Below are 57106 nucleotides of genomic sequence, written 5' to 3' on the forward strand. Positions count from 1 at the left end.
GCTGTACCCACGCGAGTTCTTCTGTGCCACAAACAACTCCATTCAGCCACCCAATTCTACTTTGGGCTGCTGTCCGAGAATCTTGGGGCACCTCAGAGATTCTTCTGCTTTTCCGCATTGAACCAAGTGTCGGTGTAGCTCAGGCCTTGAAGGGAGCCCGGGCCCGGCGGGTCGAAGTCGATCCCCGCCGTTCGGCTCCGGTTCCATCCGTCCGAATCAGTGGTCATGTCGCCCTTGGGATCCAGGCCGGCGGCAGCCAGCGTGGTGGACACGAAGTGTGCGCAGTTGTTCTCGAATATATCTATCGAGGTGTCGTCCGCGTGTTCACGGGCGAATTCCACCGCCGCGACTGCGTTGTAGCCGTTCGAACCTTCGAGTTCATTCTTGACACTGTCGGGGATGCCTTCGAGCTCGTGGAGTTCAACCGGCACCGCCAACATGAGTTGCTCTCGTCGTTCGACGGATAGCGAATTCCACCATGCTTCGACTACATCGGGTGGCTGGCCTTGCGGGAGGGTTTCGCGGATTGCGTCCAAGGCATCGGTCACCGCAGCGGATTGTTGGGCGGTTGCATCCTCCAGGGTGGCGGTGTCGACGTTGATGCTCAGCTTTCGGAGTGCGTCTGCGACTTCCTGATCGGCGCGGTTCGCCGCATCGATCGCATCCTTGATCAATGTGTTGTATCGGTTGCAGTCGTCCAATGCGGTATCCGGATCATGATGACCCTCGGGAACGACCAATATGTCGCCTTCGAGTCGCAGACCCGCGACGGCGCCGGCGGAAATCGCTGAGCTTGCCTGACCCTGAGCAATTCGGGCGGCGTCTTCCAATGTGTCCAGTGCTGTTACAGCTCCGCGCAGCAGTACCGCGACTTCTTCCAGTTTTCCGGTGACGTCTGAAATCCGATTTCGAGCGATTTCGCCCAAATAATCCGTCCATGATTCTTCGAGGCGGCGAGAGCCGTTCGCGTGGATCGCAGTGACGGCCTCCTCACAGTCCTTGGCTGCGGCGAGCAGGTCGTCAGCTGCTGCTTGCCACTTGGGTGGATCGGCCATTCGGAGTTGATGTAGATTCACAGGCCCCCTTCTGCTCCCGGCCGCCTCCCAGCATAGGACTGGCGATCGACGCACATCAAGCCCGGGTGACCGCTATATTTTCGCTGGTGGTGGGGGGATCATGGCTTGTTCCGCGTTCGGACAGGGCGCTACCAAGACGAGGGCGGCCAGTGAAAGGCCGGCTATGGGCTCGTCGTGAGGGTGAGCGCTACCGGATGTGCCCCCGAGGTCTACGTGGGGATCGGCTGGAAGCCCTTCTCGCCGACGGCGATCATGCACGCCGGTCCAGGACTCCGGCCTCGTACACCGCTTCATCGAGATGGACCGACATCAGCTGTATCCAGGTCTGCCACGGTGTGCTCGCGCCCGCGGGTTTTCCGGTGTTTGCCGCGAGGCGTAGGTAGTAGGCGCGGAGTTCCTGGCCGGTAACAGCGAAGGTCAGTGGGTGTTTCACGGGTTCGTCGTCGACAGCCGTGATCTGCAGCCGACCCGCTGTATCTCGCTCGATCCTGTAGCCGGCGCCGGCCCCGACGCGGATCACCGACTCGGTCAGTTCGGCGGCGCTGGGTTCAGGCGTTTCCACGACATCCTCCTCCCGGGAAGGCGGTGATCACTATTCCGCCTGCTGTCACGATCACGGTGGTATGGACGGTCTGCGCTATTGCGCCGGTGGTCCGGTCGACCGGAACGCGGAGGGTTCACGGCTTGTCTCGGCGTTCGGGCAGCGTCACCGCCAGGATCAGCACGGCGAGTGGCAGGCCGATCGCGATGGCAAATCCGAGTGTGATCACTGTTCGGTCCGGTGCTGTGTGGTGATTGCCGACCCCAGGGGATAGGTCTGTGTTCCGGTGATCAGGTCGGCGGCTTGGGTGACCACCCACCACGGGACGCGGGGCTCGAGGGCGGCGAGGTGGGGGATCACGACCGCGTCCGCGGCGTGCTCCAGGGCGTACTGGACGGCGATCAGCGCGGCCAGGGCAGCGACGGTATCCGTGTGGACAGTGTGGACGATGGTCAGCCGGTGTTTCCGCGTCAGTGCTTCATAGGTGGCCGGGTCGTGGGTGCTGTGCAGGAGGGCAACCGCCCGTGTCGGTGCGTCCGGTTCCGTCACAGTGCTTGCCCCTCCACGATTCGATATGGACGTACCGGGAGCGAGCCGCACGCCCTCGGTCCGGCGGTCACTGGTGGTCCTCGATGTACTGTGCGGCGAGCTGGAACCGGGGGCAGTTGTGTTTGGTGTGGTCGGCCATCAGGTGGATGGCGTGTGCTCGTCCGCGGATGGGGTGGGTGCTTTGGCAGGCTGCTGGGTGGTCGAGGTGGCGCAGGCCCGTGGCGACGCGTTCGAGGAGGTCGCGGTTGCGGGTGTGCCAGAGTCGGAGGGGCGCCATCGACTGGTTGTGCGCGCGTCTGGTGGGGAGTTTCGGTAGTTCCTGGTGCAGGTGGTCGTCGACCGAGGCGGTACCGGAAGGGATCGGGTCCACGCAGGCCGGCTCGCGGACGGTGGTTTCGGTTGAAGGAACGGGCATAACGGTCGGCTCCGGGTTCTGTCGGGGCGAAAGTCGAGCGTGCGCCTCTGCGGATTGCGGTAATGATTGGTTTCAGCATTGCCGTGTTCTTGCGGCAGAAGGACACACCGAACCCGTACGGAGGCCGTACCCTGGCGGTATTTGCAGCGGAGGGGAGAACGCCGAAACGATGACGATTATCAAGTGGACTGGGCTCGAGGTCGCCGCGCTGCGTACAGCGTTGCGGGACACGCAGGTTCAGTTCGCCGACCGGATCGGTTGTTCGATCGAGTCGGTCGGCAAATGGGAGCGCAGGGGCGCAGACATCACGCTGGGTGCGAAGTACTCCGAGTGCATGGACACCGCCCGAAGGAGACTCGACGACGAGCAGCAGGCGCGCTTCGAGGCCGCACGACAGGATCCGGATGCGCGTATTCGACCCGATGGAGGCGTACAACCAGACCCGGGCAGCTCCACAGTTGTGCATGATGAGCAGGAAGCCGAGTTCGATGAGCTGAACCGTCGACAGTTCGGGACCGCGTTCCTGGGCTTGACCGCACTCGCGGCCAAGCCCTCTGACGCAACGCCGCCAGTCGCACCTGAACTCGTGGACTACTTCCGAAGCCAATTGGCAGGGCACTACACAGCGGACCGTTTTCTCGGTTCCTTGCAGTTGATACCGACAGCCATCCCGCAGTACGAGTTGCTGTGCAGACTGGCCGGTGCGGCGACCGGAAGGCTGCGCGGCGATTTCTGGAGCGTTGGGACAGGCTACGCGGCATTTATCGGGTGGCTCTATCAGGACGCGGGAGACCTGCGCAGGTCGGCCTACTGGCTCGACCAGATGCTCGAGCGTGCGCATCGCTCACAGGATGTGCAGCTCGTGGGCTTCGCCCTTCACAACAAGGCCATGCTCGAGGCGGATAAGAGAGACGGACACGGAGTCCTGGACCTGACCGGCGCAGCGTTGCAGCAGCGCACGCGCCTATGCCCCAAAGTAGAAATCCTTCTGCTCCAGCAGGCTGCCCACGGCACATCTTTGATCGCTAGCGATGATGCGGCCGACGAGTGTGGCCGACTGCTCGACCAGGCCGCCGACCTGCTCGACGCTATCGATGACGAGTACCCGTGGGGTGCCTGCCGGTCGCGCAGGTATATCGACGTCCAGCGCGCCACCGTCTGGACCCGGCTGGGCCGAACGAACGACGCGATGAAGTTGTGGGAGGAAATCATTCCCGACATCCCGGCTTCGGAAAGCCGTGACCGGGGCGTCTTCAGCGCTCGGTACGCGCAGGCATTGGCCGCAGCTGGGGAGCCGGAACAAGCCGTGGCTACGGTTTCCGCCATTCCGCCGCTGGTGGTCAAGACGAGTTCCGCGCGGATGCGCGCGGAACTTTTCACGTTGCGGAAGCGCATGGAACCTTGGAGTCACGAGTTGGCAGGCCGTGAGCTCGAAGGACTGCTGTCCAATTTCGCAGAGAACTAGTCCGGGGAGATAGAAGTGGTGGCACCACGGGATGAGGTACTGACGGCCGAACAGGTGAGCGAAAGACTTGCGGCTCTGGATGGCTGGCGCGGTGACACCTCTGCCGTCACGAAAGACTTCGCGGTCGACTACGACACTGCGATCGAGATCGTCGCCGAGATCGGTAAGGCGGCGGTCGAGCTGGAGCATCGTCCAGACATCGACATCAGGTGGGGTTGGCTACGAGTCTCCATGACGACGCATACAGCCGGAGACGTGGTAACCGAACTCGACTTCCTACTCATCGCTCGGATAGAAGCAATTGCCGGATCGTACGGGGGGAGGTAGATCGACCCAGCATCGGTTCGCGGGCCTTACAGTTCCGGGACCTAAACGCGCGGCCGCCGACCCGGTCCGCTGGTGGGCCCAAATCGCTGGTCGCCGGCGTGGGTCTGTATGGCCGATAAGCCTGTCGAAATCGCAGGCATCGATGGATGGCCCGCAGCCTGGATGCCCAGGTCGAAGCGTTCAACCCGAATGCTCGACCAAGGCCCTTATCGCGGTCCGACGTACCATCGCCCGCATGTAAAACCAAGACACAGACTACGGCTACTGCAGGCGCCCTCGCGCCTTACGGATGAATCACTCACACGAAGGGAAGCAAGGTGGGGGATCATGAGCCCATCGACCGGCTAACGGCGGCACCGCCCCAACAAACCCTCCGTTACTACCAGGTTGACCTGATCGCCCGGGTCGAAGAGGCGCTAGCCGACGGTGTTCGCAACCCCACCGTCTACATGGCGCCAGGCACCGGAAAGACAACAACAGCCTTTCATCTGATCAGCCGACTAGGGGAATCTGGGGTAGCCCCACGGGTCTTGTACCTCGCGAAGGCCAGGGCAGTGGCGCTCCAAGCCCTCAACATGGCACGGCAACTTACTGAGCAACCGAGCAACCCCCTAAGTGGATACCTGACGTTTTCAGGAGCTGAGGGGTTTGCTTCAGTCATTGCAATAAGAGAGTCGGACAGAAGCGCTAGATTCCTTTGTGCAATGTCAATTCATGAACTAGATCGGGCAATCGCGACATACCGGTCGGGTGGTCTTGACAATATCGATCTCGCTATGTCCGTTGTCGGTGGATTATTCGATCTGGTCGTCATAGATGAATGGAGTGCTGAAGATCTATCGGTGGTTGGTAACGCGGCCGAATTCCTAAATAGTTTATCTAATGCAAGCACTATCAGGTTCGCTTCGTCGCCCCTCTCATCGATAGATAACTTGGTGTTTTCGTACGAGCCCGGTCAAGCCCTTGCGGACGGCTTCGTAATCGACTACCGATCCCTGCCCACGCTGCAGTCCAGTCGCTGGGGCAGGGAGTCATCTGGGGCTAGCGGAAGGGTGTTTATAGTTTGCGCTGAAGAGGATCGACCCGAAGGTCACCGAATTAACGTCGAGATGCTAAATTCGGGCTTCGATTCTCAAGTTAAATTCGCTGATCAATCGACTTCTACGGATCCGCTCGTCGATGTGCTCTTTGAAATGGGAAAGGGTGACGTCGTAATATATTGTCTGTCGCCGTATTCTGTCGACGAGCCCAGGCTGCAAAGCGGTTTGGACAGACTCTTCGCTCGGCGTGGTACTACACTGCTGTTTGCTATCGTTAAGCCCTGTGTCATACCGCGAGCCTTATCCGGCCATGCGGTGGTCGACGCAATGGGTAGCCTTGCCGGGTTGGTCAACAGTCTGAAGTGGGCAAATATAGTCGAATTATCCGACCTTCGGCCAGTCGAATTTACAAATCTGGTCTCCGAACTGCTGTCGCGAATCGGGTTTTCCATCGGGAAGAAATCTGAATCAGCCATCGCATCGACGTACTTCCAGGGTGTCTATCGAGATTATCTCGGGCTCGCCGATCCTACCGAATATATTATCCAAGTAAAGTGTGGGCCGAGTGGGCGAATCTCGGTTCGAGACCTCTGGGCTGCCGCGGATCGCGCTCGATATAGTGCAGCGCACATACTGCTCATCACCAACTTTCAATTGACTAGCCTGGCGATTGGTCACCTTACTGATGCCGATAATAGGAATGAAAAGCTGCGGGTACTCGATGGACTACGCATCAAGAATTTACTCTTGAATGAGCCAGACCTCGTTGCTAAGTATTTCCCCCTCGGTGAGGTATACCTATGACCGCAGTAAGTGGGGGCGGCATCGATGTGTCCGGAATCCGACGGCGCCTTGATGCATGCCCGCCTGGGCCCTCGGGATGGCGGGAGTATGAAGACGTTGGAGTGGAGGTGTTGAAATATCTGTTAGTCCCACCGCTGTCGCGTCCGCTGATTCAGGCAAAGACCCTGTCTGGAATTGACCGGCGGGATGCGATATTTCCGAATCGCATTACGGACTCAGGTACTCCGTGGGGGCTCCTGTACAGCGAACTGAATGCAAGGCTCATTCTGGTGGAGTTCAAGAACTACGATCGAGTGGAAATTGGTAAAGAAGAAGTTGATCAGACGCGAAATTACATGAAATCCACCATGGGTCAGTTGGCGATCGTTTGTTGCAATAAACCTCCGTCCGCTGCTGCGATGAGGCGTCGGAACATCGTATTCTCCGACGAGCGCAAGGTGATATTGTTCCTCACGACAGCCCACATGCTGGAGATGATCGACATGAAAGAACGCGGGGAAGATCCATCGGAGTTTATTATCGACAGCTATGAATCGTTTTTGATTCAACATGAGTGAACTTTGCTGGGTTGGGGCTCGTAAACGCATGCCCGACTCGGCGAACGTGATTAGATGAAGTTGGCGACGTATAGACAGCCTTATATCACGAGGCGGCTATACGGAGTGTTCAGCACTACTTTTTTCTCTGGGTGTGACACCTAAGAGTTGGCGGAATCCACTTTCCGTGGAACATTCTCGGACAACCTTACGAACGTATGCCTTTGTGTAGCCATAGTCGTTGTGACGCTCATCGTACACGCAGTACTTTTCGTCCGTCTGTTCCGGATGCGCTGAGTTTGTGACTGGCCGCACCGCCAGCGATTTCCAAGATTTTGTGAAATGCGTCATATTAAAAACAAACGAGATCTGCTGCGCTACTCGTGCAACGACCTGGTTTGGTTTCAGCAGTCCCGCTCCAACCACCGGGCGTTGTCGCTCCCTTGTAATGACCCTGCCCGTACGCCCCATGCTCTCCAATGTCGCGCGTTCTTCATTCGTCAAATCGTCGAACCTGGTGAACTGGATGGCAAGAGCGCTAGGGTCGCGTGGAGCAAGCTCCGTGGTTACCCGGAGTCGTAATTCGAATCGCGAGTCGGATTCGACGTCTTCGTCGAGCCCTGCGTGATAACTTGCAATATAATCTCGGAGCGATGCAGGTAGGTTCTTCCGAAGATTGTGCAAGGCGTCAACGCCGGCATCGGTAAAGGAACCGATGAATACTGGGAACTTCAGCACGGTAGCTAACGAGTTATCGTGTCCGAACTGGTCTGTCAGCTCGTTCTCGTAGTTAAGCAGATGTGCCTGAGCGTGACCGCTAAGTACGGTGGCCAATGCCTTCTGCTGGCGAGCGTACCGATGTTCGATCTTGTTTCTCAGGCCGATGAAGAACTCAAGATTCGCCCGCACCGGATCGGTCGATGCCTCCCATTGACGGGCAACGCACTTTCTGAGATCCCAACGCTTAGCCTCTCCGTCCACCTTGACCAGACGCCGTGGATTATCTGTTCGATGGTACCGGTAATCGACCCCATCCCGAGTGAACTCGGCATGCAGTAGATAAAGCCAAGCGAGGTGCATGTGCACGACAAACCCCTCGAAGGATCGAGTCTCTGTCGAGTCGTTGTAAAGACGTACGGCTAAGCGTGCCTCGTCCCTACTTGCTTGAACGATTGGCAAATATGGCTTCGGTCGAGCCATGCTATTCCCCTAACATCCGCCGAGCCACGGCGCGAACGCCGTCGCTGGCTGGGTTTGACAGACAGGTCTCCAAGGCTGTGCATAGCAGACATTGGCCAGGGTGGAGAAGTGAGCGTGGGCGAGATGCCGGTCGGATTCACCGTTCACGCTTCGGATCGGTTCGTCGTAGGTGATGCCACTTGCGGATAGGCCTTGAGACGAGGAACTGGCGCCGTTTCCGGTTTTCGGAGGCGAGTTTGGTGGGAGTTGGCAGCCGTTAACGTCGTAGGGGGCGTTGATCTGGTGATCGAGCCGGCGATTCTCCTCATCGACGAGTAAGGCCGGAGGCGGAACTACCGGCCGCAAGGGGTGGGGTCACCCCGTGAGCGCGAACTCGGGGGCATATCGGTGGTGCCGCCCATCCTGTTTCAAGCGAAACCGGTTGGACAGCACCGTGCTTCCATGCGTCAGCACTACCCGGTGTTTCGGCCGGGACCAAAGGATTCGAGACGTGTGCCTGTGGCTTTCGCCATGATAGGCAGGTCGTGGGCAGCAACCCGGGTGGCGAGTGCAAGGGCGATATCCGCGGCCGTGGACGCGTCGGGTCCGGCGTGGTAGTGCCGCTCGACACGTGTACCGAGTGCGGTGGCTACTTCCTGTAACCCGTGCCAGCGCAGGTCGGGCAGGAGTTGCTCCGCCCACCGCCGGGTGCAGCCGTACTGCCAGCTCGGCACCAGTATCCGGCTGTGGTCGCACGCCCGTGCCACGGCCGCCATAACGAAGGAGGCTCTATGGGCGACCACCGGAAGCCCGTCGATTGCCGCCACCCGCGGCCCTCAACTGCTCGGCGAAGGAGGGCTGGTCCTCCACCATTTCAGCGGTGATGCCGTGGCTTCCGACGTTCACGGGGCCGAAGCTGTGCACCGGTGCGGGTGGACGGCATAGCCAGTTGTGGGTGCAGATGCGGGTGTCGTTGCGGACGATCGCGACCCCGATCGCGAAGATGCTGCCGTATTTCTGGTTCGCCGTCTCGACGTCGAGGGCGGCGAACGGATGGGAGCTATGCGGCTCGAGATGTCACCGCACCGCGACGCGGATGCCGCCGGAGAACATCGAGTCGTGGAATTCCAGTGCTGCGGGCTGGGCGCCGATGGGGACGTCGAAGGCGAGGATCACCGAGAATTTGTTGCCGGGGTTGATTTCGGTGTGGATGTCGTCGTTGAGGTAGATCTCGGCTTCGGTGTCGTTGGTGAATTCGCGGCCCTGGGCGTCGATGAGTTTCTGGTTGCTGCCGAAGTAGGACTGCGGCTGGTCGCTGGTGTTGTTGACGTCGATGTGGACGAGGATGAATTCGCCCTGGGCGGTTTTGCTGAGGAAGTCGCCGCCCACCGATTTCACCGGCGGTTCCACCTCGGTGACGACGAAGGCGAATTTGCCGTCGCGTACTTCTGATCCGACGGGGGCGATGGTCTCGCCGTCGTCGGGCGCGGAGCCGGCGCTGACGCTGCTGGTCGGAGTGTCCGCGTCGTCGGCGCTGGTGGCGACGAGGCCGGCGCATCCGCCGCAGAGGAGGATGGAGAATCCGAGGACGCCGAGGACGATCCAGAGGCCGGTGCGGCTCTTGCGCGGGGGCTGGGGGTAGGGGAGGGGGTATTGCGGATTGGTCATCTGACCGGGCTCCTTGGTTTCGAAGTGATTCGGGCATGCGGGACTGCCGCCGGGCATCCAGCGAAGTTGTGTATGCGGTGGGAGAGGGGCCGACTGTGCGGCCGTTGCCGGCGCTCGATAGGAGGCGGCCGGTGGGAATCGTCGTGGGCGGTACGCGCACGGGGCGGTGGAGGTGACGCGTACCGACCGATGCGAAACCTGGTTCTGCCGTTTTCTGTCAGGCAGAACCTGCGGCTACCAGCAGTAGCGGTGGTCGCCGATGTACTCGCATTCCTCCTGGTAGTCCCACTGGTCCGGGACGTCGGAGTTGGGGATGGCGGCACCGGCCGCGCCGCCGAGTGCCATTCCGCCGAAGACGCCCGCGAGCAGGCCGATCGGCACGCTGATCGGGATCAGCAGACCGCCGGCGGCGATCCCGACGACCATGCCGACGAACAGGCCGGCGAGCGCACCCACCCCACCGCCGATCGCGATTCCGGCCTCGATGCTGCGCTGGCGCGGCGAGGTCTTGCGCCAGTACCCGATATCCTGCGCGGCGACGTCGGCGACCAGTTTCGTACCGCCGGCCTCGACCCGTGGAGCGAGCGTGAGCATATGCGCGCCGACCTGCACCGCACGCGGGACGCTCGCGATGCGGTTGCCGTTTCCGGCGACGATGTCGACCGAGTCCTCGGTGATCTCGAACGCCCCGCCGGTGAGCTCGGCGGACAGGGTCCGTCCGTCGCGACCGATGAGGTACCCGACGCCCTGGTCGACACCCTGGGCGCTGTGCGGGACCGCGTTCGAGATTTCCGCCGCGGTGGGTTGCGGAGCCGCGACGGCAGTGTTCTCGACAACGCCCAGTGCAGCGACGGCGAGAGCGGCGGCGACAGTGAATTTCTTGATCTTCATGGTGGTTCGGTTCTCCGTGATCCGGGCGTGCGGGGACAGGCCCCGCGCGAGGGTTCCCGCGGGGTTGCGTTGTGGTGTGTGAAACCTCGGGGGATCCGGGCCGCCCACGCGGCGGCCCGGACCGGGGGCTACGAGAGCCCGTCGAAGCTGCCGGTGGCCATCAGGCCCAGCAGATGCAGCGGGATCTCGCCGTAGGGCACCACCGAGAGCCGGTAGCGGCCGTTGTTCAGCCGGTCGCAGAGCACGACCGCGCCGGTGACGGGACCGTAGGCGGCCTTGTCGGCGTTGCAGGCCCATTCGGCGTCGTAACCGGAGTAGTGCCGGACATGGGTTTCGGCACCGGCGGTTCCGGCGCCGAGCCCGACGGTGAGAGCGGTGGCGGCGCCTGCGGCCAGGACGGAAGCGGTGATTCGAGTGCGTACGGACACGCGGACTCCTGGATTCAGGCCACCGGCTCGGTGCCGGCGGCGGGGTTGTTTGCGCTGTTGCGGGGCTGGCTGGTGAGGTGCCAGCCGGCGCATTTCGGGCATCGGTAGGCCCGCTGCTCCCGTCTTCTGGGGTTGTCGTGGTCGATGCCGGCCAGGATCAGCTCGGCGGTTTCGGGGTCGAAATAGCGGACTTTCCCCGTATCCGCGCACCGGCCGCGCCGGGGGAGCGGCGGCAGGCCGCGGAGGTCGTCGCCGTGCCGCAACCGCAGCGGCCGGTGTCCGCGGGCGGCGAGGCGGCGTCGGTAGCCCTTGTCGCGTCCGTGGTCGATGAGCTGGTCGCGGTGGTTGGACATGGCGGTACTCCTTGCAACACAAAAGGATTCGGAGTTGAAGGTCGGCGGTCCGGGTGGCTGCCGTGTGCCGAGAACGCTAGACGACTACAGTCTGCAAAGCAAGTGAAAACATTGTCAATCGATGAAACTAAGGTTGACGAAGATGCTTGCACAGCCTAAGTTGTTCGTTGACGAAAGGAGGCGTATGTCCGAAACCGCCCCACTGGTCACCGCCGCGGATATCTCCCGGCTGGCCGGTGTCAGTCGAGCGACCGTCAGCAACTGGCGCCGGCGGCATCCGGGCTTCCCGTCTCCCACGGGCGGCAATGAAGCCCGGCCGGTTTTCGACCTGGTCGAGGTGCAGCAGTGGCTGCGCGAACGCGGCTTCGATTCCACGGAATCGCCGCTCAATCATCTGCGTACCGTGCTGCGGGCTCAGGTGGAACCGGCCGAGATCCCGGCGCTCCTCGCGAAGCTGGCCCCGGCCGGCGCAGCGCTCGGCCCACCGGAGGCAAATGACGAGAATTCGGAGGTGATGCGTGCGGTACGTGCCGCCGTTGCCGACGCCGGCACGGGTCCGGCCATCGAGGTGCTCGCCGAACGCGGCTTGGAGGAAAGCCCGACCACCGGCGTCTATACGACACCCGCCGAGGTCGCGGACTTGATGGCGGCCTTGGCGCGACCGTCCGGGGTCGAGGGCGGGTCGGTGCTGGATCCGGCATGCGGCAGCGGTGCCCTGCTCGCCGCGGCGGCCCGGCTGGGTGCCTGCGAATGCTACGGGCAGGACATCCTGTCGGTGCAGGCGCAACGGGCCGAACTGAATGTCGCCGTCGACGTGCCTTCTGTCGAGGTGACCACCGAGGTGGGCGACAGCCTCCTCGCCGACGCTTTCCCCGGCCTCGAAGCCGACGCCGTGCTTTGCAATCCGCCCAACCAGCAACGGGACTGGGGTGCCGACGAATTGGCCCTCGACCCACGCTGGACCTATGGGGTGCCGCCACGCGGCGAATCCGAACTGGCCTGGGTCCAGCATGCGCTCGCGCATCTGCGGCCGGGCGGCATAGCGGTACTGCTGTTACCGCCCGCCGTCGCCTCCCGCGGGGCGGGCCGCCGGATCCGCGGCGAGCTGCTGCGGCAGGGCGCGCTGCGTGCGGTGATCGGTCTCCCGGCCGGCGCCGCACCACCACGCCAGCTGGGTCTGCACCTGTGGGTACTGCGCGGGCCAGCCCCCGGCGGCGACCGGACCGGCGATGTGCTGTTCGTGGACGCCGCCCGTCTCGATCCGGCATCGGACCCGGCAAAACCGGGCGCCGTACGCGACCTCACCGAGACCGTCCTCGAAGCCTGGCGCAATTTCGACGAAAGCAGTAGCGAAAAAGGGGTCATGCCCGATGTAGCCGCTGTGGTTCGCGTAATGGACGTCCTGGACGAGGACGTCGACCTGACTCCCGGGCGGTATGTCCGGGCCGCGGTGGATGCCGATCGCACCGCCGACGCCGCGGCCGCCGGGATGCGGGATCTGGCAGACGCCATCGATGACCTGCGCGGCGAGTTCGGCGAACTACCCGGGTTCGGCGGAATCGAGGAGCGCGCGTGGCGTACCGCGACGGTTGCCGACCTCGCCAAGGGCGGTGCACTGGAGGTCCATCTGGCCCGCCCGCGCCGCGACGAGGAGACAATCTCCGACGATCGGTATCTCGGCACGCCGGTCCTCAGCACTCGCGACCTGGTCACGGATTCCGAGCCGACCGGTATCGCGGAGCCCAGCAGTCCGGCCGTGCCGGTAGTCATCGAACCCGGTGACGTCGTGATTCCCCTGCTGCGTGGTACCCGAGAGGAGCGCCCCCGCGCCCGCGTCGCGGGCAGCGCGGAAGCCGGCGCCCTGATCGGCACGAACGTCTTCCTTCTGCGCCCCACCCCCGACCGGCTCGACCCGTGGTTTCTGGCCGGTTTCGTCGCGAGCCCCGAGAATATCGCCGCCACGGTCGGCGCCACTACGATCCGCGTAGTCCCCAGCCGGCTCCGCATCCCCTTGCTACCACTCGACCAGCAGCAGCGTTACGGTGCAATGTTCCAACGGCTGCATCGATTACGCCTTACGGCCCGCCGGGTCGACCGCTCCGCGGCCCGGCTCACCGGTCTACTCGGCACCGGCCTCACCGCCGGCGCCCTCGAACCACACGACTCGCCCGTCGACGCGCGAAGCACCTCCAGGAAAGGTAGGAAGTGAATACCAACAAGCACACCGAACTGGCCAACCACGCATGGTCGGTCGCCGACCTGCTGCGTGGCGATTACAAACAGTCCGACTACGGCAAGGTGATCCTGCCGTTCACGGTGCTGCGCCGGTTGGAGTGCGTGTTGGAACCGACGCGCGCCCAGGTCGCCGAGCAGGCGGCGCAGCTGGCCGACACCGATATCGACCCCGACCCGTTCCTGCGCGCCGCCGCCGGCACGGAGTTCTACAACGCCACCGATATCACCTTGAAGAAGGTACTGGCCGACCCCTCGCACGCGATGAAGAACCTGCTCACCTATATCGGCGGGTTCTCGCCCAACGCCCAAGAGGTGCTGGAGAAGTACGAATTCGCGCAGCAGATACGCAAACTCGACGGCGCGGACCTGCTCTACCAGGTGGTCGGCAAGTTCGCCGACCTGGACCTGCACCCGGACCGAGTGTCGAACCACAATATGGGCTACGTCTTCGAGGAACTGATCCGGCGCTTCGCCGAACAGTCCAACGAGACCGCCGGTGAACACTTCACTCCGCGCGAAGTGATCGAGCTGATGGCGAACCTCCTGCTCGCCCCCGACGAGGACAAGATCTTCCGCCCCGGCGTCACGCTGCGCGTCCTCGACCCCGCCTGCGGTACCGGCGGCATGCTCAGTGCCGCCGAGGAGCACATCACCAAGATGAACGCGCAGGCGCGGGTGGAGGTTTACGGCCAGGAGCTGAACCCGGAATCGTGGGCGATCTGCCGCTCCGACCTGATGATCAAAGGTCAGAACCCCGACAACATCGTCTTCGGCAACACCTTCAGCAACCCCGGTCACGACGAGGTCCGCGCCGACTACCTGCTCGCCAACCCGCCGTTCGGTGTGGAGTGGAAGAAGGTGAAGGAGGAAGTCGAATGGGAGCACAAGAACCTCGGTGAGGCCGGAAGGTTCGGTGCTGGTCTGCCCCGGATCAACGACGGTTCGCTGCTGTTTCTGCAGCACATGATCTCCAAGATGAAACCGGCCTCCTCCGGCGGGAGCCGGGTGGCGATCGTCTTCAACGGATCACCGTTGTTCACCGGCGCCGCGGAATCCGGTGAATCGAATATCCGCAGATGGATCATCGAGAACGACCTGTTGGAAGCCGTAGTCGCGCTCCCGGACCAGCTGTTCTACAACACCGGCATCTCCACCTACTTCTGGATCCTCACGAACCGGAAGTCACCCGAGCAGTGCGGCAAGGTGATCCTGTTCGACGCCCGCGACTACTGGCAGAAGATGCGGAAATCCCTGGGCGACAAACGCAAGTTGCTCTCCCCCGGCCAGATCGACGAGATCACCCGCAACTACCGCAACGCACTCGCCATCGCCGCCGATCCCGACCATCCGGCCCATGCCAAGGTGAAGGTCTTCGCCAACAGCGACTTCGGCTACCGCCGCATCACAGTGGAACGCCCGCTGCGGTTGCGGTTCGAACTCACCGAGGAAGCTCTGGACAAACTCGCCGCGGCGGCACCTATCAAGAAGGCGTACTCGGATACCGAGGTTTTCCGGAAACTGCTGCAGCCGCTGGTCGAATCGCGGTGGTCGGCGAAGACCGACGCGATCTCGGCGCTGAAAGATGCCGTAGTGGGCGTCGGTGAACCGTGGCCGACGGGCGCGCCGTTCGCCAAACTGCTGCGCGACGCGCTCGGGGTGCGGGACCCGGAGGGCGAACTGCAGTTGGTGAAAGGCGAACCGGAGCCGGACACTGAACTCCGCGACTACGAGAACGTTCCGCTGGAGCAAGACGTCGAAGACTACCTGAGGTGCGAGGTGCTGCCGCATGTGCCGGAGGCGTGGATCGACCATTCAAAGACCAAGGTGGGATACGAGATTCCGTTCACCCGGTATTTCTATGTGTACACACCGCCTCGGTCGTTGGCTGACATAGACACTGAACTGAAGGCGCTGGAGGCGGAGATTCAGGGGCTCTTGGGCGAGGTGACGCAGTGAGTTCAGTACTCGGGATCGAACTGCCCAATCATTGGCCTGCGATACCGCTAAAGCATGTCACATCGCTGGTTAACCGAGGTACAGCGCCAGAATATGTAGACGACGGGCCAGTGCGGATGGTCAGCCAGGCCGCGAATCAACTGACCGGTATGGATTGGGGGCGATGCCGGTTTCATAATTTCACGGGAAATGTGCAATCCCTGAAGGGGTATCTTCTGCCCGGCGATATTCTCGTCAATTCTACGGGAACCGGAACGCTGGGCCGCGTCGGCTACTTTACGGGATCACCCGACAATCGCCCCTGTGCCGCTGATGGGCATGTGACAGTTGTCCGGACAGTCGAAGATCTCGATTCGAAATTCCTCTTTTACTGGCTGGGATCGGCGCCGTTTTCTGAATACATATATACCGCATTGATCGTGGGAGCCACCAACCAGATCGAGCTAAATCGTGAAAGGCTGCGGGACGCGAAGATCCCTGTCCCTTCGTTGGAGGAGCAGCGCCGCATCGCCGACTTCCTCGACGCCGAAACCTCGCGTATCGACCGCATCTTGGTTCTGCGTCAGCGGAGCATCGCTGTTCTTGGGGACAGAATCACGGCGGTTATTGATTCTCTTGTCAGGGGGCAACGGTATGCGCAGCGCGTGCCGACCGATTTTCTACCACTAGGTGAAGTCCCCGAACCATGGGTTGTTGCTCGACTCCGTAGCCTACGCTGTCAGGTGCAGACGGGTCCATTCGGAAGCCAACTACATGCAGAGGATTATGTGGCTAATGGCTGGCCTGTGGTAAACCCGGCGAACATCACGCCTCAGGGCATTGTTGCGGATACCTCGGTGACCGTTTCGGACGAGGTCAGAGCGCGCCTCACGCGGCATATCCTCGAGGACGGCGATGTCGTGTTCGGTCGTCGTGGAGAACTGGGACGCGCGGCCGTTGTCACCAGCGAGCAGGCAGGATGGATCTGTGGAACCGGGTCCTTGCGTGTGCGGCTAAATTCAGGAGAATTTCACCCCGGGTACCTGATGCGATATTTGGGTATTCCAGCTCTTCGTCACTACTTCCTGGAGCAATCGGTGGGAAGTACAATGGCGAACCTGAACAGCTCTATTCTGTTGGGTATGCCTTTGCTTCTCCCGGACTTTGCGGAGCAAGAGGAAATATCTCGGGAATGTGATTCAGTTGAGCGGGCTATCAGGTATCAAATAGAGCTAATCGAGAAGCAATCCTCTCTACTCGCTGAACGTCGCCAAGCCCTCATCACTGCAGCCGTAACCGGCCAGTTCGACATCTCTACAGCCTCAGGAAGAAACACCACATAGGGGGTATGACAACGATGAGCCCGGTCCACCACGAGATCGTTTTCGGCGACGCCATTGTCGCATCCATGCTGGAATCCGGCTGGCGGCAGGGTAATCCGCATGAGTACCGCGCGGAGCTCGGCGTGGACGCGGGCGAATTGTTCGCCTTCATCGGCGCGACCCAACTGCCGGCGTGGACGGATCTGTGCACCTATTACGGCGAGGATCCCAGCGTCGAATACGACGACCACAACCAGAGCGACGCCCAGCGGGGTTTCCTGAAGGTCCTCGACCAGCAGCTCAACACCAAGGGGCTCATCGAGGTGCTGCGGTCGGGCGTAAAGGATCACGGCGTCCGGATCCACCTCGCCTACTTCAAACCGAACCTGGTCACGTCCGACGACGCTCTCACCGACTACCGTGGCAACCGCCTCACTGTGGTCCGGGAACTCCCGCTCACCAGTAAACCCAACGGTCAGCCCGGCTATGTCGATCTCGCCCTGCTGCTCAACGGCATCCCCGTCGCCACCGCCGAACTCAAGAACCCTCTCACTCGTCAGACCGTCGAGCACGCCAAGAAGCAGTACCGCGAAGAACGCGACCCCACCGAACTCCTCTTCCGGAACAGGGTGGTCGCCAACTTCGCCGTCGACCCGAATCTCGTCTTCGTCACCACCCAGCTCAGCGGCAAGAACACCCGCTTCCTCCCGCTCAACACCGGTTCGGAAGGCCCGGGCGAGCCCGGCGGCGCCGGCAATCCGCCGCCCACCGGCGACCACACCTACGCCACGTCCTACCTCTGGGAGCAGATCTGGCACCCGGACAACTGGCTCGATATGCTGGAGCGTTTCATCCACACCAGCAACACCAAAGGTCCATCGGGCAGGTCCACCCGCAGCACGATCTTCCCCCGCTACCACCAGTGGGACGCCGTCAAGAAGCTCACCGCGCACGCCGCGACGCACGGGGCGGGCCACAACTATCTTGTGATGGCCTCGGCCGGTTCGGGTAAGTCGAACACCATCGGCTGGCTCGCGCACCGCCTCACCGATCTGCACACCCCCACCGATCCCGCCGAACTCGACCCGGCCGCCCGCGAAGCCGGATTGCAGCCGGGAACACCGGTGTTCGACAAGGTCATCATCATCACCGACCGTCGCAACTTGAACTCCCAGCTCAGCGATACCGTCGGCGGTTTCGAGCGGGTGCACGGCCTGGTAGTGGATATCGACGAGAAGCGCGGCTCGAAATCCGCCCAACTCGCCGATGCACTGTCCAAACAGCAGGGCAAGATCATTCCGATCACCTTGCAGACCTTCCCGGCGCTCATCGACTTCCTGCGGAAAAACCCCGCCGAACTGCTGGGTGGCCGGTTCGCGATCATCGTCGACGAGGCGCATTCCTCACAGTCCGGTGATGCCGCGACCGCCGTGCGCGCGGTCCTGCGCGATTTCGGCCTGGACTCCGATGACGAGGAGGGCGGCGCGGTCGAACTCACCCTCGACCAGCGGCTCGAACGTAAAGCCGAGGCCCGGGGGCACGCGAAGAACCTCTCCTATTTTGCGTTCACCGCGACCCCGAAGGCGAAAACCCTCGAGGCATTCGGAACCCGCGAAGGCGACCGCTTCGTCCCGTTCCACACCTACTCCATGCGGCAGGCCATCGAAGAAGGTTTCATCCTCGACCCGCTGCGCAACTACGTCACCTACAAAACCTACTGGCGGCTCGTCAACGAGAACCCCGACGACCGGGAAGTTCCCGAATCGAAGGCCCGGGGGCTGCTCGCCCGGTTCGCGGTGACCCACCCCGCGACGGTCAAACAGCAGGCCGAAGTGATCACCGAGCATTTCGTGGGCCACACTCGTCCGCTGCTGGGCGGGCGCGCGAAAGCCATGGTCGTCACCGATTCCCGGCGCAGCGCCGTCGCCATGGCGCGGGCGATCCGGGAACATCTCGAGATCAGCGGGTACGCGGACGCTTATCCGGATGCCGGCGTACTGGTGGCGTTCTCGGGAACCCTCGACTACGACGGCGAGGAGACCAGCGAGGAGAAGGAGAACGGGCTCAGCGAAGCCGAACTGCCCGCGGCCTTCGCCTACACCCGCGCCGACGATATCGCCACCCGCTCCGGTGGGAAGGGGCAGCGGGAGTACCGGATCCTGGTGGTCGCGGAGAAATACCAGACCGGTTTCGACCAGCCGCTGCTCACCACCATGTATGTGAACAAGAAGCTGAAAGGTATCGCCGCCGTCCAGACCCTGTCGCGGCTCAACCGCACCCATGAGCGCAAGGGACAGGACGATCTGGTAGTCCTGGATTTCGTCAACGACGGCGAAGACATCCAGAATTCGTTCCGGCCGTATTACGAACTGGCCGAAGCGATGCCCACCGACCCCAACCTGCTCTACCTCGCCCAGGACCGGGTGCTGGCCGCGCCGATCCTGCTCTCCCACGAAATGCGGTCCTTCGCCGACGCCTATACCCAGGCCGAGGAGAATGCCGCCGGCTCCGCCGCCGCCTGGCAGAAGCTGCACGCCGACCTCTACCGGCACCTCGAACCCGCCAAAACCCGATTCGCCACGCTCCTGCACAGCGACAACCCCGACGACCACGACACCGCCGAGGAATTCCGTTCGAACCTGCGCGACTACGTGCGCAAATACGGGTTTCTCGCGCAGATCGTGCCGTACCGGGACGTCGAACTCGAAATGCTGCACCTGTTCGGCAAGCATCTGCTGAACGTGCTGCCGCGGCTGGCGGACGGCGGGGTCGATATCGGGGAGATCGACCTCAGCTATCTGCGGGTGCAGAAAATGGGCGAACAGGACATCAGCCTCGCGGCCGAGGGCGCCCAGACACTGCCCGGTTTCGGCGACGGTACCGGCGGCCCGCAGGAGCCGGAGAAATCGCTGCTGTCGGAACTCATCTCGGCGTTCAACGACCGGTTCGGCACCGAGTTCACCGAAGCTGATGTGGCCCAACAGTTCCAGGCGACAGTCGAGGACGAGGGCGTTCAGCTGGCCGCGGTCGGGAACGAGAACCAAGAGGATTTCCAAGGAAAGTTCGCCGAAGTCTTCCAGAAGAAGATGATCGAGAACTACGCCACCCAGCAGAACCTCGGCAACCGCTACTTCAGCAAATCCGACCCCGAGTTCAAGGAAACCCTGAACAAACAGCTCGGCCGCGCTGCATGGCGTCTGCTCAGGCGGCAACATGGCATCGGCGGGGCAGCCTGAACCACGAAAGGACCACGCGCTCGTTTGCGGCGTGCGGTGAACAACAGCAGGGGACGATATGGGGAAACTGATCGCCGAACGCTACGAGCTGACACAGCCGATCAGCTCCGGCGGCATGGGTTCGGTGTGGCGCGGCTACGACAGCGTGCTCGACCGTCCGGTCGCGATCAAACGCATCCGGGTGGACCAGGTGGTCACCGGGGACGAGGCAGAGGAATTCACCGAACGGTTCCGCCGGGAAGCGCGGGTGACTGCCCGCATCCGTCACCACGGCGTACCGCAGGTATTCGACGCCGGACTCGACGGCAGCTTCGAACACGTATTCCTGGTGATGGAACTGGTCGACGGGGTTCCGCTGCTCGACTACATCGAGCCGGGATCCGGGCTGCCGCTCTCCTGGGTGGCCTCGGTTGCCGCCCAGATCGCCACCGTCCTCTCCCACGCGCATGCGCTCCCGGTGGTGCATCGCGACCTCAAGCCCGCCAACGTGCTGATCACCCGCGACGGCTCGGTGAAAATCATCGATTTCGGCATCGCCGCGATCCTCGACCGAAACGCCCGCAAGCTCACCCAAACCGGCGCGGCGATCGGCACCCTGCGCTACATGTCGCCGGAAGCGATGCACGGCCACGTCGTGACCCCGCGTGCCGACCTCTACGCCCTCGGCTGCCTGATCCACGAGATGATCAGCGGCGCACCAGTATTCGACAATGACTCGCCCTACCTCATCCAACAAGCGCATATGGACGAGCCGCCGGCACCCCTGCGTGACCTCCGCCCCGAGGTGCCGCCCGACTTCGAACGCCTGGTGCTGGACCTGCTGGAGAAGGAACCCCAGCAGCGTCCGGCCGACGCCTACACCGTGTACGAACGGCTCCTGCCGTTCCTGCCGCTCCCGGGAGCCGAGCTCGAACCCGCCGCGACGTACCTGCCGGGGCTACCCGATCCGACACGCATATTCCGCCGCCCCAACGCCCCATTGGAAACCGCGCAGGTCGAACCGACCCGGACTCATACACTCGACGTTCCGCCCACCGCCCCGCTCACCGCGGCCCACCTCGACACCGCCGTAGCCAGGGCCCGCGACCGGTACTCGGAACTCTTCGAACTCCAACGCTTCGCCCAGGCCGCCGACGCACTCGCCGCGGTGCTCGAGCAGGCCGCCGAAGCGCGCGGTGTGGACAATGCCGACGTCCTGGAACTGCGCCGTGAAATGGCTGCCGCATGGGTGCTCGGCGGCGAGTACCGCCGCGCGCGAACCGAACTGGAGGCACTCGCGGAGGCATACCGCCGGGTTGAGGGCAGGTTCAGCGAGTCGGCGTGGGAAGCCCGAGTCGTAGCGGTGCAGTGCCAGATGCAGCTCGGCGATATCGACGGCGGACTCACTGCCATGCGCACGCTCATCGCCGAAGTCACCGCAGCCGACAGCGACAGTAGTCAGCTCGCCCTGGACCTCCGCTTAGACCTCGCCGAACTCCTGGCCGCCACCGGCGACGCGGCCGGCGCACTCGAGCTACTCGAACCGCTCCACTCCGACCTCTGCGTCCTCCGCGGTCCGGACCATGAGCTGACCGTGGCCGTCGCCGAACGGGTTGGCAAATTACAGCACTCGTACCTGGTGGATGGCGAGGAAGGCAGGTAGTCCGGTGAATCGGGTACCGGCCACAGAAGTTCGTGGATACAGTCACCGACCACGGCAGTTTCCGGGAGGATTCGACTGTGGACGGGACTGAGGAGTTCGCGTGGCTGCGGCGCAGCGATGGGCCGAGCTCGGACCGGCGGGTAGGGCCAGTGGTTCGCGAATACCGGCTGGCGAAGGGACTGAAACAAGCAGCGGTTGCCCGGGACTTGGGAATCACACAGCAGTTCCTCAGCCAGGTGGAGACGGGTGCGCGGAACCTCACGCTGGATCAGCGTCAGGGGTTCGCGCGCGTGCTGGGGATCCCCGCCGAAGAGCTCGGTCTCGCCGACCGAAGACGGGGTGGTCCGGTGCCGCGGGAAACAACCGCGGCCGTGGCGGCAAGCCGGGGGCGGTGGCGAGTTCAGCGCCAGTGGCTCAATCAGCATCGCGCCGAGCTCGGAAATATGGCCGTCGAATGGCACGCCGGTGAGAATCAGGTAGCCAGAACGGCTCTCATTACGGGAGGCGACTGGCTCGCCGACTGCCCGGTGGAGCTGGGCTCGGTCCGGCTGCGTTTGGACGAACGACCACAGCCGGCCCATCTCACCGGAGCCGAGTCGGTGACCGCACCGATACGGCCCCTACGAACTCCGGACGCGGCGTTCGAAACCTACTCCTCGGCGGTGAAGCACCTGGATCCCCCTGAGCTGTTCGAGTCCAGACCGAGCTACCGGTACCTCGGTGGTTCAGTAGCTGCACCTGAGATGCACTTCGGATTGGCCGCATACTTCGACAAAATCGACGTATCCGAAGCGCTCGCGGACGAGTTGGCCGCAGCAACCATGGACGGCTCTGTACAAGACGCGGCCGCGCTACGGGGAAGCCTGCCCTTCCGAGAGTTGATCGGTGACCCTTTCGATACAGCGCGCAGGGCGATCATTCCCGCAATCACGACGTTGACCGTGCGTTTGCGTCGGTATCCGGCCGAGCCGTCGTTCCTACTGCATTGGCGTGATCCTCATCGTGTGGCGACCGCTGCCGGTATATACGACGTTGTTCCGGCAGGCGAGTTCCAGCCTTCAAGCGTCGCATTGTGGGACCGGGAAAACGACTTCTCGCTGTGGCGAAATATTGTTCGCGAGTTTTCGGAGGAACTGCTGGGGCGACCCGAGCACGACGGAAGTCGAAGCGCGCCGATCGACTACGCTCGGTGGCCGCTGTATCAGCAGTTGGGCGCCGCGCGAGACCAGGGCAAATTGACTGCTTTCGTGCTCGGCATGGGATTGGACGCCCTCACTTTGGCGGCAACGATTCTGACGGTGGTCGTCATAGATGACGATATTTTCGACAAGGTGTTCGGTGCGACCGTGCGGTTCAACGAGGAAGGTAAGGTCGTCGCCGTCGGCGACGGCTCTGTTGCCGATGGCATACCCTTTACTGCCTCCGCTGTCGATCGGCTTCTCGACAGGGAACCGCTCGCCGCGCCGGGAGCCGCGTGTCTGGCCCTGGCATGGAAGCATCGGAACAGTCTGATCAGCTGAGACCGAGCCTCAGGAGTATGAGATGAGCGCGAGCGGAACCGCACGTCAACTGACCGAAAGCGAGCGTGCATGGATAGAGACACGCGCCTACCTACGTGAGAACCGGATGATGCTCGACGGCGCCGCCGCGCGGACATACCCGGCACTTCATCGGGTAGCCGACTCCGCCTTACTCGCAAACACCGAATGGCTCCCGGTTGTTCCGTTCAGTCTGGAAGATCTGGTCTTGGAGCTGACCACGAGCACCGAACAGACGAGCTCCCGCCTCGTATCAGTGAGTTCCGCTGTTCCGGCCCGTGAGACGGGCGAGCGATACGCGGGCTACGCCGAGGCTATAGGAGCACTGGTTGCACCTGCAGTCTTCGAGGACCGGCCGACATACCGGCTGCTCGCGGCCGACCTCACCGCCGAGTCACCGTGGATGCGATTCGGGCTCGGGACATATTTCGACAGCATCGATGTAGGGGAAGCGGCGGCACATGAATTCGTTCTCGGTCTGCGAGAAGAACGTGGCATCTCCGGGGTACGGTCGGGCATCGACAACCCGTGCGACCCGCAGCAGCGGCCGGTAAATCTGGCGATCACGACTGTCACCATCCGCCGGGACCCGGCCTCCGGGGAGAAGTCGTTCCTGCTGCACTGGCGTGACCCGCGAAAGGTCGGTCACGCCGGGGGCATGTATCAGGCTGTACCTGTCGGGATCTTTCAGCCGTCGGGGTACGCGAAATGGAATGTCGAAAACGACTTCTCACTGTGGCGCAATATGACTCGCGAGTTTGCCGAGGAGCTGGCCGGAGCCGGGGAGGACCACGGCAGCGAGAATGCACCTATCGATTACGAGGCCTGGGAATTCGCGGCCACTCTCGATCGGGCTCGGCGGGACGGCACTGTGACCGCCTACTGTCTCGGACTCGGCACCGACCCCCTGACCTTCGCAACCGACCTGCTCACGGCGGTCGTTATCGACGGGGCGGTGTTCGATGCCCTCTTCGGTGATGTGGTGAGTGGCAATGACGAAGGTCAGGTCCTGGAATGGCAGCCCTTCACTACCGAACATGTGCACGCTCTTATCGATGAGTACCCGGTACAAGCGGCGGGCGTCGCAGCGCTGAGGCGGGCGGTCTCGCTTCTGAGCTGAGGCGATACAACCCGCTGTTGTACAGCTTGTAGTTGTTGGAAGCGGCGGACCGGTACAGGCGACTCTGCTGGTATGAAGTCCACCGATCAGTCGGATGACCAACGCCGTGCACTCGGGTTCATCCGGCGGGATATCCCCCTTCACAGAGTCGACCTGCACACGCTTGCCCGCCGTCACGGATGTCGTTTGGTGTTCACGGTCATCACGGACACAGGCCCGGTGATATCAGGCCTTGTCGTGGCACAGCATTTGAGCGAATACGCCGCCGACGCGGTGGTCGTACCGGGGTTCGAGCACGCCGAACCGATTCGGTGCCTCATTACCGATCTCGCTGTACTCATCACACCGATGCGAGTGTATCCACTCGGCTACCGCTGGCCGGTAGTCGGACGCGACAGTGGGCCGCGATGATCTGGGATCTGCTGTTGGTCCTGTTGGCCTTCGCGTTGCTATGCCTGACGGTGGTCCTCTTCTGGCCCGTGCTCGTCGATCGGCCCGGTGACTTCGACGTGGACTCGCCGCCTCGCCGGTCGTGGGCTGCCGGTGTGCGGAAGCGCTCGATCGGCTGTGCGATGCCATCATGGTCGTGGTTGGCGACGGATGGGTTCGTGAACGGGAACAACGACAGCAGCGGAGGCCTCATCGTGGAGAGCGACAACCAGCTCGGGTTCGACATCGACTTCGACGACGAAACTCAGGCCTGGCTGGATTGGGTGGCGCCCGAGCGCATGGAGTTGGGGATCCGAGCGTTTCTGGCCGAAGTAGCTCCCGACGTCCCCCCGGATTCGCTGTGGTGGAAACCGCCGGTGTCCACGAAGGTGCTGGAGGCAGCGGAAAGACTCTTCGGTGACTGGGAAGGTTTCGTAGCACTGGAAAACCGTTATGTCGCTGATGGTTTCGTTCGGTTCCTGGGGGAGTGTTACGTGCGGCGCGCTGGTATGACCTGGGCGAACCGCCCAGAGTGGGGAGATTTGCTGTACGCCGATTTCGGGCCGGCGGTGCGGTACGGCGAGGATATCCGGGATGTGGTCGCGATGTCGGAGACCTTGTTCAGAAAGAATTATGGTCCTCGAATGGTCGAATACAACATGACCGACGCCGGTGCGCAGGGCCGGAATTCCACATAATTCCCCATTTCTGAGGCGATTAGGCCCTTTCACTGTGTAATCCCGATTGATGGGGGTGGGTACTCCCGTGCCCGAATACGATGCCGTGCGGCGGCAATTGTCCCGATATGAACGAGGTTTGTACTTCGAGCTCGGCCGGGCCCGTGAGCGGGGAGAAACGGCTGAAAAAGGCTGGGTACGCCAGTTCACCTTGGTCACCGGCAAAGGCGCGCGCGTTCTGGATTCGGCGCGGTCCGACGGCCGCGGAACGCAAGGCGTCGAACGGAAATCCGGTCGAATCAACGAGCGGGAGGCGTTACGGCAGCTCGAACGCGAGCGTTCCGGACTGTCGTCCGGCCAACTCACGCACAGCCGGTGGGAAACTGTGGCCGGCGAGAAGATTCCAGCGACAGTACGCGACGAAATGCTGGCTATGGCCCGCGATTTTCCTGGCAGGTTTCATCATGAGATGGTTTCGCGAGCCGATGCGCTGCGTGCGATTCGCATCGGGCAATCGCTGGTGAGCAAGCAACTCGAGCTGGTGCGGGTCGATGAGTTGGAGCGCGCGGATCGTGCTCGTAAACGTCTGGAAAGGATCAGGGAAATCGCCCGAGAGCGGGAGGCCGAACAACGGTCGAGGGATCAGGCGGTTGCGTGGCAGCGACAGCGGGAAGCCGCACAGCGGGTGGCGGAGTCCGCACGTCAGGCACGGGAAGCCGCACGAAATGGCAAGCATCTTCCCATGACCGGCCGTGAGGCGGCAGATCTATTGATCGTCAGCAGACCCACGCCCGGGATCGCCACCCCTCATCGCCAACCACCGTCACCGGAGAGGGCTGGGCGGGGGCGGGACGGACGTGGCCGTGACCGTGGGATCCAGCGTGAGCGGTGAACGGCGGATCGGAAACGATCAGGGGTCGGATGGGCGATCGAATCCGCCGATGCCACCGCAACGCAGTGGCGACCACCTCCGTTGTCTCTCAGGCGGAAACTCCCAGCGATCCGGCCAGGAACGGCCAGGAGTGATGCAGGTCGTCCTCCCAGTAACCCCAGGAGTGGGTGCCGACCGGTCGATCGTGCAGTGTCACCGGGATGTTCAGTTCGCGCAGCCGGTTGGTGAGGTTCATCGTGCAGTGGTGGATGGCCGCTTCGATCGGCCCGCCGAAAGCGATCTGGACCGGCAGCGGGATACGGCCCTCCTGGACCCGTTTGTCCGCGGGAGTGTCGTGTGGCGCGGCCGGGATACCGCTGCCCGTGCTCAGGTAGATCTCGGTGCCGCGGAGCCGGTCGGCGTTCACCAGGGGATCGTTGGCACGCCACAGGGGACCGTTGCGTGGGCCCCACATGTTTTCGACGCTCTGCCCGCCACCCCAGTTCTCGACGGTGATCCGGACGAATTCCTGCCCGATCGGGTCCGAGGTCTGCGCGCAGCCGCTGTAGGAGGCAACGCTTTTCCAGAAGCCGGGTTTGGCGATGGCGAGGTTCAGAACCGAAGTGCCGCTCATCGATACGCCGGCAAGTGCCCGGTTTCCGTCGGCGCCCAGGAAGTCCTCGATCACAGGGGGTAACTCTTCGTTGAGGAAGGTCTGCCATTTGTTGCGGCCCAGGGCGGCGTCGTCGCGGACCCAGTCGGTGTAGTAGGAGCTGGCGCCGCCGAAGGGGGTGACGACATTGACGTTCTTATCGCGCAGGAATCCGACGGCGTCGGTTTGGACATCCCATCCGCTGCCGCCGGGGCCGCCCTGGGAACCGTTGAGCAGGTACAGCGTGGGGCGCGGTCGCGAACCGTCCGCGGCGCGGATCACCTGCAGCTGGATCGGCCGGTTCATCGCCGGCGAGAACACCGATACCAGTTGCTGCCGGTCGTTCACCTGCTCCACCGAGACCACGGACGCCGCCGCGGGATCCGCTGTGGCGGCGCTGCCGGTGCCGATCAGGCAGGCGGTGGCCAGGGCGGCGGCGAGGGCGCATCGTACTGCGGTGGTGCGTAGGGATCGCGTTGTCAAAGTCGGGGCCTTTCGTATGCCTCGCGCGGTCACTGTCGGCGATGACGCCGGGGCCGCCGTGTTCGCCGGGCGTCCGGATCGACATCGGAAGGGGTTCGTGCTGCCACGGTCTCCGGTTTGGTGCGACGCGATATCCGGCGAAAAGTGCAGCCGGACAGACCGCGCGGCCGGTGCCGCCAGGCGACGGTAGCTCCGCCGGGGCCGGCCTGTGGTTGTGCCGCGCCGAACGCCTCGGCTGCCGGGGTGATTACTCGGTGGACGAGGCCAGCGTCTTCCGGATCTCCGGCTTGAGAACCTTGCCGACCTTCGAACGTGGCAGGTCCGGCCAGATCTCCAGCTGCTTGGGCGCTTTCACGCTGCCGAGCCGCTGTTTCACGAAATCGATCAGTTCCGCGCTCGTGGCCTGCTGCGCGGTACGCAGCTGGACCACGGCGGTGACTCGTTCGCCCCACTTGTCGTCGGGCAGGCCGAGGACGGCGCTGTCCTGGACTGCGGGATGTGCGGTCAAGGCGTGTTCGACTTCGGCCGAGTACACGTTGAAACCGCCGGTGATGATCATGTCCTTGGCCCGGTCGACGATGTAGAGGAAATTGTTCTCGTCCAGGTATCCGATATCGCCGGTGTGATGCCAGCCGTGCGTGCTCACCGCCGCGGTGGCCTCGGGATCGTTGTGGTAGCCGGCCATCACCAGGGGGCCGCGAACCACGATCTCCCCGCGCTCGCCGCGGTCCAGGAGATCGCCGGCCTCGTTCATCACCGCGACCTGGGTCAACGGGGTGGGCCGGCCTGCGCTGGTGAGCCGTTCGGTGGCGATCGACCCGTCGGCACGGAAATGGTCGGCCGGAGCGAGCGTGGCGATCATATTGGGTGCTTCCGTCTGCCCGAACAACTGTCCGAGCACCGGGCCGATCCGGTGCAGCGCCTCCTCCAGTCGCGTCGGTGACATGGGCGCGGCCCCGTACCAGAGGCATCGCAAGGAGGTCAGGTCGGTCGTGTCGAGGGCGGGATGATCCAGCAAGCCGTAGATCACTGTCGGCGGCAGGAAAGCGTGGGTGATACGGCAGCGTTCGATCAACCGGAGGAACGCACCGAGATCGGGGGCAGGCATGATCACGACCTCCCCGCCCAGCGACAGAATCGGGAAGGTGAGCACCCCGGCGGAATGAGTGAGCGGTGCGAGCGCGAGGTAGCGGGGCCGGTCACCGAACGGGTAACTCATCAGTGCGGAGGCAGTGGAGACGGCCATATTGGTGCCGGTCAGCCGGACACCTTTCGGTTTTCCGGTGGTGCCACCGGTTCCGGCGAGCATGCAGACCTCGTCACCACCGGGCACGACCTCCGTCAGCGGCCCGTCGGGCGCGGCGGCGACCCACTCGGCGAAGTCGAGCGCTCCGTCGACCGTGCCGTCGAGGCAGACGAGGGTCGTCAGCTCGGGCAGCGCGGCACGGATGGCACTCACCAGCGGCGCGAACTGTTCCTGGAACAGCAGGCAGCGGCAGCCGTACAAGTCGAGCAGCTGCCGGTTCTCGTCGGCCTCGTTGCGGGGGTTGACCGGGCACCACACGGCGCCGAGGCGAGATATGCCGAAAACGCAGGTCAGTGCCATGGGGTCGTTACCGGAGAGGATGGCGACCCGGTCGCCGCGGGCGATGCCGGAGGCACCCAGTGCGGCGGCGATCCGCCGGGACGCATACTGCACCTCGGCGTAGGTGAGGGACGCACCGTTCATGGTCAAACAGGGGGCGTCGGCACCCAGGGAAACGCCCTTGTCCAAGTAGTCTGCCAACCGCACGTTGCTGTACCTCGCTGTAGGAGTGGGGAACCCGGGCCGGCCGCCGGGTGACGGCCGGACCGGCGGATCAGTGGTGGACTTCCAGCTTCGGTTCGAGGACGAGCCCGAACGCGCGCAGCGTGCCGAGCAGTTCCCGGTGCCCGAAAGCCTGGCAACTGGAGGCGAAACCGGTCCTGCGCGGACGGTCCTGCAGCAGATGCGCTGCCGCGTGCGCATTGAGCAGCGCGGTCTGCTTGTAATTGCAGTTTCCGTGGATCACACAGTGCGCGCGGCCCAGCGGGCCGGAGGCGTGGACCGAATCGAGTGAGGTGTTGATCCGCGGGTTCTCCCGCGGCGGCATCTCACTACGGACCTGCGCCGACTGTTCGTCGATGATCCGGTACTTCTCCTCGGTGGTGCAGCCCTCCATTTTCGCCAGGGCCCCGGCCACGATCTGCGGTACGGCCTGCATCAACGGACGGTTGAACACCCCGCCGAGGGCTCGCACATTCGCCACCCGTGGGTCGTGGCGGAACCACACCGGATGCGAGGTGCCACCCCACGGCAGTGCCAGGCCGAGTTCGTGCTGCCCCGGGACGACGAGTTCGTAGAGCCCGCCGTCGGCCGGCCATTCCACGTACTCGTTCTGTTCCAGGTAGTACGCCGCGGCAAAGGCCGCATTGGTCAGGATCGTATTCGTGGAGGCGACCGTCGGATGGCCCTTCCAGAACACCTCGATATCGAGTGTGTCCAGGCCGGGAGTTTCCAGGCAGATATTCGCCGCGATCTCGCCGATGGTGTACATCTGGGCCAGGCCGGGAGTAAGGACGAGTTCGCGGGCGGCGAACTCGGCGCCGTAGCGTTCCTCGGCGTCGAGCATCCAGTTCTGTTCGCCGTTGGTATCGGTGTAGTGCGCCCCGATCTCCAGGCACGCCTGCACGACTTCGTGCCCGTACCGTGCGAAAGGGCCCACGGTGTTCAGAACCACCTGCGCGCCGCGGAACGCCTCGGCCAGCGCGGCCGCGTCGTGCTCGACCTCGGCCACCTCGTGATCGACGGTATCGATACCGGGGACAGCGGCGACGGCCTCCTGTACGCGGGCGCGGTTGCGCCCGGCCGCGAGGAACGGAATGTTGTACTCGCGCAGGTATTCACAGATCAGGCGGCCGGTGTAGCCGGAGGCGCCGTAGACGACTACTTTTTTGTCGGTTGCCACAGGGGTGTTCCTTCCGTTCGAGGGGAGAGTGCTCACATGCCCATGCCGCCGTCGACCGGAAGACCTGCCCCGGTGATGAATTTGGCAGCGTCGGAAGCCAGGAACACCACCGCGTCGGCCATATCGTCGACCTGTCCGAGGCGCCCTTGCGGAGTCAGTTCGGTGACGGTCGCGACGGCGTCCTCCGGTGAGGCGAACAGTCCGATTTCGGCGCAGTCCACGGCGAGTTGGGTGCCCATCACGGTGGGCGTGAGTCCCGGGTAGATGCAGTTGACGCGGACCCCGTAGCCGAGCTTGCCGGATTCGGCGGCGGCGACCCGGGTGAGCCGGTCGATGGCGGATTTGGTGGCCGAGTAGCCGGCGATACCGGGGAATGCGATGGTCGCGGCGACCGAGGAGATGTTGACCACGGCGCCGCCGTTCCCCGCCGGGCCGCCGGGGCGCATGGCCCGGAAGGCGTGCTTGAGGCCGAGCGCGGTGCCCAGCACATTCACGTCGAGCATGGTGCGCAGGCCTGCGGGGTCGAGATCGACGAGCAGACTGGTGATTTCGACGCCGGCATTGTTCACCACCAGATCCAGGCCGCCCAGTGCATCGACGACCGCCGGTACGGCGGCGGCCCAGCTCGTATCGTCGGTGACGTCCAAGGCGACGAACTCGGCGGTGGCGCCCGAATTCCGCAAGGACTGTACGGTCTCCGTCCCGGCGTCGGTGAGCACATCGCCGATGGCCACCGCGGCACCGGCGGCGGCCAACGCCTCGGCCATCCCCGCACCTAGTCCGCGTGCACCTCCTGTGACCAGGGCTTTTCGGCCCGTCAAGTCAAAGCTCGTCATCCGGAACCTCCTCGTCGAGAAACCTGAATCGCCGGGCTCGCCAGGGCGAGAATGCGGCGTGGATCACACAGTAACAGCGTTTGGACAGTCGTCAAGATTTTCTTTGACAGTTGTCAAGGTAGGTCGAAATGGTGCACGATAGACTGCTGCCGGATACCGCAGCCGCGGGCTGTACGGACAGGACGAGTGGGTGACCGAAGTCGTCGAGACGAAGCGAGAGCGAATAGCGCGCCGCCAGGTCGACAAGTTCGACGCGCGGCGAACCGAACTCGCCATCGCTACGCTGCACACCCTCGCCGATCTGGGGTACGCCCGCACCAGCTTGCGGGAAATAGCGCAGAACTCGGAATTCACGCACGGCGTCCTGCACTACTACTTCGCCGATAAACGTGACCTCATCACCGAAGCGGTCCGTCAGTACGAAGCCGTCTGCGTGACTCGCTACGACGAAGTCGTCGCCGGGGCCGAAACCGCAGACCGGCTGCGCGGCGAATTCACCGCGATGTTCTTCGCGACCCTGGACGCCGACGCGCCGCTACACCGGCTCTGGTACGACCTGCGCAACCAGAGCCTGTTCGACGAGACCTTCCGCCGTGACGTCCTGGACATCGATGAACGCCGCGAAGCCATGATCTGGCGGGTGGTGAGCCGGTATGCCGAACTCGCCGGCACGGCGCCGGCGCTCTCGTCGGCAGCGGCATACGCCCTGCTGGACGGGGTTTTTCAACGAGCCCTGCTCTACGTGCTGTCCGGTCTGCCGGATGCGGTCGCACAGCTGCGCGAGGAGCTGTCGCGGTTGTTCGACCTGATGGTGCCCGAACGCTGAGGCACCCGAACCTTCCGCTCGGCGACCGGCCGGTAGCAGGGGGTTGCGTTGCCCGGCCTCGTCAGGAAACCACCGGCAGCCCGGTTCGCGAACTCGCCGTGACGAACAGGTCGGTCGGTGGGACGCCGGGAGGTTCGCGCAGCAGCGCCGCCAGTTTCGTCAACTGTGCCCGGCGGTGGCTGGAACGCCAGATCAACGCCATCCGCGACTCCTCGTCGAAACCGGTGACGTGGACGAATCGCAGGTCGGCGCGCTGGTTGCGTTCCGCTACCGGGCGGCAGGTCAGCATCGCGTACCGGCCGGTGGCGGCGAGGGTCATACCTTCTTGGAGTGTCGCTACACGGACCGTCGCGGTGATGGACCTGCCGAGCGGGGTGAAACGCGGGAAATGCACGTCGCGCCAGTATTCCGGTGCGGGGCCGTCCACCGATACGAGGTCCACGGACGCCAGGGCTTCCGCATCGATGCGATCGACGGATGCCAGCGGATGGCCGTATCCGACGGCCAGCATCCGGGGTGCGGGCGGGAACACGTAACCGACCGAGAGTTCGGGCTCCCGCACCGGTAGCAGTGCGACGGCGGCATCGACCTGCCCGGACAGTACGGCGCCGAACGGGTCGCCCAGCGGTATTTCCTGCAACGACAGGGTCACGTCGGGGTTGTCGCGGGCGAACCGGGTGAGGGTCCAGGTGACGGTTTCGTAGGCGATGCCCTGGAAGCCGACGCGGATCGGGTCGGGAAGTTCCTGCCGGGCTTCCCGTCGCGCACCACCGACCAGATCGACCAGCTCCGTGTACACGGGCCGAACGCGTTCCACGAATTCGGCGCCGAAATCGGTGAGTGTGACCCGGCGGCTGGTGCGGTGCACGAGTTGCGTGCCGATGGTGCGTTCCAGTGCGGCGACGAGCTGGCTCACCCGGCTCTGCGACACCCGCAGCCGCTCTGCTGTCCGGCCGAAATGCAGCTCCTCGGCCAGTACCAGCAGACACTCCAGCTCGCGGACGGGTAGGTCCGGCATGCCGCTCCTCCCGGTCAGCGCGATCGATCAGTTCAGCTGATCGAACAATGAGCTGATCATTGTTGTTCCGCGATACCGCGCGTCATTGACTGGGACTCATGTCCATAGTGAGTGAAACGCGGGAGCGCGCGGCCGAACCCGCCGAACGGTGGTCGGCGATCGCCGTCCTGGCGTTGTCCACATTTCTCGTGGTGACGGCGGAGATGTTGCCGGTCGGCATTCTCACGCCGATGTCGGACGGGCTGGGTATCTCAGCGGGAACCGCGGGGTTCAGCCTGGCTGTCACCGGCGTTGTTGCCGCGTTGGCTGCGCCCTTCGTCGCGCGGGCGGTCGGTGATCTCGACCGCCGTCGCGTACTTGTGGCGGCTGCCCTGCTGCTCGCCGTGGGCAATCTGATCACCGCGGCTGCTCAGGGGTTCACGGTTCTCGCCCTCGGCCGGGTGGTGGTCGGGCTGGCCATGGCGACCGTGTGGGCGCTGGCGGTTGCGCTGGTCACGCGGCTGGTGAGCGAACGCCGGGCGGGTCTCGCGGTGTCGATGGTGGTGAGCGGTGTCGCGGTCGCTTCCGTATTGGGTGTGCCGATCGGGACCGTGCTGGGCGATATCGCGGGGTGGCGTAGTGCCTTCGGGGCGCTTGCGCTGGCGGCTCTGGCGCTTGCCGCGGGGCTCGCAGTGCTCCTGCCGGCGCTGCCCGCACAACCGGAGACGGCCGGCAATGCGAAGACCGGGTCGTTACTGGCGATTCCGGCGGTGCGGACGGGTCTGATCGCGGTAATTCTCCTCGTCACCGCGCATTTCGCGGCCTACACCTATGTGCGGCCCGCGTTGGAGGAGTTGTCGGGTGTCCACGGTATCGGGATCTCGCTGCTGCTCCTGCTCTACGGGCTCTGCGGGATCGTCGCGAATTTCGCGGCGGGTGCGGCGGCCACGCGGCGAGTCCGTTCTACGCTGCTGGTCCTGGCGGTCGGTATCGCCGTCGCACTGCCCGCTCTGCTCCTGCTGGGAACCAGTCCGCTGGGCGCCGCCGCGGTACTGGTGCTGTGGGGACTCTCCTACGGAGGTGTCTCGGTATGCAGCCAGCTCTGGGCCGTGCAGGCCGCACCGGACCGGCGGGAAGCCGTCACCGGCCTGTACGTCGGTGCCTTCACCGGAAGTATCGCGCTGGGGTCGTTCGCGGGCGGTGTGATCCTCGACGGTGCCGGGTTGTCCGTGCTGCTCTGGGGGTCGGCCGCGGTGGCGGCGGTGGCCGCGCTGGCCACGGTGTCCGGCGGCGCCGTCTACGGGTCGTCGCCGGGCTCGAGATAGTCACGGACCTCGAACGGCTGTCCGGCCTCCCGAATCGCCGCTCGTATTGCGAACGCGTAGCCGACGAGGACGGCGACGAGTGCGGGGACTGCTACGAATCCGACCCCCCACCACGCTGGGAACCAGACTGTGCCGGAGAGCAGCAGGGCCGCGGTGATCCACAGGATATGGCGCCGGGCGAGGCGGTCCGGCTCCAGGAGGGGTCGATCGGGCCGGGCTCACCTCGTGAGTCTATCGACGCAACGATGGTGGGCCCGGCCCTGACGATCAGGCGACGATATCGGCGAGCCGGTCGACCTGGCCGGGGTCGGTGCCGTAGCAGTACAGCATCACCTCGTCGGCGCCGAGGTCGGTGAATTGCCTTATTGCCGTGCGGATCTCGTCAGCAGTGGTCAGTAGACCGGCCACCATGTTCTCGGCATAGCCGGTGAATTCGTAGTAGGCGCCGAGAGCCGCGCGCACTTCGTCGACCAGTGACTGCGGGCCGAGAGCGACGTTGACCTGGGCGACGAATCGGGGTTTCCCGGTCCGGCCGTGTTCGCGCCAGGACATGCGGACCGAATCGTAGAGGTCGCCGCACCATTGCGCCGGTGCGGCGGAGAGGTAGCCGTCGCCCCAGCGGGCCACACGCGCCAGAGCGGCCGGTCGGAAACCGCCGAAGAGGATCGGCGGTCCGCCGGGACGCGCCGGGGCAGGACCGATCGGACCGCAGTCGGGGCCGAACGGTTCGCCGGACCACAGGCTGCGCAGCCGGTCGAGTTGTTCGTTCATGCGGTGGCCGCGGGTGCGGAGTTCGACTCCCGACGCGAGGTGGTCGTCGGCGCGCCCGCCGACACCGAGGCCGAGAACCAGCCTGCCTCCGGATATCCGGTCCAGTGTCGCGACCTGTTTGGCCAGGAGCGCGGTATCGCGTAACGGGGTGAGCAGCACCTCGGTCTGCACCCGCACGCGGCTGGTGGCGCCGGCGACGGCGGCCAGCGCGACCAGGGGTTCGGGATTGTCGTAGACGAGACGGTCGAGCAGGCCGAGGGTCGAGAAGGGGCCGGCGTCGGCGCGGCGGGCCCAATCGAGCAGGGCCGCAGGGTCGGCGATGGGCAATCCGAGTCCGATATTCATCGGTTTCCTCCAGGAAAATGGGTGGGCAAACAACGCCGCCCACTCCATCGCCGGAAATCCCGGCGCGGGCTCTCGTTCTGCGGCTGTACTTCTGGAGAGCGCCGATCGGATTGCACACACTGTAGGCCGGGAACTCGGATCTCCACAAGCGGAGGGCGCCGCCGGGATTACTGCCGGCGGGCCGGCCAGTTGGTCAGTGTGAAATCGAGGACCTCGAGGATTCGCGACCAACTGTCCGCGGCGGAGGGGGCACTGTGGTCGAAGCCCCCGCCGAGTTCCAGGGCGGCGTAGCCGTGGAAAACGCTGCCCAGGAGTCGCACCGCATGCGTCTGATCCGGTTCGTCGATGTCGTAGCCGCGCAGGACGGCGCGCATCATGTTCGCGTGCCGGACACCCGCGCTCGCGGCGGCGGTCTCCACGGGCAGCCGCATCCGGGCGGCGGCATAGCGTCCGGGGTGTTGCCGGGCGTAATCGCGGTAGACGTTCGCGAAAGCGTTCAGTGCGTCCGGGCCCGCGCGGCCGGCGACGGCCTCGGCGGCACTGTCCGCCATTTCTTCCAGGGCCAGCAAGGCGATCCGTATCCGGAGGTCCTGAGAACTCTTCAGGTGGGAGTACACGCTGGCGACCTTGACGTCGAAGCGCCGGGCGACCTCGGAGACGGTCACCTGGTCGAAACCGACTTCGTCTGCCAGTTCCGCACCGGCTCGGGTCAGCCGTTCCGGGGTCAGTCCTGTTCGAGCCACACCGACAACCATACAGCATTAACCATTTGCCTAAATCATTTAGGAAATCTACTATGGCCTGTGCTGAGCGCCCGTATGCGGCCGGCGCAACCTCCGAGAAACCGATGTACAGGTGAAACCATGCACTGCGATGCCGAGTGGACCACCACCGCGATCACCGCGGATATCGTCCGCGGTGCCCTCGAACTCGAACACACCGAACGCGGCATCCTGCCGCATCGCCTGCCGGCCTGGGCGCGTGCCCAAGGCGACGGGCAGCTGGCGATGGCGGAGACCCAGCCCTCGGGTGTCCGGCTGGTGTTCGGTACCTCGGCCACGACGATCGAACTCGATACCGTGGCCACCCGGCTGGGGTACGCGGGTGCTCCCCGCCGCCCGGCCGGCATCTACGACCTGCGTATCGACGGCCGGTTGGCTGCTCAGACCCATGCCCCGGGCGGAGATACCGTGACCATCGATATGGCCACCGGAAACACCACCCGGCAGCCGGGACCGGTGGGTACCGTGCGCTTCGCCGATCTCCCTGCCGGATTCAAGAACATCGAAATCTGGCTGCCACACAACGAAATCACCGAACTCGCCGGGCTGCGCACCGATGCCGCCGTCGAGCCGGTGCCCGACGGCGGTCGCGGAGTGTGGCTCCAGTACGGCAGTTCGATCAGCCAGGGGTCCAATGCCGGCAGTCCGTCCACCACCTGGCCCGCGCTGGCGGCCGCCCGCGGGGAGGTCGAACTGACCAATATGGGCCTGAGTGGCAGTGCCATGCTCGACCCGTTCGCCGCCCGGGCAATCCGCGATACCCGGGCCGATCTGATCAGCCTCGAGATCGGCATCAATCTCGTCAACGCCGATGTGATGCGGATGCGCGCCTTCGGGCCGGCGGTACACGGGTTCCTCAGCACTATCCGCGAGGGGCACCCGACGACCCCGTTGCTGGTGATCTCGCCCATCTACTGCGAAATCCACGAGCACACACCGGGGCCGGGCGCCTTCGATCTCGAAGCGCTGAGCGCGGGAGAAATGCGATTCGTCGCCACCGGCGACCCCGCCGACGAGGGCCGGGGAAAGCTGACGCTCAGCAGCGTCCGCGACGAGCTGTCCCGCATCGTCACCCAGCGGGCGGCGCGCGATCCGCACCTGTTCTACCTCGACGGGCGCGAACTGTACGGCGAAACCGACTACCGCGAACAACCGCTGCCCGACCGGCTCCACCCGGATGCCGCCACACACCACCTGATCGGTGAACGGTTCGCCGACCGAGTGTTCACCGCCGACGGTGTATTCGGTAACCGGCCGGTCGTCGCGGCGAGCGTATGAGAACAGCGGCGCTGCCACGACGGCTCGGCGGGTGAGTCCGCGAAACGCGATACGACCACCGGGTCTCCCAGCGGAATCCTCTAACGTCTGATCGTGATCCGAAAACTGATCGACACGCCCCGCCGGGTGCTGGGTGCGGCGGTGCTGTTGGTGCTCGCGGGTGTGGCGGTCCTGGCGGTCCGGGCCGAAGGTAACGACCGGGAGCTGGTGCCGGCGGGGGAGGCCGGACAGTTCAGCGCGGAGCGCGGGCTCACACACCTGGAACGGTTCGCGACCGAACCGCGCCCGCTGGGCAGCCCGGCGAGCGACCGGGCCGCGGACTATATCGCCGGACAGATGCGGGCCGCCGGTTTCGACGTGGAGAACCAGCACGCGGTCGGGGCCAGTACGGCGCCGGGCCTGGCTGCCTTCGGCCGGGTCGACAATGTGATCGCAACCCTTCCGGGCCGGGACCCGACCGGGACCGTGCTGGTCGCCGCCCATTTCGACTCCGCCGCCACCGGCCCCGGGGCGTCCGACGACGGGGCCGCGGTCGCGGCCATGCTGGAGGTGGGGCGGCTGGTCGGGGCGCAGGGCGGGACCCGGAACAACCTCGTGCTGCTGTTCACCGACGGCGAGGAGGACGGGCTGCTGGGTGCGGATGCGTTCGTCCGCGAGCATCCGCTGGGGCGCGCGGGTGGGGTGGTGCTCAACTGGGAGGCCCGCGGGGTGAGCGGGCCTTCGCTGATGTTCGAAACCTCGCGGGGCAATGCGGAGCTGTCGGCCCTGTTCGCCGAGACGGTGCCGGACCCGCGCGGTGATTCGTCGATGGTCGAGATCTACCGGAAGCTGCCGAACGATACAGATTTCACCGAATTCCGGGAGGGCGGATTCGACGGGTTGAATTTCGCCTATATCGAGCAGCCCGCGTTCTACCACACGGCCGGCGATTCACTCGCCAACCTCGACCCGCGCAGTCTGCAACACCACGGCGAGAACATGCTGGCCATGACGCGGGCACTCGGCGCCGCCGACCTACCCGGCCTGCGCACCGACCGGGACGCCACCTACTTCCGCATCGGCCCGCTCTCCATCCACTACCCGAACGCGCTGGTCTGGCCGCTGGCCGCGCTGGCCGCGGCGCTGGTGGTGGGGCTGGCTGTGCTGGCGCGGCGCCGGGAGCTGGCCAGTACGCCGCGGATGGTGCTGGCGGCGGTTTCGGTGGTGCTGCCGCTGGGGGTGGTGATCGGGCTGGGACAGGCGCTGTGGTGGCTGCTGGTGGCGCTGCGGCCGGGATACCACATGATGAACGGCCTGCTGTACCGGCCGGACTTCTACGAGGCCGCGCTCGCCGCGCTGGCCGGCACCGCGCTACTCGTCTGGTATCTGCTGCTGCGGGTGCGGCTGGGTCCGGCGGCGCTGGCGATCGGGGCACTGGCCTGGCCGGCTGTGCTGGGGTTGGTGTGCGCGGCGGCGGCGCCGGGCGCAGCATTCCTGTTCACCCTGCCGGCCGGGTTCGCCGCGGCCGGTGCGCTGCTGGCGATGATGCCGGTGCGGTGGGCCGGTTGGCCCGCGGTGGCGCTGGTGGGCGGGCTTGCGATCTCGGCCGTGTTCCTGCCGGTTCTCGCCCGCGGCATATTCGATGCGGTCGGGATGGTCTACGCCGGAGCCGGCGCCGCCTGCCTGGCGCTGTTCGGTCTCATGCTGCTGCCCGCGGTCGAGCTGCTGCTGCCCGAACCCGAAGCGTTCACGGGAAAACCATGGGCACTACCCCGGACCAAGGCCTGGGCGGTTCCCGCGACCGTGGCGGTGCTCGGGATCGCCGCGGTGGGTGCCGGTCTCGTCGCCGATACCGCCGATCCGGCCCACCCGCAGCGCAGCCATCTCGCCTACGTCCTCGACGCCGAAACCGGGCGGGCGCACTGGGTGAGCGCCGAACGGTATCCCACCGACTGGACCGGCCGGTACGTCGCCGACCGCGATACCTCCGGCCTCCCGGCCGGTTACGCACACGAGCCGCTGTGGACCGGGCCGGCGGACCCGATCGACGCTCGAGCACCGCGGGTCGAACTGCGCCGGCGCGACGGCGATACCGTGACGATGCATGTGATGTCACCGCGCGCGGCGTCCTCGGTGATCCTGCGCTTCGATCGGCCGATCGATCTCGTCACGACACAGGTCCCCGGTGCAGCCCCGGTCACCGTCCCCGTCACGGGTACGCGGCCGGACGGGCTGCCGGGCGAGATCCGCTTCCGCGATCTGCCACCGGAAGGGGCCGACTTCACGGTGCGTACTCCCGGCGCGGACCGGGTACGCGTCACAGCGCTCGACGAAAGTCACGGTCTCACCGAAGCGCCCGGTTTCCGGCCCCGACCGGCGGATACGATCGCCTCGATTCGGCCGGACGGCGACGTGATGGTAGTGGTACGCACATACGAGTTGTGAGCCGCCGGCCGCGGCCGTTCCGTCGACGCCCCCCGTTCCGCCGGTACCCGCGGGCGGCGCGTGTGTTCGTCGCCTACTCCGCCGGCCCGCCCCTGCCGGACGCCGGTCGCCCGGGACACTCGATGCGCGATGCCGCGCGCTACTGGACCCCCGCTACCCGGCACCGAGAACCCCGGCCCCGACGCCGGGGTTCTCGGCGGCCCCTACTGTCCGTCCCACTGCCCGGGCGGGCCGTACTGCTCGTGCGTGGACGGAGCCGTGCCGGCCACGCTCGACGAGTCCGGTGCCGACGGGCCGGTTCCGGTCCATGGCCGGTCCGCTGCCGTGGCACCGGCGGCGCCGGTCACGACAGCGCCGAACACTGTGGCTCCCACGAGAAATGCTCTGATCGAGGCGCGCATATCCATTTCCCTTCGTTCTGCTGCACTGTTTTTCAGTGCAGCAGAAGGTCGCACGTCGCGCCAGGGTCTCGGCGAGATCCGGCGCTTTCCGCACCGTGACCGATCGGCCGTCCGGTGTGGGCTACGTGCCTGCTACGCCGCATGAAGTCGGTGGGCATGTGCTCAGCCACATACGACGGTCGGCGTAGCCGGCTCACCGATCTCGTACGACTGTCGTCGTGCTCGGAGAAGTCTCTCGGCAGACGCGCAACCTCCCTGGCCGGCGCGAAGGTTGGTGTGTTCGATACCGAGTCGAGAGGACGAACGACGTGAAGATCCGACACGTGACCATCATGCTGGCCGCCGCGCTGAGTATCAGTGCCTGCACAATCGCCTCTTCGGACACTCACGAGTCCGCGGACGCGTGGGATACCGAGCGCCTGCGCGCCGCGCTCGCGGCGATCGAGCGTGCCGGGATACCCGGAGTTTTTGCGGAAGTGCGCGCGGGTGACCAGGTGTGGAGCCACGCCGCGGGGGTCGCCGACCTGACCTCCGGCCGTCCGGTCACGCCGGATATGCGGCATCGCATCGGCAGCGTCACCAAGACCTTCACCGCGGCCGCGGTCCTGCAGCAGGTCGAGCAGGGCCGGATCGATCTCGACGCCCCGATCGGCGATTATCTGCCGGATGTGGTGCCGGGGGAGCGCGGCCGGGAGATCACGGTGCGGATGCTGCTCAACCACACCAGCGGCCTGCCCGACTATTTGCCGTACACCTTCCCGTCGCTCGCGGGGCTGTTCACCGGCGGTGAGGTTTCGGCGCAGAGCCTGGACGACAACCGGTTCCGGAAGTGGGATACGGCGGAATTGATCGGCATGGGCGTGAACGCGCCTGCCGGTGCGCCGGGCGCACTCCCGGGCGTGTACTCCAACACCAACTACCGCATCCTGGGTGAATTGGTGCGACACACGACCGGTATTGCGTTCGAGCAGTACGTCACCGAACAGGTGATCGCTCGGGCGGGGCTCGAGCACACCTACTTCCCGGACCGGCCGGAACTCGACGAGCCGCACTCACGGATGTACGAGGCGCTGTATGGCGTCATCGATCCGCCGCGGGATTACAGCACCTACGACAACTCCTGGCTCGGCCCCGGCGCCGGGCTGGTTTCGACCATGGCCGATGTGAACACCTTCTACCGCAAGCTGTTCGCCGGTGCGATCGTCGGCCGGAAGTCGCTGGAGCAGATGCGGCAGACGGTTCCGGTGACTGCCCTGGACGGGCAGCCGATCGAGTACGGTCTCGGTCTGCACAAGGTGCAATTGCCGGGCTGCGACACGCTCTGGGGTCACGACGGTTCGGTTTTCGGCGCCTCGATGATGTCGCTGCATTCGGCCGACGGGCAGCGCCAGATGTCGGTCGCGGTGAACCTGGTGCGCGCGAACCGGCCGGACGCCACCGGGCGACCGCAGCCGCACCCGGCCGACGATGCGCTCGCGGCGTTCTACCGGACCGCGATGTGCCCGGCGGTATAGCCCGCGCCGGCAGGGCAGCGGAAGGGCATTCAGGTGACCCCGGCCCACCGAGTCGCGCCTGAACTGCGATCCGCACGACATATCCGCGCATGGATCATCGGACCTGTTCGGGCGCGTTTCCGTAGCGTCGAGGCCAGGAGGAAGGTGAGCATGGAGCGGCTGAACGAAGCGATGGCGCTGGTGGAGCGGCAGCTGGAAGGAGAGGTCGATGTGCGTCGCGCGAGCCGGATCGCGCTGATGTCAGAGCACCACTTCCGGCGAATGTTCTCCACGCTGGCAGGGATCCCACTGTCGGAGTACGTGCGGCGGCGGCGGATGACCATCGCTGCGGCGTCCGTCGTCTCGGGTGCCGAGCCGTTGCAGGACCTGGCCGTTCGCTTCGGCTACGGATCCGCCGACGCGTTCTCGCGCGCGTTCCGGGCCGTGCACGGCGTCGGTCCCGAAGGCGCACGCCGCCCCGGCGTCATCCTCCGATCGCAGCCGAGACTCACGTTCACGATCACGATAGAAGGGAACACGACCATGGATTACCGCATCGTCGAGAAAGAGGCATTCACCCTCGCGGGCCTGCGGACCCGCATCCCGCTCCGCTACGAAGGAGTCAACCCTGCCGGCGCCGCATTCGTGGAGGAGGCCGGCGATGAGCAGTGGGCACGGATTGCCGGCCTTTCCGACCAGGAGCCGGCCGGAGTCCTCAGCGTGCACGACGCGATTTCACCGTCGCGGGAGGAGGGAACCGAGCTCGACTACTACGTCGCTGCCGCGACGAGCAAACCCGTCCCGGAAGGCTTCGACGCACTCGAGGTGGCGGCGTCCACGTGGCTCGTGCTGGAGTCGACCGGGGCGTTTCCCGCTGCGCTGCAGGAACTGTGGCCTAAAGCGTTCCAGGAGTGGTTTCCCGCTAATCCCTACCAGAGCGTTCCCGGCCCCGAAATGGTTCTCGCAGAGTACTTCGACGAGGAACAGACCCATGGGCGGTACGAGCTGTGGATCCCGGTCGAGAAGGTGGCACACGCCTGACGCCATCCGCGCGTGCAGTAAGAGCCTGGCCTCACACACCTGCGCGCTGTCATTGTCCGCCGGAGGCGGAGGAGCGCCCTCGGATTCCGTCCAGGAGGTAGTGGGTGCGGCGGTCGTAGTCGTCTCGGGGAGGCCGGGTGCCGTGCTTGAGGGCGAGGGCGGTGTCGACGACGAGTGCGTGGAGGTCGTCGGCCGTGAACTCCGGCCGCAGCGCGCCGGAGGTCCGCGCCGCTGCTATGAGCCCTTCGTTGGCCTCGTTTCCGGCCCGGCAGATCTCCATGAGCTGCTGCGAGTGCGGATATGTCTGCAACAGGACGTCGTTGAAAGCGGGTTGCCGGTACTGGAGGTCGCGGAGCGCGGTGAGGTAGTACGTGATCCGCTCGCCGACGTCCTCGATGGTCCGGGTGTGATCGATGACGGCGAACAGCTCATTCGACACGAGCTCTTCGATGACGGCCTCGATGAGACCGATCCGCCCGCCGAACCGGTTGAAGATTGTGGCCTTGCTCACCCCGGCTGCCTCGGCGACCTGCTCCAGCGGCACCGTCAGGCCCTGTCCCTGGAAGGCGCCGATCGCGGCGGAGCGGATCTGTTCGGAATTGCGCCGGGCGTCGGCGCGCAGCCGGGATTCCGGAGGTACCGCACCGGGCATGGCCCTCACCGCTTCTCCCTGTCGCTCACCGTCGTAACTTGACTCATCGAGTCAGCTTACCTACTGTCGCAGGCGGAAGGGAACTTGACCCGCTTGGTCAACTTATGATTCCGCCCACCGCCGAGACGGACGCCGTGGGCGCTCAGGAAGGTCGAGAACATGATCGTTGTCACCGGCGCTACCGGTGGGCTGGGCGGGACCACCGTCGAGCACCTCCTCGAGCGCGTACCCGCCGACCGGATCGGTATCAGTGTCCGCGACGCCGCCCGGGCGCAGCACTTCGCCGACCGCGGTGTGCGCGTGCGGCAGGCCTCCTACGAGGACCCGGCCGCGCTGCGTGATTCATTCGCCGGTGCCGAGCAGGTCCTTCTGGTGTCCGGCAACGATCCGGCCGCCGATATGGTCGGCCTGCACCGCGGTGCCATCGAAGCCGCGGTGCAGGCCGGCGCCCGGCGGATCGTCTACACGAGCCAGCACGGCGCTGTCCCCGGTAATCCGTACCGGCCGTCGGATATCCACATCGCCACCGAGGCGATCCTCGGCGACTCCGGAGTCGGCTGGACCGCGCTGCGCAACGGCGCCTACGGTCCGCTGGATCAGGTTCTCGGCCCATGGCAGCGGACCGGCGTGATCGCTCAGCCCGCAGACGGCCCCGTCCCGTACACCGATCGTGCCGATATAGCCGAGGCCACCGCAGTCGTACTCGCCGGTGACCGCTCCTTCGATGGTCCGGTCACCCTTGCCGCGCCGACCGCCCTCACCTTCGACGATGTCGCCGAGATCGCCGCCGGCCTCACCGGTCGCACTATCGAGCGCATGGTCCTGGACGACGAACGGTGGACCGCCGACCAGGTCACGACCGGTGTGCCGGAGCAGATGGCCCGGCTCATGCTCACCTGGTATCAGGCGGCCCGTGCAGGCTATTTCGCCGAATCCGGCCCCTTACTGACCGAACTTCTCGGCCGCGAGCCTCGCACGGTCGCTGACCGGCTCGCAGCCCACATCGCTGCCTGAAGCTGAAAGATCCCGCGAACTACGGGAATTGGAAAGACGTTTACAGCAGACGTCGACTGCCCCGGCCACCGCACTCGCCGCCGTGGCCGGCATGGTGGTAGAGCGTGGGCCATCGACGGAACCCCGCGGTGAGTATTCACCGCGCTGATGGCGCAGTCCGATACATCTTCCGCTGGCTCGCTGGATGATCCGAACGAAACGACCTAGTTGTTCGCGCGCCGGATCGACCGCTGGACCAAACCGCGGATGCCTGGTAGCCCGATCGCGCGGAGCATGAACTCACCGGCCCACACGTGGGCGCGCGTCGGAGGTGCGAACCTACTCATTCCCTGGCGCGCCAACGCTTGCCGTTTGCCGACTTCCGGGCGCAGCGATGCCTCCCAAGCGGCGAGCGCGCCGGGGATATCGTCGCCGTCGCCGTGGTCGCCGAGGGCCGCGCCGAGGCGGTCGGCGCCGTCGAGGGCCAACGCCGCGCCGTAACCGGCGAAAACGGTGACGCACCAGGCGGCGTCGCCCAGCAGGACGATGCGGCCGTCGCTCCAGCGGTCCATGACCACCTGGCCGACGGAGTCGAAGTAGGCGCCGGCCGGATCGGTCTCGAGTTGGTGCAGGGCCTCGGCGACCCCGCCGCCGAGATCTCGGAACGACCGGGTGAGCGCGGCGGCGGAACCCTGGTCGAGTTCGGCTCGGGTGTCGGGGCAGCGGTAGGTGAAGAACGTCGAGGAGCGCTGTGGGCCGAGGTTCATCACCGCGGCGGTGCGACCGGGGCCGATGAATGTGGTTCCGGCGCCTTCCGGTACGTGCTCGGGGACCGTCTCGAGCGGGAACGCACCCACCATATGGCCCAGGTCCACCAGGTAGTCGGCTTCGGGGCCGAAGACCAGTTCGCGGATCCGGGAGTGCACGCCGTCGGCGCCGATGAGCAGATCGGCCCGGATACGGCTGCCGTCGCCGAGAGTGGCCTCCACCGCGTCCGCGTTCTGGGTGACCGCGTGCACGGTGGTGCCGAACCGGATATCGGCATATCCGGCCACCGCGTCGTACAGCGCCGATTCCAGGTCGCCGCGGAAGATACTCAGTGCCCGGGTTCCGACGGCTGCCTCGGCGACCGCGGCCGGTAGCCGGAACTTCTCGCGCCCATCGGCGTGGACCATGATCGAGGTGAAGAAGCCGATATCGCACGGAGTCAGGGCGGGCACGAGCCCCAGCCGTTCGGCCGCGTCGTATCCGGGGCCGTGCAGGTTCACCAGGTACCCGCTGCTGCGCCGGGCCGGCGCGCGCTCGACCACCACGATCTCCCAGCCCTGCCGGTGCAGCCGCCGGGCGGCGGCGAGTCCGGCGATACCGGCGCCCACCACGAGGGCCCGCTTCTTCTTCGTATCCGCCGCATCCGGCGCTTGGATGGCTGCCACTACCACTCCCGTATCGGTCTCCGCCGGTGCGAACCACACCGATCGGCGTCAACCTTAAGTTGACGACCCTCATGCGTCAACTCTGGGTTGACGCCAGCGGCGGTGGGATGGTCATGATGCCGTGCGCTTCCCGCGGCAGTTCCTGAACCTGCGGGATCGCTCCCGTCCTGCGGTCCGCCGCCGCGTCCGCTGGGCTTGGAGCCGGGATCGAATCCGGCGCGGGGATGGGCGGCCGAGACCGGCACGGTGCCGGGTGTGGCGTGGTGTGGCAGCCGTGAGTGTGATCGGGCTCGTGAGGCCGGCGGATGCGGCCGCTCGCTGGGGCGTCGGCGCCCTCGCTCGCTGTGTATAGCGCGTCGATACGCTCCCCGAAAAGCCCTGTGGGGCCGCCGAATCCGGCGGCCCCACAGGGCTTGTGAACGAAATCCGCAGGGCGGCGGATCAGACGGCGGCGCCGGCCAGTGCCTCGCTCGTCTGCACGGCCTGGCCCACACCGGCCACGATGGCCGCCGCGCGCAGGGCCTCGAAGATCACCTCGCGCGAGACGCCGGCCTCGCGCAGGGTGTGCTCGTGGGCCTCCAGGCAGTGCTGGCAGCCGTTGATCGAGGACACCGCGAACGACCAGAGTTCGAAATCGTTCTTGTCCACGCCCGGCGAACCGATGATCTGCATCCGCAACCCGGCCCGCAGATCGTCGTACTTCCCGTCCAGGAAGCCCTTGCCCCGGTAGAACACATTGTTCATACCCATGATCGACGCCGCGCCCAGGGCCGCGTTGTACGCCTCCGCGGACAGGGTGTCGGCCGCTTCCTCCGCGATCTCACGCAGCGTGGTGGCCGAACGAGTGGCGGCCGCGGTGGCCAGCAGGGTGCCCCACAGCTGCTGCTCGTTGAGCACGGTGGTGCGTGCCATCGAGGAGAGGTTGAGCTTCAGATCCTTGGCGTACTCGGGAAGCGAGTTCTTCAGAGTGTCGATGCTCACTGTGTTACCTCGTCTCTCAGACGCTCGCCGACAGTAGTTCGCCGGCGTCGATGGTGGGATCGCCCTTCTTCCAGTTGCACGCGCACAGTTCGTCGGACTGCAGCGCGTCCAGCACCCGCAGCACCTCGTCGACATTGCGGCCCACGGAACCGGCGGTCACCGACACGAACTGGATCTCGTTGTTCGGGTCGACGATGAAGGTGGCGCGGTCGGCCACACCGTCGGCGTTGAGAACGCCGGTCGCGGCGGCGAGTTCACGCTTGAGATCCGACAGCATCGGGAACGGCAGGGTCTTCAGATCCTCGTGCTGGGCCCGCCACTGGAAGTGCACGAACTCGTTGTCCACCGAGGCGCCGAGCACCTGGGCGTCGCGATCGGCGAACTCGTCGTTCAGCTTGCCGAAGGCGGCGATCTCGGTGGGGCAGACGAAGGTGAAATCCTTCGGCCAGAAGAAGACGATCCGCCACTTGCCGGCATAGTCGGCGCTGGTGACCCGGGTGAAATAGTCGTCGGGCTGCTGCGCGTTGACCTTCGACAGGTCACCGCCGATCACCGCGGTGAGGTCGTAGGCGGGGAACTGGTCGCCGATGGTCAACAGGGGCATGGTCGAACTCCTTGTCGTATCGAGTGGCCGGCGGATCTCGCCGGCGGGGTGAGCATTCTGCGTCGATCTTGCCAATGAACCCGCAAAAGGCAAAAGTGATAGGTCGCACTACACTGATAGGGATGTCCGATCAGTCTTATCAGCCAACCCTCTCGCAGCTGCGTGCCTTCGCCGCCGTCGCCGAACATCGCCATTTCGGTGCGGCCGCCGCGAGTCTCGATGTGAGCCAACCCACCCTCTCGCAGGCCCTGGCCGCGCTGGAAAACGGTCTCGGACTGCAGCTGATCGAACGCAGCACCCGCCGGGTCCTGGTGACCGAGGCGGGCCGGCGGCTACTCCCGCAGGCGATCGCCACACTGGATGCCGCCGACCGATTCCTGTCCGCCGCGAACGGCGATACGCTCGGCGGTGTCCTGCGGATGGGCATCATTCCGACGGTCGCACCGTATCTCCTGCCCGCATTGCTGCCGACCCTGCGTCGCCGCTTACCGGCGCTCACGCCACGGATCGTCGAGGACAGAACGGCCCGCCTCCTCGACGAGCTGCGCACCGGCAGTCTGGACGTCGCGGTGCTCGCTCTGCCCGCCGATGTCCCCGGCGTGGTGGAGATACCGCTGTACACGGAGGACTTCGTCGTGGTGGTGCCGGCGGGTCACGAGCTGGCGGGTCGCAGCGATCTCGCCCCGGCGGCGCTGGACACGCTGCCGATCCTGCTCCTCGACGAGGGGCACTGCCTGCGCGCCCAGACTCTGGAACTGTGCCGTTCCGCGGAGATCCGGCCGGGCGCGGCGGGGGATACCCGGGCGGCATCCCTGTCGACGGTGGTGCAGTGCGTGGCGGGCGGGCTCGGGGTGACCCTGATCCCGGAGATGGCGGTAGCGGCCGAAACCGGCCGCGGCGCCCTGGATATCGTGCGGTTCGCCGCGCCCGCCCCTGGTCGCACGCTGGGTTTGGTGTACCGGGCATCCACAGCTCGGGCCGACGATTACGCGTATCTCGCAGAGGTCATCCGCACACAACAGCCGATCTGAGGCCGGCGCGGTCCGGTTTCCGCGCATGCCCCGCAAAATCTCCGCCCGCCGCCTTACCTGCTCGAACCGAGCTCATCGGGCGAGCCGGTGTTCGATCGGGGGCTGTGTGCGGGGCAGTAGTCCGGTGGCAGTCGGCCGAAGACCTCGGCCCGCAACCCGGGATGGGGTTGCGGGCCGAGGGTGATCCGGCGGCGAACGGATCACAGGCGGTGGCGACGTCTCGCTTACGCGATCGCGGCGGCCACAGGTTTACGGTTCAGCACCGCCGCGATCGATGCCACCAGGCCGACCGCCGCGACCGCGGTGACCAGGTACAGCCCCGGCCGGTACCCGGCGATACCGTCGGCGGTGGCACCGCTGATCAGGCCGGTCGCGATGGCCAGTACCACCGCGCCGCCGATCTGGAACGAGGTCTGCACCAGGCCGGAGGCCAGGCCCTGTTCGTGGTCGGCGATACCTTCGGTGGCCTGCACCATCACGGCCGAGAAGCCCAGCGCGAAACCGAGTCCCAGCAGGAGGAACGCGGGCAGGTAGTCGAGGGCGTAGACCGGGTCGGGGTTGCCGCCGCGGGTCAGGAACCACACGTAGCCGGCCACGAAGGAGGTGAGTGCGGCCAGGATCATCGGGGTGGTGCCGAAGCGGTCGATGAGCTTACCGGCGATCGGGGACAGGACGGCCACGATGATGCCGGTCGGTGCCATGGCGAGCGCCATCTGCAGCGGTTCCCAGTGCAGGGTGTTCTGCAGGTACAGCGAGACGATGGTCTGGAAGCTGAGGTAGGAGCCGAAGATCGCGAGGGCGGCCAGGTTGGCACGCACGATCGACTTCACCTTGAAGATGCTCAGGCGCACCAGCGGGTGGCCGACCCGGTTCTCGACCACGAAGAAGCTGCCGAGCAGGCCGACCGCCAGGACGGTGGTCGCGATGACGGTGGCGGTGAAACCGGTCTCCGGGGCCGTGACGATGGTGTAGATCGCGGCGAGCGTGCCGCCGGTGAGCAGCGCGGCGCCGGCGAAATCGATCCGGCCCTCTTCCTTTTCGGTATTGCGCGGCACCACGAGGTAGGCGGCGAGCACGACCCCGGCGACCACGACGACGGGCAGGTAGAAGGTCAGCCGCCAGTCGATACCGGTGAGCAGGCCGGACACGATGAGCCCGGAGGCGTATCCGGTGGCGCCGAAGATCGCGAAGATCGAGAGTGCCCGGTTGCGGTCGGGGCCTTCCTTGAACGTGGTGGTGATGATCGACAGCGCGGCCGGGGCGGTGAACGCGGCGGCGACGCCCTTGACGATCCGGGTGGCGATCAGCAGCCAGCCCTCGTCCACGAGCCCGCCCACCAGGGAGGCGATACCGAAGACGACCAGGGCGGTCAGGAACACCTGCCGGCGGCCGAGAAGATCGGCGGCGCGACCGCCGAGGAGCAGCAGGCCGCCGTAGCCGAGGATGTAGCCGTTCACGATCCACTGCAGTGCGGAGGTGTCGAGGCCCAGTTCCTGGCCGATGGAGGGGAGCGCCACGCCGACCATGGAGACGTCGAGGGCGTCGAGGAACATGGCGAGGCCGGCGACCAGCAGGATTGCCCACAGGTGAGGGCTCCAGCGGCCGGGGGTGGACGCGGGGGATGTCTGTGCCGGGGTGAGGTTCTGCGGCGAGGTTGCAGTCAGGGTCACGACGGCAAACTTAGATGCGCGTACATTAAATGTCAACGCATGTAATGCGTGGGCATTTAATGACTTGACATGATAATCTCGGATCATGTACCACGACACCGACAAAGATGTCTGCGCGAAGTGGTCCGATACGCTCCGCCTGTACCACGGCACGTCCTGCGAGCTGGAGAACGCGCTACAGGAACGGCATCAGCTCGGGCTCAGCGAGTTCGAACTCCTGCAGGTTCTCGGCGGACGCTGCGGCGCGGAGCAGACCGAGAAGGTCAAGATGAAGGACATCGAAACGGAGATGTACCTCAGCCAGAGCGCCCTCTCGCGAACCGTGACGCGGCTCGAGAAGGCGGGGCTGCTGGAACGCGCGGCCTGCGATTTCGACCGGCGCGCCAACTTCCTGAAACTCACCCCGGCGGGCCGGGCGCGGCTCGACGACGCCAAACCGACCCATCTGGAAGTGCTGCGCAAGCACTTGGATTGACCGTGCCAGGGCCGTACCCGGCCCGGGCGCGCTTGGCCGGACGCCACGGCGGATCGGGTGTCCGGCGGGCCGTACCGTGTGGTGACGGTTGTCTACCGCCGAGCCCGAGCCGAGGAGGAAACCGATGAACGCCCACACCCCCGAAGGGCGCGTTCCGAGTAAATGGGAGGAGCTCGTTGCCGCCGACCCGCAGCATTCGCAGTGGTATGTGCAGCGATTCCGTGATCTGGCCGCCGAAGGCCAGGACATCTTCGGGGAGGCACGGCTGATCGACGCGATGCTCGGCCGCCGGGGCCGGGTACTCGACGCGGGCTGCGGGCCCGGCCGGCTGGGCGGGTTCCTGCACAATTCCGGGCATGCGGTGGTGGGGGTGGATGTGGACCCGGTGCTGATCGCCGCCGCCGAAGCCGACTACCCCGGCCCGGACTGGCTCGTCGGTGACCTCGCCGAACTCGATCTACCGGCACGCGGTGTGCCCGCCGATTTCGATGTGATCGTCTGCGCGGGCAATGTGGTGACATTCCTGGCGCCGGCCACCCGTCCGGCCGTACTCGCGGGTTTCGCGCGGCATCTGGCGCCGGACGGCCGCGTGGTCGTCGGCTTCGGTGCCGGGCGCGATTACGATTTCGCGCAGTTCCGCGCCGACGCCGCGGAGCAGGGCTTCCACGAAGACCTCATGCTCTCGACCTGGGATCTGCGCCCGTTCACCGCCGAATCCGATTTTCTGGTGGCCGTCCTCTCGCGCTAGAAGTCCGGGCCGGTCCGGCGCCGCTCCGGCGGGTGTGTTCCGGATCAGCGGCCGGCTGCCGTGTCCGCTCGGAGCGGAATATCGAGAACGGACAGGAACGCCGACGCCGCGGGGGTGCGAGTGACACTGCTCCAGATGATGTACTCGACCCGGGCCGGGGCATCGGAGACGGCGACCGTGACCAGGCCGGTGAGCCGGGGGACGTATGCAGAGGGCAGCATGGCCACGCCCAGATCCTGCGCGACGAGCCGGGCGATGTACTCCGCGGACGACACCTCCAAGGCGACATCACGCTCGATTCCGGCGGCGGCGAACGCCTGATCGGACTGCGCGCGCCCGGCGGTTCCGGCCGGGAGGTCGACGAAGGTTTCGCGGGAGAGTCGTTGTAGGTCGACCGATGATTCGCCGGCGAGTGGATGCTCGGGGGCGACGACAGCGACGAGCCGGTCGCGGGCCAATTCGTGGGCGTTGACGCCGCGGGGGTGCGCGGTGGTCGGGAGCCCGAGGAAAGCGATATCGAGGACACCTTCGCGCACCTGTTCGGTGAGGTCCTCGCTCGCCCCTACCCGCAGGCTGATGCGGACATGCGGATAGCAGCTGCGGAAACTGCGGAGCGCGCCGGGAAGATCGACCGCGGTGACGGAGGGGATCAGTCCCACGGCAAGACGTCCGCGAACCTCGCCGACCGCCGCGGCGGCCTCGGCTGCGGCGCGGTCGGCGGCGTCCAGGCATTGGCGGGCGGCCGGTAGGAACGCCGCGCCGGCGGGCGTCAACCGGACTCGCCGGCTGGTGCGTTCGAACAGTTTCGCGCCGAGTTCCCGCTCCAGGCGGGCGATCTGGTGGCTGAGCGCGGACTGGACGACCAAGCAGCGCTGGGCGGCCTGGGTGAAATTGTTCGTCTCGGCGACGGCGAGCACGTAGCGCAGTTGTTGGAGCTCCATAGATCAATCTTGTATCGCGATTGATGAAGTGACAAGCATGTATTGGACTCATTGATTGTCTGCGATGAGACTTCTACTGTGAAAAGTTCAGTTGCACACAAGGTTGTGGCCGGGTCCGGTGGAACCGGTCGAGGCAACCTGTCCCGCACCGCGCTCACCGCGTTCGCTCCGGTCGCCTGGGGCACGACCTATATCGTCACCACCGAGCTCCTTCCCGCCGGGCATCCGCTGTTCGCCGGCGTGCTTCGGGCGCTACCGGCCGGGGTGATCGCGCTCGCGATCACCCGGACCCTGCCGCGCGGCGCCTGGTGGGGGAAGGCCGCGGTGCTCGGGGTGCTCAATATCGGCCTGATGTTCCCGCTGCTGTTCATCGCGGCCGAACGGTTGCCCGGCGGAGTCGCGGCGACATTGGCCGCCGCGCAACCGTTGGTCGTGGCCGTGCTGGCAGTCGCCGTACTGCACGAGAGCCCCTCCGCGTGGCGGATGGCCTGGGGTGCGCTCGGATTGGCGGGGGTCGGTCTGGTGGTACTCGGGCCTGCCGCGGCCCTCGACGGTGTCGGGGTCGTCGCCGGGCTCGGCGCCGCGGCGTCGATGGCACTGGGGCTGACGCTCACCAAACGATGGGGCAGGCCCGCCGGGACGACGCCGACCGCCTTCGCCGGCTGGCAGCTCACGGCGGGCGGGCTGTTCTTGGTCCCGCTCACGGTCTTCGTGGAAGGCGCACCGCCGGCGATCGATCTGCCGGCCGTCCTCGGCTACCTCTGGCTCGGACTGTTCGGTGGGCTGATCGCGTATGTCCTGTGGTTCCGGGGCGTCACCAGTCTGCCGGTGAACGCGGTCGCGATACTCACGCTGTTCTCGCCGCTGGTCGCCGCCGTCCTCGGTGCCGTCCTGCTCGGACAGACGCTCGGCCCGGTCCAACTCGTCGGATTCGGGCTCGCGCTGGCCGCGATCGTCGCAGGCCAGCTTCCTGCACCGGCTCGCCGGTCCGCAGCATCTCTCGCACTCACATCGAAGGAGATCTCACGATGAAAATCGCCGTGGTGGGCGCCGCCGGGATGGTCGGCTCTCGCGTTGTCATCGAGGCCGCCCACCGGGGCCACGACTCGGTGGCCGTGATTCGGAACGGGTGGCCGCGGGCATTGCCGTCCGGCGTCGTCACCGTCCGGGGCGACGCGAACGACCGCTCACAGATGAGTGCGGTGTTCGCCGGCGCGGACGCTGTTGTGGCCGCGACTCGCCCGGTGCCGGGGCAGGAACGGACTGTGGCGGCAATTACGAACACGATGCTCGATGTGGCGGCCGAGCACGGAATCCGGATTCTCGTTGTCGGCGGCGCCGCGCCGCTGCGGACCCCGGGAGATCCTGATCGGCTGGTTCTCGACAGTCCCGAATACGTACCCGAATCGATCCGGACCATCGCGGGAGCCAGCGTCGCCCAACTGGAGGCCTGCCGCAATCATCCGGCCGACTGGGTGTATCTGAGTCCACCTGCCCTACTCGAACCAGGATCGCGGACGGGAACCTACCGGCGCGGAACAACCACGCTGCTGGTCGACGCCGACGGCAGTTCCCGGGTCTCGGCCGAGGACCTTGCCGTCGCGATTCTGGACGAACTCGAGACCCCCGATGTCATCCGCCACTTCACAATCGGCTACTAGCGCGGCTGGAGGTTCAGCGATGGGTCGCCTGCTCGATATCGCGGTCATGCTCGTGGTGCTCGGCGCCTTTCTTGCCGTGCCCGGATGCCGGGACGAGCGTCCGTTCCCGGCCACGATCGCACTACCTGCCGGGTTCGCGCCGGAAGGTATCGCGATCGGATACTCGCCGGTCGCCTACCTCGGATCGCGACTGGACGGGACGGTCTATCGGGTGGATCTGCGAACCGGCCTCGGCTCGGTTCTGAGTCCGGGCCCGGGCACCCCGGCGCTCGGGCTCGAGCTCGATCGGCGCGGTCGGTTGTTCGTGGCCGGTGGTGCCGGGGGAGACGCCCGGGTGATCGATACCCGGACAGGGGAACTGCTGGCGCGCTATCGGTTCGAATCCGCGGACCCGTTCGTCAACGATGTGGTGCTCACCCCCGCGGGGGCGTGGTTCACCGATTCGCATGCTCCTGTGCTGTACCACCTGCCGCTCGGCCCCTCGGGTGCGCTGCCGCGGGCCGATCAGGTGGTGCGGCTACCGCTGATCGGTGACCTCGGTTTCGTTCAGGGGGCGATCAATGCCAACGGTATCGTCGGCACCCCGGACGGTACCGGCCTGATTCTCGTGCAATCGGCGACTGGGCGGCTCTACCGTGTCGACCCCGTGACGGGGACGGCGACCCCGGTCGACCTCGGTTCCGAGTCGGTGCCCCAGGGTGACGGACTGCTCTGGCACGACTGCAGACTGCTGGTCGTGCAGAATCGGCTCGGCGCGATCGCCGAGGTGGTGCTCGACGGTGCAGGTGTTCACGGCTCGGTCGAACGCCGCCTGCGGGACGACCGGTTCGACGTTCCGACGACAGTGGCGGCTTTCGGGGAGCGTCTCTACCTACCCAATGCCCGGTTCACCACGCCGTCGACACCGAGTACCGCATACGACATCGTCGCGATCGGTGGATGACCTCTTTACTCGCCGGGTGTCTCTGCTGGTAGGCAGAACCGGTGAACAGAGAGATCGCGCTGGTGGATATCCGGGCCGGCCGGGTGGAGTTGTCGGATCGCCGGACCCGACGCTGCTGGCCGGTGGAGCTGGCGGCGTACCGCATCGGGGCGCTGCCGGTGACCCGGGCGCAGTATGCGGCGATCATGGGGGACGAGGCCGGTGACGGGCTGCCGGCCGACAGTGTGTCCTGGGAGGATGCGGTGCGATTCTGTAATCGCCTGTCCGAGCGGGAAGGCCTGACCCCGGTGTACCGGCGGGCCGGTGAGGACACGGAACCGGTGGCCTCGGCCGACGGGTATCGTCTGCCCACCGAAGCCGAATGGGAATACGCCTGCCGGGCCGGAACCACGGGGCCCCGCTACGGTGAGCTCGACGAAATCGCCTGGTATCGCAGCAATTCGGGCGGCGCCGCGCAGCCCGTCGGCCGGAAACGGCCCAACGCGTGGGGCTTGTACGACATGCTCGGCAATGTCTGGGAGTGGTGCTGGGATTTCTACGATCCCGCCGTCTACGGCGAATACCGGGTGCTGCGCGGTGGCGGCTGGTTCGACGAACACTGGAGTTGCCGGGCCTCGGTGCGGCGGCGCAGCCATCCGACACTGCGCCTCGACGATGTGGGGTTCCGGGTGGCCCGTTCGGGCTAGAGTGCGCCGCGGGCGGCGAGCACTTCGAAGGCGGCATCGGCGCTGCGCCACAGCACATCGATCTCCGCCCGCACAGCCGGAGCGGCCGCCGGATCCTGCAGAGCCAGGCCGTTGCCGAAGATCACCACATTGGCGCCCGCATCGGCCAGGCGCAGCAGGGGACCGGTGGCCACACCCGCGCCGAGGACGGCATCGAGCCCCTCGCCCACGAAATAGAACCGCCACAGCGGGCCCAGATCTGCGCCGTAGACGGCTTTCGTGAGATCGACGATGAGGAAACCGTGGCGGGCGATCGCGTCGACGATGGTGAAATGGTCGCGTGCCTGGGCCGGTGTCGCCCGCGTCGCGGCGACGGCATAGGCGAGGTCGACGGTGAGGTGGGCGTTGTAGCCCGCCATCGCAACCCGGGCCGCGGACAGTTCGCACTGCCGGGTGAGCGCGAAATAGTGGGCCCACTGCGGCTCGGCCGGTGCGCCGGTGAACTCGGCGTGCACATTGCGCAGGAACCGGGTCAGCAGATCGAGGCTGATGCGATGCGCCCATTCGGGATCGACGAACGCGTGGGGGTTGCGCTGCAACGGCATGACGGCGGCCCGCTCCACGGCATCGAGTCCCAGTGCCAGCAGACCTCGCCGGTCCCGATGCGCCACCAGGATCTCGGTGATCCGCCGATGCTGTTCCACCGCACGTTCGAGCCGGGTCAGCGAGGACCCGGTGCTCTCGTCCAGCAGTTCGGAGGTATCGGAGAGTTCGGCGATCTCGGCGACAGCGGCGGATGTCAGCGGCGCGCCACAGGCGCTTTCGGCGACGACGGCCTCGGCGCGCGGTGGGATCAGCAGGCCGGCCACGGCGAATACGAAGACCAAGGCGGTGCGGCCGAGGCGACGCCGATGGCCGGGGTTTGCGCTGGACATTGGTCACACCACCTTCATTCGACGAACAAGTGGGCGTGCACGACTGCGAGGGAGAACCAGATGAACGGATCCGTGCCCGTGGTCTGCCGGGCGCGGCTACACACTAGCTCCGGGCGTAGGAGGATTGTTCCCGCCACGCGGACCGCGGCCGGCGGACCGGCCATGATCGGGTCCGGTCGTGATTCGCCGCCTGTTCCGCCCACTACTCGCTATGCGTCCGGCAGCCGGGCGGCGGCGTACCGAGCCGCAGCCCGGAGGCCGCTCACCTCGAACCTGCCGTGGCACAGACTCTGTCGTACGCCATTCGTGCGGGGCCGGGATCACCGCGCGGCCGCGGGGGAATCGACGGCGCGTTACTCCGCGCCGGGCCCGGGGCAGGTCCTCGATGCGTGTGCCCGCCGACCCCCCCCGGGCACACGCGCTCGGTCTGGTCGCGGTTCTCGCGTTCCATCCGCT

The 57106-nt window shown here is 65.8% G+C and carries 52 protein-coding genes; 27 read left to right on the forward strand and 25 right to left on the reverse strand.

Annotated features, from left to right (window positions below):
- Nucleotides 1-92: 92 nt before the first annotated feature.
- The 4 genes from ACFWPH_RS26405 to ACFWPH_RS26420 form a co-directional block, all read right to left on the reverse strand.
- On the reverse strand, nt 93-1055 hold the full coding sequence (locus tag ACFWPH_RS26405; protein ID WP_378754814.1) for a hypothetical protein: 963 nt from the start codon (nt 1053-1055) through the stop codon (nt 93-95).
- A gap of 271 nt (nt 1056-1326) precedes the next feature.
- The gene (locus ACFWPH_RS26410) at nt 1327-1638 is read right to left on the reverse strand and encodes a hypothetical protein (protein WP_378754815.1); all 312 of its coding nucleotides are present in this window, start codon (nt 1636-1638) and stop codon (nt 1327-1329) included.
- 204 nt (nt 1639-1842) lie between these two features.
- Entirely contained in the window at nt 1843-2166 is a 324-nt protein-coding gene (locus ACFWPH_RS26415; protein WP_378754816.1) for a hypothetical protein, read from the reverse strand.
- A 67-nt stretch (nt 2167-2233) separates the two neighbouring features.
- The gene (locus ACFWPH_RS26420) at nt 2234-2581 is read right to left on the reverse strand and encodes a hypothetical protein (protein ID WP_378754817.1); all 348 of its coding nucleotides are present in this window, start codon (nt 2579-2581) and stop codon (nt 2234-2236) included.
- A gap of 169 nt (nt 2582-2750) precedes the next feature.
- On the opposite strand from ACFWPH_RS26420, the gene ACFWPH_RS26425 reads away from it, so the two are divergent.
- The 4 genes from ACFWPH_RS26425 to ACFWPH_RS26440 all read left to right on the forward strand — a co-directional run bounded on the left by ACFWPH_RS26425 (nt 2751) and on the right by ACFWPH_RS26440 (nt 6774).
- The gene (locus tag ACFWPH_RS26425; RefSeq protein ID WP_378754818.1) at nt 2751-4046 is read left to right on the forward strand and encodes a helix-turn-helix domain-containing protein; all 1296 of its coding nucleotides are present in this window, start codon (nt 2751-2753) and stop codon (nt 4044-4046) included.
- A 15-nt stretch (nt 4047-4061) separates the two neighbouring features.
- Nucleotides 4062-4373 carry a 4a-hydroxytetrahydrobiopterin dehydratase gene (locus tag ACFWPH_RS26430; protein ID WP_378754819.1) on the forward strand — a complete coding sequence of 104 codons (312 nt, stop codon included), beginning with the start codon at nt 4062-4064 and terminating at the stop codon, nt 4371-4373.
- Nucleotides 4374-4690: 317 nt separating this feature from the next.
- Nucleotides 4691-6217: a DEAD/DEAH box helicase family protein gene (locus ACFWPH_RS26435; protein ID WP_378754820.1), complete on the forward strand. Its 1527-nt coding sequence runs from the start codon at nt 4691-4693 to the stop codon at nt 6215-6217.
- Entirely contained in the window at nt 6214-6774 is a 561-nt protein-coding gene (locus ACFWPH_RS26440) for a hypothetical protein (RefSeq protein ID WP_378754821.1), read from the forward strand. Before ACFWPH_RS26435 ends, ACFWPH_RS26440 begins: the two co-directional genes overlap by 4 nt.
- A gap of 96 nt (nt 6775-6870) precedes the next feature.
- Here ACFWPH_RS26440 and ACFWPH_RS26445 read toward each other — a convergent pair whose 3' ends face one another.
- The 6 genes from ACFWPH_RS26445 to ACFWPH_RS26470 form a co-directional block, all read right to left on the reverse strand.
- Entirely contained in the window at nt 6871-7953 is a 1083-nt protein-coding gene (locus ACFWPH_RS26445) for a DUF3644 domain-containing protein (RefSeq protein WP_378754822.1), read from the reverse strand.
- A 452-nt stretch (nt 7954-8405) separates the two neighbouring features.
- Nucleotides 8406-8708 carry a hypothetical protein gene (locus ACFWPH_RS26450; RefSeq protein WP_378754823.1) on the reverse strand — a complete coding sequence of 101 codons (303 nt, stop codon included), beginning with the start codon at nt 8706-8708 and terminating at the stop codon, nt 8406-8408.
- 301 nt (nt 8709-9009) lie between these two features.
- Nucleotides 9010-9600, reverse strand: coding sequence for a DUF4352 domain-containing protein (locus tag ACFWPH_RS26455; protein ID WP_378754824.1), 591 nt, complete (start codon nt 9598-9600; stop codon nt 9010-9012).
- Nucleotides 9601-9834: 234 nt separating this feature from the next.
- Entirely contained in the window at nt 9835-10491 is a 657-nt protein-coding gene (locus ACFWPH_RS26460; RefSeq protein WP_378754825.1) for a hypothetical protein, read from the reverse strand.
- Between the two features lie 128 nt (nt 10492-10619).
- On the reverse strand, nt 10620-10919 hold the full coding sequence (locus tag ACFWPH_RS26465; protein ID WP_378754826.1) for a hypothetical protein: 300 nt from the start codon (nt 10917-10919) through the stop codon (nt 10620-10622).
- A 14-nt stretch (nt 10920-10933) separates the two neighbouring features.
- A complete protein-coding gene (locus tag ACFWPH_RS26470; RefSeq protein WP_378754827.1) occupies nt 10934-11272 on the reverse strand; it encodes a hypothetical protein in 339 nt (112 codons plus the stop codon).
- 184 nt (nt 11273-11456) lie between these two features.
- Between ACFWPH_RS26470 and ACFWPH_RS26475 the strand changes: the two genes are divergently transcribed.
- The 9 genes from ACFWPH_RS26475 (at nt 11457) to ACFWPH_RS26515 (ending at nt 26298) form a co-directional block, all read left to right on the forward strand.
- On the forward strand, nt 11457-13481 hold the full coding sequence (locus tag ACFWPH_RS26475; RefSeq protein ID WP_378754828.1) for an N-6 DNA methylase: 2025 nt from the start codon (nt 11457-11459) through the stop codon (nt 13479-13481).
- Complete coding sequence (locus ACFWPH_RS26480; protein ID WP_378754829.1) at nt 13478-15463, forward strand: N-6 DNA methylase; 1986 nt, start codon at nt 13478-13480, stop codon at nt 15461-15463. The genes ACFWPH_RS26475 and ACFWPH_RS26480 overlap by 4 nt, the downstream gene beginning before the upstream one ends.
- Nucleotides 15460-16785 carry a restriction endonuclease subunit S gene (locus tag ACFWPH_RS26485; RefSeq protein ID WP_378754830.1) on the forward strand — a complete coding sequence of 442 codons (1326 nt, stop codon included), beginning with the start codon at nt 15460-15462 and terminating at the stop codon, nt 16783-16785. Before ACFWPH_RS26480 ends, ACFWPH_RS26485 begins: the two co-directional genes overlap by 4 nt.
- A gap of 5 nt (nt 16786-16790) precedes the next feature.
- Complete coding sequence (locus ACFWPH_RS26490) at nt 16791-20000, forward strand: type I restriction endonuclease subunit R (protein WP_378754831.1); 3210 nt, start codon at nt 16791-16793, stop codon at nt 19998-20000.
- A gap of 58 nt (nt 20001-20058) precedes the next feature.
- Complete coding sequence (locus ACFWPH_RS26495; RefSeq protein ID WP_378754832.1) at nt 20059-21642, forward strand: serine/threonine-protein kinase; 1584 nt, start codon at nt 20059-20061, stop codon at nt 21640-21642.
- A gap of 77 nt (nt 21643-21719) precedes the next feature.
- Entirely contained in the window at nt 21720-23162 is a 1443-nt protein-coding gene (locus ACFWPH_RS26500; RefSeq protein ID WP_378754833.1) for a helix-turn-helix domain-containing protein, read from the forward strand.
- A 22-nt stretch (nt 23163-23184) separates the two neighbouring features.
- Nucleotides 23185-24300 carry a hypothetical protein gene (locus ACFWPH_RS26505; RefSeq protein ID WP_378754834.1) on the forward strand — a complete coding sequence of 372 codons (1116 nt, stop codon included), beginning with the start codon at nt 23185-23187 and terminating at the stop codon, nt 24298-24300.
- Between the two features lie 407 nt (nt 24301-24707).
- Nucleotides 24708-25427 carry a hypothetical protein gene (locus ACFWPH_RS26510; RefSeq protein WP_378754835.1) on the forward strand — a complete coding sequence of 240 codons (720 nt, stop codon included), beginning with the start codon at nt 24708-24710 and terminating at the stop codon, nt 25425-25427.
- 67 nt (nt 25428-25494) lie between these two features.
- On the forward strand, nt 25495-26298 hold the full coding sequence (locus ACFWPH_RS26515) for a hypothetical protein (protein WP_378754836.1): 804 nt from the start codon (nt 25495-25497) through the stop codon (nt 26296-26298).
- An 88-nt stretch (nt 26299-26386) separates the two neighbouring features.
- On the opposite strand, the gene ACFWPH_RS26520 is transcribed toward ACFWPH_RS26515, so the two are convergent.
- The 4 genes from ACFWPH_RS26520 to ACFWPH_RS26535 form a co-directional block, all read right to left on the reverse strand.
- Nucleotides 26387-27412, reverse strand: a complete 1026-nt coding sequence (locus ACFWPH_RS26520; protein WP_378754837.1) for an alpha/beta hydrolase — start codon at nt 27410-27412, stop codon at nt 26387-26389.
- A gap of 247 nt (nt 27413-27659) precedes the next feature.
- Nucleotides 27660-29204: an AMP-binding protein gene (locus ACFWPH_RS26525; RefSeq protein ID WP_378754838.1), complete on the reverse strand. Its 1545-nt coding sequence runs from the start codon at nt 29202-29204 to the stop codon at nt 27660-27662.
- Between the two features lie 67 nt (nt 29205-29271).
- The gene (locus ACFWPH_RS26530) at nt 29272-30399 is read right to left on the reverse strand and encodes a DUF5938 domain-containing protein (RefSeq protein ID WP_378754839.1); all 1128 of its coding nucleotides are present in this window, start codon (nt 30397-30399) and stop codon (nt 29272-29274) included.
- A 32-nt stretch (nt 30400-30431) separates the two neighbouring features.
- Nucleotides 30432-31235, reverse strand: coding sequence for an SDR family NAD(P)-dependent oxidoreductase (locus ACFWPH_RS26535; RefSeq protein WP_378754840.1), 804 nt, complete (start codon nt 31233-31235; stop codon nt 30432-30434).
- A 190-nt stretch (nt 31236-31425) separates the two neighbouring features.
- Between ACFWPH_RS26535 and ACFWPH_RS26540 the strand changes: the two genes are divergently transcribed.
- Nucleotides 31426-32061 carry a TetR family transcriptional regulator gene (locus tag ACFWPH_RS26540; RefSeq protein WP_378754841.1) on the forward strand — a complete coding sequence of 212 codons (636 nt, stop codon included), beginning with the start codon at nt 31426-31428 and terminating at the stop codon, nt 32059-32061.
- Nucleotides 32062-32122: 61 nt separating this feature from the next.
- On the opposite strand, the gene ACFWPH_RS26545 is transcribed toward ACFWPH_RS26540, so the two are convergent.
- Nucleotides 32123-33079, reverse strand: a complete 957-nt coding sequence (locus tag ACFWPH_RS26545; protein WP_378754842.1) for a LysR family transcriptional regulator — start codon at nt 33077-33079, stop codon at nt 32123-32125.
- A 98-nt stretch (nt 33080-33177) separates the two neighbouring features.
- Between ACFWPH_RS26545 and ACFWPH_RS26550 the strand changes: the two genes are divergently transcribed.
- Nucleotides 33178-34383 (forward strand): MFS transporter, encoded by a 1206-nt coding sequence (locus ACFWPH_RS26550; RefSeq protein ID WP_378754843.1) that lies wholly within the window; start codon nt 33178-33180, stop codon nt 34381-34383.
- Between the two features lie 267 nt (nt 34384-34650).
- On the opposite strand, the gene ACFWPH_RS26555 is transcribed toward ACFWPH_RS26550, so the two are convergent.
- Both ACFWPH_RS26555 and ACFWPH_RS26560 read right to left on the reverse strand, forming a co-directional pair.
- Complete coding sequence (locus ACFWPH_RS26555) at nt 34651-35499, reverse strand: LLM class flavin-dependent oxidoreductase (protein WP_378754844.1); 849 nt, start codon at nt 35497-35499, stop codon at nt 34651-34653.
- A gap of 167 nt (nt 35500-35666) precedes the next feature.
- Nucleotides 35667-36242 carry a TetR/AcrR family transcriptional regulator gene (locus ACFWPH_RS26560; RefSeq protein ID WP_378754845.1) on the reverse strand — a complete coding sequence of 192 codons (576 nt, stop codon included), beginning with the start codon at nt 36240-36242 and terminating at the stop codon, nt 35667-35669.
- A gap of 120 nt (nt 36243-36362) precedes the next feature.
- Between ACFWPH_RS26560 and ACFWPH_RS26565 the strand changes: the two genes are divergently transcribed.
- Nucleotides 36363-37559 (forward strand): GDSL-type esterase/lipase family protein, encoded by a 1197-nt coding sequence (locus ACFWPH_RS26565; RefSeq protein ID WP_378754846.1) that lies wholly within the window; start codon nt 36363-36365, stop codon nt 37557-37559.
- Between the two features lie 93 nt (nt 37560-37652).
- A complete protein-coding gene (locus tag ACFWPH_RS26570) occupies nt 37653-39983 on the forward strand; it encodes a M28 family peptidase (protein WP_378754847.1) in 2331 nt (776 codons plus the stop codon).
- A gap of 203 nt (nt 39984-40186) precedes the next feature.
- On the opposite strand, the gene ACFWPH_RS26575 is transcribed toward ACFWPH_RS26570, so the two are convergent.
- Complete coding sequence (locus tag ACFWPH_RS26575; protein WP_378754848.1) at nt 40187-40384, reverse strand: hypothetical protein; 198 nt, start codon at nt 40382-40384, stop codon at nt 40187-40189.
- 308 nt (nt 40385-40692) lie between these two features.
- Here ACFWPH_RS26575 and ACFWPH_RS26580 point away from each other — a divergent pair, with 308 nt between their 5' ends.
- Complete coding sequence (locus tag ACFWPH_RS26580; RefSeq protein WP_378754849.1) at nt 40693-41898, forward strand: serine hydrolase domain-containing protein; 1206 nt, start codon at nt 40693-40695, stop codon at nt 41896-41898.
- A 33-nt stretch (nt 41899-41931) separates the two neighbouring features.
- Nucleotides 41932-42918, forward strand: coding sequence for an effector binding domain-containing protein (locus ACFWPH_RS26585; protein ID WP_378754850.1), 987 nt, complete (start codon nt 41932-41934; stop codon nt 42916-42918).
- A 49-nt stretch (nt 42919-42967) separates the two neighbouring features.
- On the opposite strand, the gene ACFWPH_RS26590 is transcribed toward ACFWPH_RS26585, so the two are convergent.
- Complete coding sequence (locus tag ACFWPH_RS26590) at nt 42968-43570, reverse strand: TetR/AcrR family transcriptional regulator (RefSeq protein ID WP_378755079.1); 603 nt, start codon at nt 43568-43570, stop codon at nt 42968-42970.
- 159 nt (nt 43571-43729) lie between these two features.
- On the opposite strand from ACFWPH_RS26590, the gene ACFWPH_RS26595 reads away from it, so the two are divergent.
- Nucleotides 43730-44584 carry an NAD(P)H-binding protein gene (locus ACFWPH_RS26595; protein WP_378754851.1) on the forward strand — a complete coding sequence of 285 codons (855 nt, stop codon included), beginning with the start codon at nt 43730-43732 and terminating at the stop codon, nt 44582-44584.
- 203 nt (nt 44585-44787) lie between these two features.
- Here ACFWPH_RS26595 and ACFWPH_RS26600 read toward each other — a convergent pair whose 3' ends face one another.
- The 3 genes from ACFWPH_RS26600 to ACFWPH_RS26610 form a co-directional block, all read right to left on the reverse strand.
- Nucleotides 44788-45996 (reverse strand): FAD-dependent oxidoreductase, encoded by a 1209-nt coding sequence (locus tag ACFWPH_RS26600; RefSeq protein WP_378754852.1) that lies wholly within the window; start codon nt 45994-45996, stop codon nt 44788-44790.
- A gap of 441 nt (nt 45997-46437) precedes the next feature.
- On the reverse strand, nt 46438-46977 hold the full coding sequence (locus ACFWPH_RS26605) for a carboxymuconolactone decarboxylase family protein (protein WP_378754853.1): 540 nt from the start codon (nt 46975-46977) through the stop codon (nt 46438-46440).
- Nucleotides 46978-46993: 16 nt separating this feature from the next.
- Nucleotides 46994-47581, reverse strand: a complete 588-nt coding sequence (locus ACFWPH_RS26610; RefSeq protein ID WP_062978590.1) for a peroxiredoxin — start codon at nt 47579-47581, stop codon at nt 46994-46996.
- A gap of 122 nt (nt 47582-47703) precedes the next feature.
- Here ACFWPH_RS26610 and ACFWPH_RS26615 point away from each other — a divergent pair, with 122 nt between their 5' ends.
- Nucleotides 47704-48612 carry a hydrogen peroxide-inducible genes activator gene (locus ACFWPH_RS26615; RefSeq protein ID WP_378754854.1) on the forward strand — a complete coding sequence of 303 codons (909 nt, stop codon included), beginning with the start codon at nt 47704-47706 and terminating at the stop codon, nt 48610-48612.
- Between the two features lie 224 nt (nt 48613-48836).
- On the opposite strand, the gene ACFWPH_RS26620 is transcribed toward ACFWPH_RS26615, so the two are convergent.
- Complete coding sequence (locus ACFWPH_RS26620; protein WP_378754855.1) at nt 48837-50282, reverse strand: MFS transporter; 1446 nt, start codon at nt 50280-50282, stop codon at nt 48837-48839.
- Between the two features lie 85 nt (nt 50283-50367).
- On the opposite strand from ACFWPH_RS26620, the gene ACFWPH_RS26625 reads away from it, so the two are divergent.
- The gene (locus ACFWPH_RS26625; RefSeq protein WP_280413847.1) at nt 50368-50757 is read left to right on the forward strand and encodes a MarR family winged helix-turn-helix transcriptional regulator; all 390 of its coding nucleotides are present in this window, start codon (nt 50368-50370) and stop codon (nt 50755-50757) included.
- Nucleotides 50758-50881: 124 nt separating this feature from the next.
- Complete coding sequence (locus tag ACFWPH_RS26630) at nt 50882-51505, forward strand: class I SAM-dependent methyltransferase (protein WP_378754856.1); 624 nt, start codon at nt 50882-50884, stop codon at nt 51503-51505.
- A 44-nt stretch (nt 51506-51549) separates the two neighbouring features.
- Here ACFWPH_RS26630 and ACFWPH_RS26635 read toward each other — a convergent pair whose 3' ends face one another.
- Entirely contained in the window at nt 51550-52446 is an 897-nt protein-coding gene (locus ACFWPH_RS26635; protein ID WP_378754857.1) for a LysR family transcriptional regulator, read from the reverse strand.
- 78 nt (nt 52447-52524) lie between these two features.
- Here ACFWPH_RS26635 and ACFWPH_RS26640 point away from each other — a divergent pair, with 78 nt between their 5' ends.
- From ACFWPH_RS26640 to ACFWPH_RS26655, 4 genes are read left to right on the forward strand one after another with little or no spacing between them, the layout of a single operon-like run.
- Nucleotides 52525-53478, forward strand: a complete 954-nt coding sequence (locus tag ACFWPH_RS26640; RefSeq protein ID WP_378754858.1) for an EamA family transporter — start codon at nt 52525-52527, stop codon at nt 53476-53478.
- Nucleotides 53475-54107 (forward strand): NAD(P)-dependent oxidoreductase, encoded by a 633-nt coding sequence (locus ACFWPH_RS26645; RefSeq protein WP_378754859.1) that lies wholly within the window; start codon nt 53475-53477, stop codon nt 54105-54107. Before ACFWPH_RS26640 ends, ACFWPH_RS26645 begins: the two co-directional genes overlap by 4 nt.
- A gap of 19 nt (nt 54108-54126) precedes the next feature.
- A complete protein-coding gene (locus tag ACFWPH_RS26650) occupies nt 54127-55050 on the forward strand; it encodes an SMP-30/gluconolactonase/LRE family protein (protein WP_378754860.1) in 924 nt (307 codons plus the stop codon).
- 59 nt (nt 55051-55109) lie between these two features.
- Entirely contained in the window at nt 55110-55736 is a 627-nt protein-coding gene (locus tag ACFWPH_RS26655) for a formylglycine-generating enzyme family protein (protein WP_378755080.1), read from the forward strand.
- On the opposite strand, the gene ACFWPH_RS26660 is transcribed toward ACFWPH_RS26655, so the two are convergent.
- Nucleotides 55733-56650 (reverse strand): DUF5995 family protein, encoded by a 918-nt coding sequence (locus ACFWPH_RS26660; protein WP_378754861.1) that lies wholly within the window; start codon nt 56648-56650, stop codon nt 55733-55735. The two genes, ACFWPH_RS26655 and ACFWPH_RS26660, sit on opposite strands and share 4 nt — an antisense overlap.
- Nucleotides 56651-57106 lie beyond the last annotated feature (456 nt).

The sequence above is a fragment of the Nocardia sp. NPDC058499 genome (assembly GCF_042719915.1).
Taxonomy (GTDB): Bacteria; Actinomycetota; Actinomycetes; order Mycobacteriales; family Mycobacteriaceae; genus Nocardia.

Excerpts from the sequence above, each read along its gene's own strand:
- ACFWPH_RS26405 (WP_378754814.1), bottom strand. The coding sequence starts at position 1,055 with ATGGCCGATCCACCCAAGTGGCAAGCAGCAGCTGACGACCTGCTCGCC.
- ACFWPH_RS26420 (WP_378754817.1), bottom strand. The coding sequence starts at position 2,581 with ATGCCCGTTCCTTCAACCGAAACCACCGTCCGCGAGCCGGCCTGCGTG.
- ACFWPH_RS26425 (WP_378754818.1), top strand. The coding sequence starts at position 2,751 with ATGACGATTATCAAGTGGACTGGGCTCGAGGTCGCCGCGCTGCGTACA.
- ACFWPH_RS26440 (WP_378754821.1), top strand. The coding sequence starts at position 6,214 with ATGACCGCAGTAAGTGGGGGCGGCATCGATGTGTCCGGAATCCGACGG.
- ACFWPH_RS26445 (WP_378754822.1), bottom strand. The coding sequence starts at position 7,953 with ATGGCTCGACCGAAGCCATATTTGCCAATCGTTCAAGCAAGTAGGGAC.
- ACFWPH_RS26450 (WP_378754823.1), bottom strand. The coding sequence starts at position 8,708 with ATGGCGGCCGTGGCACGGGCGTGCGACCACAGCCGGATACTGGTGCCG.
- ACFWPH_RS26455 (WP_378754824.1), bottom strand. The coding sequence starts at position 9,600 with ATGACCAATCCGCAATACCCCCTCCCCTACCCCCAGCCCCCGCGCAAG.
- ACFWPH_RS26460 (WP_378754825.1), bottom strand. The coding sequence starts at position 10,491 with ATGAAGATCAAGAAATTCACTGTCGCCGCCGCTCTCGCCGTCGCTGCA.
- ACFWPH_RS26470 (WP_378754827.1), bottom strand. The coding sequence starts at position 11,272 with ATGTCCAACCACCGCGACCAGCTCATCGACCACGGACGCGACAAGGGC.
- ACFWPH_RS26475 (WP_378754828.1), top strand. The coding sequence starts at position 11,457 with ATGTCCGAAACCGCCCCACTGGTCACCGCCGCGGATATCTCCCGGCTG.
- ACFWPH_RS26490 (WP_378754831.1), top strand. The coding sequence starts at position 16,791 with ATGACAACGATGAGCCCGGTCCACCACGAGATCGTTTTCGGCGACGCC.
- ACFWPH_RS26495 (WP_378754832.1), top strand. The coding sequence starts at position 20,059 with ATGGGGAAACTGATCGCCGAACGCTACGAGCTGACACAGCCGATCAGC.
- ACFWPH_RS26505 (WP_378754834.1), top strand. The coding sequence starts at position 23,185 with ATGAGCGCGAGCGGAACCGCACGTCAACTGACCGAAAGCGAGCGTGCA.
- ACFWPH_RS26510 (WP_378754835.1), top strand. The coding sequence starts at position 24,708 with ATGATCTGGGATCTGCTGTTGGTCCTGTTGGCCTTCGCGTTGCTATGC.
- ACFWPH_RS26535 (WP_378754840.1), bottom strand. The coding sequence starts at position 31,235 with ATGACGAGCTTTGACTTGACGGGCCGAAAAGCCCTGGTCACAGGAGGT.
- ACFWPH_RS26545 (WP_378754842.1), bottom strand. The coding sequence starts at position 33,079 with ATGCCGGACCTACCCGTCCGCGAGCTGGAGTGTCTGCTGGTACTGGCC.
- ACFWPH_RS26550 (WP_378754843.1), top strand. The coding sequence starts at position 33,178 with ATGTCCATAGTGAGTGAAACGCGGGAGCGCGCGGCCGAACCCGCCGAA.
- ACFWPH_RS26555 (WP_378754844.1), bottom strand. The coding sequence starts at position 35,499 with ATGAATATCGGACTCGGATTGCCCATCGCCGACCCTGCGGCCCTGCTC.
- ACFWPH_RS26565 (WP_378754846.1), top strand. The coding sequence starts at position 36,363 with ATGCACTGCGATGCCGAGTGGACCACCACCGCGATCACCGCGGATATC.
- ACFWPH_RS26575 (WP_378754848.1), bottom strand. The coding sequence starts at position 40,384 with ATGCGCGCCTCGATCAGAGCATTTCTCGTGGGAGCCACAGTGTTCGGC.
- ACFWPH_RS26590 (WP_378755079.1), bottom strand. The coding sequence starts at position 43,570 with ATGCCCGGTGCGGTACCTCCGGAATCCCGGCTGCGCGCCGACGCCCGG.
- ACFWPH_RS26595 (WP_378754851.1), top strand. The coding sequence starts at position 43,730 with ATGATCGTTGTCACCGGCGCTACCGGTGGGCTGGGCGGGACCACCGTC.
- ACFWPH_RS26610 (WP_062978590.1), bottom strand. The coding sequence starts at position 47,581 with ATGCCCCTGTTGACCATCGGCGACCAGTTCCCCGCCTACGACCTCACC.
- ACFWPH_RS26615 (WP_378754854.1), top strand. The coding sequence starts at position 47,704 with ATGTCCGATCAGTCTTATCAGCCAACCCTCTCGCAGCTGCGTGCCTTC.
- ACFWPH_RS26625 (WP_280413847.1), top strand. The coding sequence starts at position 50,368 with ATGTACCACGACACCGACAAAGATGTCTGCGCGAAGTGGTCCGATACG.
- ACFWPH_RS26630 (WP_378754856.1), top strand. The coding sequence starts at position 50,882 with ATGAACGCCCACACCCCCGAAGGGCGCGTTCCGAGTAAATGGGAGGAG.
- ACFWPH_RS26635 (WP_378754857.1), bottom strand. The coding sequence starts at position 52,446 with ATGGAGCTCCAACAACTGCGCTACGTGCTCGCCGTCGCCGAGACGAAC.
- ACFWPH_RS26645 (WP_378754859.1), top strand. The coding sequence starts at position 53,475 with ATGAAAATCGCCGTGGTGGGCGCCGCCGGGATGGTCGGCTCTCGCGTT.
- ACFWPH_RS26650 (WP_378754860.1), top strand. The coding sequence starts at position 54,127 with ATGGGTCGCCTGCTCGATATCGCGGTCATGCTCGTGGTGCTCGGCGCC.
- ACFWPH_RS26660 (WP_378754861.1), bottom strand. The coding sequence starts at position 56,650 with ATGTCCAGCGCAAACCCCGGCCATCGGCGTCGCCTCGGCCGCACCGCC.